Annotated in this window: 63 protein-coding genes and 1 pseudogene (1 of these 64 running past the window's edge); 62 read left to right on the top strand and 2 right to left on the bottom strand. The window is 45.6% G+C overall.

Translation table 11 applies throughout. From position 1 onward, the window contains the following. Window positions 1-8: 8 nt before the first annotated feature. Window positions 9-332 (bottom strand): annotated as a pseudogene (locus tag C7R92_RS32920) (helix-turn-helix transcriptional regulator); the annotation flags it as partial. A gap of 229 nt (window positions 333-561) precedes the next feature. On the opposite strand from C7R92_RS32920, the gene C7R92_RS19495 reads away from it, so the two are divergent. Further along, entirely contained in the window at window positions 562-780 is a 219-nt protein-coding gene (locus tag C7R92_RS19495) for a hypothetical protein (RefSeq protein ID WP_106835370.1), read from the top strand. A 339-nt stretch (window positions 781-1,119) separates the two neighbouring features. Further along, window positions 1,120-2,664 (top strand): YifB family Mg chelatase-like AAA ATPase, encoded by a 1,545-nt coding sequence (locus C7R92_RS19500; RefSeq protein ID WP_106835371.1) that lies wholly within the window; start codon window positions 1,120-1,122, stop codon window positions 2,662-2,664. Window positions 2,665-3,211: 547 nt separating this feature from the next. On the opposite strand, the gene C7R92_RS19510 is transcribed toward C7R92_RS19500, so the two are convergent. Beyond that, on the bottom strand, window positions 3,212-3,520 hold the full coding sequence (locus C7R92_RS19510; RefSeq protein ID WP_106835372.1) for a protease inhibitor I42 family protein: 309 nt from the start codon (window positions 3,518-3,520) through the stop codon (window positions 3,212-3,214). Between the two features lie 493 nt (window positions 3,521-4,013). Here C7R92_RS19510 and C7R92_RS19515 point away from each other — a divergent pair, with 493 nt between their 5' ends. The 60 genes from C7R92_RS19515 to rseP all read left to right on the top strand — a co-directional run. Beyond that, window positions 4,014-4,736 carry an EAL domain-containing protein gene (locus C7R92_RS19515; RefSeq protein WP_106835373.1) on the top strand — a complete coding sequence of 241 codons (723 nt, stop codon included), beginning with the start codon at window positions 4,014-4,016 and terminating at the stop codon, window positions 4,734-4,736. Between the two features lie 29 nt (window positions 4,737-4,765). Continuing rightward, entirely contained in the window at window positions 4,766-5,122 is a 357-nt protein-coding gene (locus C7R92_RS19520; protein ID WP_017249346.1) for a hypothetical protein, read from the top strand. After that, complete coding sequence (locus tag C7R92_RS19525) at window positions 5,119-5,931, top strand: CBS domain-containing protein (RefSeq protein ID WP_017249345.1); 813 nt, start codon at window positions 5,119-5,121, stop codon at window positions 5,929-5,931. The genes C7R92_RS19520 and C7R92_RS19525 overlap by 4 nt, the downstream gene beginning before the upstream one ends. A gap of 123 nt (window positions 5,932-6,054) precedes the next feature. Continuing rightward, entirely contained in the window at window positions 6,055-6,369 is a 315-nt protein-coding gene (locus C7R92_RS19530) for a YbjQ family protein (RefSeq protein ID WP_106835374.1), read from the top strand. Window positions 6,370-6,440: 71 nt separating this feature from the next. Beyond that, window positions 6,441-6,779 carry an SCP2 sterol-binding domain-containing protein gene (locus C7R92_RS19535; RefSeq protein ID WP_106835375.1) on the top strand — a complete coding sequence of 113 codons (339 nt, stop codon included), beginning with the start codon at window positions 6,441-6,443 and terminating at the stop codon, window positions 6,777-6,779. A gap of 84 nt (window positions 6,780-6,863) precedes the next feature. Beyond that, window positions 6,864-7,757, top strand: coding sequence for an AlbA family DNA-binding domain-containing protein (locus tag C7R92_RS19540; protein WP_017249342.1), 894 nt, complete (start codon window positions 6,864-6,866; stop codon window positions 7,755-7,757). A 37-nt stretch (window positions 7,758-7,794) separates the two neighbouring features. Then, window positions 7,795-8,850, top strand: coding sequence for a hypothetical protein (locus C7R92_RS19545; RefSeq protein WP_106835376.1), 1,056 nt, complete (start codon window positions 7,795-7,797; stop codon window positions 8,848-8,850). 187 nt (window positions 8,851-9,037) lie between these two features. Beyond that, window positions 9,038-10,198 carry an ADP-forming succinate--CoA ligase subunit beta gene (gene sucC, locus C7R92_RS19550; RefSeq protein ID WP_007719385.1) on the top strand — a complete coding sequence of 387 codons (1,161 nt, stop codon included), beginning with the start codon at window positions 9,038-9,040 and terminating at the stop codon, window positions 10,196-10,198. A gap of 44 nt (window positions 10,199-10,242) precedes the next feature. Further along, on the top strand, window positions 10,243-11,145 hold the full coding sequence (gene sucD / locus C7R92_RS19555) for a succinate--CoA ligase subunit alpha (protein WP_007719376.1): 903 nt from the start codon (window positions 10,243-10,245) through the stop codon (window positions 11,143-11,145). Between the two features lie 134 nt (window positions 11,146-11,279). After that, window positions 11,280-12,398: a DNA-processing protein DprA gene (gene dprA / locus C7R92_RS19560; RefSeq protein ID WP_106835377.1), complete on the top strand. Its 1,119-nt coding sequence runs from the start codon at window positions 11,280-11,282 to the stop codon at window positions 12,396-12,398. A gap of 106 nt (window positions 12,399-12,504) precedes the next feature. Next, a complete protein-coding gene (gene topA / locus C7R92_RS19565) occupies window positions 12,505-14,583 on the top strand; it encodes a type I DNA topoisomerase (RefSeq protein ID WP_106835378.1) in 2,079 nt (692 codons plus the stop codon). 39 nt (window positions 14,584-14,622) lie between these two features. Beyond that, window positions 14,623-15,936, top strand: coding sequence for an FADH(2)-oxidizing methylenetetrahydrofolate--tRNA-(uracil(54)-C(5))-methyltransferase TrmFO (gene trmFO / locus C7R92_RS19570; protein WP_056488428.1), 1,314 nt, complete (start codon window positions 14,623-14,625; stop codon window positions 15,934-15,936). Window positions 15,937-15,997: 61 nt separating this feature from the next. Next, on the top strand, window positions 15,998-16,939 hold the full coding sequence (gene xerC / locus C7R92_RS19575) for a tyrosine recombinase XerC (RefSeq protein ID WP_017249337.1): 942 nt from the start codon (window positions 15,998-16,000) through the stop codon (window positions 16,937-16,939). Window positions 16,940-16,954: 15 nt separating this feature from the next. After that, the gene (gene hslV / locus C7R92_RS19580) at window positions 16,955-17,497 is read left to right on the top strand and encodes an ATP-dependent protease subunit HslV (protein WP_017249336.1); all 543 of its coding nucleotides are present in this window, start codon (window positions 16,955-16,957) and stop codon (window positions 17,495-17,497) included. A 20-nt stretch (window positions 17,498-17,517) separates the two neighbouring features. Next, complete coding sequence (gene hslU, locus C7R92_RS19585; protein WP_279629824.1) at window positions 17,518-18,915, top strand: ATP-dependent protease ATPase subunit HslU; 1,398 nt, start codon at window positions 17,518-17,520, stop codon at window positions 18,913-18,915. Window positions 18,916-18,955: 40 nt separating this feature from the next. Next, complete coding sequence (gene codY / locus C7R92_RS19590) at window positions 18,956-19,735, top strand: GTP-sensing pleiotropic transcriptional regulator CodY (protein WP_016743316.1); 780 nt, start codon at window positions 18,956-18,958, stop codon at window positions 19,733-19,735. A gap of 373 nt (window positions 19,736-20,108) precedes the next feature. After that, window positions 20,109-20,522, top strand: coding sequence for a flagellar basal body rod protein FlgB (gene flgB / locus C7R92_RS19595; protein WP_017249334.1), 414 nt, complete (start codon window positions 20,109-20,111; stop codon window positions 20,520-20,522). 2 nt (window positions 20,523-20,524) lie between these two features. Beyond that, window positions 20,525-20,983, top strand: coding sequence for a flagellar basal body rod protein FlgC (flgC, locus tag C7R92_RS19600; protein WP_017249333.1), 459 nt, complete (start codon window positions 20,525-20,527; stop codon window positions 20,981-20,983). 18 nt (window positions 20,984-21,001) lie between these two features. Further along, the gene (gene fliE, locus C7R92_RS19605; RefSeq protein WP_017249332.1) at window positions 21,002-21,298 is read left to right on the top strand and encodes a flagellar hook-basal body complex protein FliE; all 297 of its coding nucleotides are present in this window, start codon (window positions 21,002-21,004) and stop codon (window positions 21,296-21,298) included. Between the two features lie 30 nt (window positions 21,299-21,328). Beyond that, window positions 21,329-22,918, top strand: coding sequence for a flagellar basal-body MS-ring/collar protein FliF (gene fliF / locus C7R92_RS19610; RefSeq protein WP_017249331.1), 1,590 nt, complete (start codon window positions 21,329-21,331; stop codon window positions 22,916-22,918). Between the two features lie 12 nt (window positions 22,919-22,930). After that, complete coding sequence (gene fliG / locus C7R92_RS19615; RefSeq protein WP_007719331.1) at window positions 22,931-23,944, top strand: flagellar motor switch protein FliG; 1,014 nt, start codon at window positions 22,931-22,933, stop codon at window positions 23,942-23,944. Further along, window positions 23,928-24,746 carry a flagellar assembly protein FliH gene (fliH, locus tag C7R92_RS19620; RefSeq protein WP_106835380.1) on the top strand — a complete coding sequence of 273 codons (819 nt, stop codon included), beginning with the start codon at window positions 23,928-23,930 and terminating at the stop codon, window positions 24,744-24,746. The genes fliG and fliH overlap by 17 nt, the downstream gene beginning before the upstream one ends. Further along, window positions 24,743-26,062 carry a flagellar protein export ATPase FliI gene (fliI, locus tag C7R92_RS19625; RefSeq protein WP_106835381.1) on the top strand — a complete coding sequence of 440 codons (1,320 nt, stop codon included), beginning with the start codon at window positions 24,743-24,745 and terminating at the stop codon, window positions 26,060-26,062. The genes fliH and fliI overlap by 4 nt, the downstream gene beginning before the upstream one ends. Before the next feature lies 1 nt (window position 26,063). Further along, complete coding sequence (gene fliJ / locus C7R92_RS19630) at window positions 26,064-26,510, top strand: flagellar export protein FliJ (protein ID WP_017249328.1); 447 nt, start codon at window positions 26,064-26,066, stop codon at window positions 26,508-26,510. 12 nt (window positions 26,511-26,522) lie between these two features. Then, complete coding sequence (locus tag C7R92_RS19635; protein ID WP_069849276.1) at window positions 26,523-27,425, top strand: MotE family protein; 903 nt, start codon at window positions 26,523-26,525, stop codon at window positions 27,423-27,425. Between the two features lie 61 nt (window positions 27,426-27,486). Next, complete coding sequence (locus tag C7R92_RS19640) at window positions 27,487-28,710, top strand: flagellar hook-length control protein FliK (protein WP_106835382.1); 1,224 nt, start codon at window positions 27,487-27,489, stop codon at window positions 28,708-28,710. Between the two features lie 24 nt (window positions 28,711-28,734). Then, window positions 28,735-29,130, top strand: a complete 396-nt coding sequence (locus tag C7R92_RS19645; RefSeq protein WP_069849272.1) for a TIGR02530 family flagellar biosynthesis protein — start codon at window positions 28,735-28,737, stop codon at window positions 29,128-29,130. A gap of 101 nt (window positions 29,131-29,231) precedes the next feature. Then, entirely contained in the window at window positions 29,232-30,050 is an 819-nt protein-coding gene (gene flgG, locus C7R92_RS19650; RefSeq protein WP_017249324.1) for a flagellar basal body rod protein FlgG, read from the top strand. Window positions 30,051-30,120: 70 nt separating this feature from the next. Next, window positions 30,121-30,342: a flagellar FlbD family protein gene (locus C7R92_RS19655; RefSeq protein ID WP_017249323.1), complete on the top strand. Its 222-nt coding sequence runs from the start codon at window positions 30,121-30,123 to the stop codon at window positions 30,340-30,342. A gap of 15 nt (window positions 30,343-30,357) precedes the next feature. Further along, complete coding sequence (locus tag C7R92_RS19660) at window positions 30,358-30,813, top strand: flagellar basal body-associated FliL family protein (protein WP_017249322.1); 456 nt, start codon at window positions 30,358-30,360, stop codon at window positions 30,811-30,813. Window positions 30,814-30,852: 39 nt separating this feature from the next. After that, the gene (fliM, locus tag C7R92_RS19665) at window positions 30,853-31,848 is read left to right on the top strand and encodes a flagellar motor switch protein FliM (protein WP_017249321.1); all 996 of its coding nucleotides are present in this window, start codon (window positions 30,853-30,855) and stop codon (window positions 31,846-31,848) included. After that, window positions 31,841-33,202: a flagellar motor switch phosphatase FliY gene (gene fliY, locus C7R92_RS19670; RefSeq protein WP_017249320.1), complete on the top strand. Its 1,362-nt coding sequence runs from the start codon at window positions 31,841-31,843 to the stop codon at window positions 33,200-33,202. The genes fliM and fliY overlap by 8 nt, the downstream gene beginning before the upstream one ends. 36 nt (window positions 33,203-33,238) lie before the next feature. Next, a complete protein-coding gene (locus tag C7R92_RS19675; RefSeq protein ID WP_007719294.1) occupies window positions 33,239-33,601 on the top strand; it encodes a response regulator in 363 nt (120 codons plus the stop codon). Next, window positions 33,601-34,281 carry a flagellar biosynthetic protein FliO gene (locus C7R92_RS19680; protein ID WP_017249319.1) on the top strand — a complete coding sequence of 227 codons (681 nt, stop codon included), beginning with the start codon at window positions 33,601-33,603 and terminating at the stop codon, window positions 34,279-34,281. Before C7R92_RS19675 ends, C7R92_RS19680 begins: the two co-directional genes overlap by 1 nt. Beyond that, complete coding sequence (gene fliP / locus C7R92_RS19685) at window positions 34,278-35,039, top strand: flagellar type III secretion system pore protein FliP (RefSeq protein WP_069849269.1); 762 nt, start codon at window positions 34,278-34,280, stop codon at window positions 35,037-35,039. The genes C7R92_RS19680 and fliP overlap by 4 nt, the downstream gene beginning before the upstream one ends. A 30-nt stretch (window positions 35,040-35,069) precedes the next feature. Beyond that, on the top strand, window positions 35,070-35,339 hold the full coding sequence (gene fliQ, locus C7R92_RS19690; RefSeq protein ID WP_007719290.1) for a flagellar biosynthesis protein FliQ: 270 nt from the start codon (window positions 35,070-35,072) through the stop codon (window positions 35,337-35,339). Between the two features lie 3 nt (window positions 35,340-35,342). After that, window positions 35,343-36,125, top strand: a complete 783-nt coding sequence (gene fliR / locus C7R92_RS19695) for a flagellar biosynthetic protein FliR (RefSeq protein WP_069849267.1) — start codon at window positions 35,343-35,345, stop codon at window positions 36,123-36,125. Further along, window positions 36,122-37,219 (top strand): flagellar biosynthesis protein FlhB, encoded by a 1,098-nt coding sequence (gene flhB, locus C7R92_RS19700; protein ID WP_069849265.1) that lies wholly within the window; start codon window positions 36,122-36,124, stop codon window positions 37,217-37,219. The genes fliR and flhB overlap by 4 nt, the downstream gene beginning before the upstream one ends. An 18-nt stretch (window positions 37,220-37,237) precedes the next feature. Continuing rightward, a complete protein-coding gene (gene flhA / locus C7R92_RS19705; protein ID WP_069849263.1) occupies window positions 37,238-39,280 on the top strand; it encodes a flagellar biosynthesis protein FlhA in 2,043 nt (680 codons plus the stop codon). Next, a complete protein-coding gene (gene flhF / locus C7R92_RS19710) occupies window positions 39,277-40,623 on the top strand; it encodes a flagellar biosynthesis GTPase FlhF (RefSeq protein WP_106835383.1) in 1,347 nt (448 codons plus the stop codon). The genes flhA and flhF overlap by 4 nt, the downstream gene beginning before the upstream one ends. 4 nt (window positions 40,624-40,627) lie before the next feature. Continuing rightward, a complete protein-coding gene (locus C7R92_RS19715; RefSeq protein ID WP_017249313.1) occupies window positions 40,628-41,491 on the top strand; it encodes a MinD/ParA family protein in 864 nt (287 codons plus the stop codon). A 31-nt stretch (window positions 41,492-41,522) separates the two neighbouring features. Continuing rightward, window positions 41,523-42,629, top strand: coding sequence for a protein-glutamate methylesterase/protein-glutamine glutaminase (locus C7R92_RS19720; protein ID WP_106835384.1), 1,107 nt, complete (start codon window positions 41,523-41,525; stop codon window positions 42,627-42,629). Window positions 42,630-42,650: 21 nt separating this feature from the next. Beyond that, window positions 42,651-44,675 carry a chemotaxis protein CheA gene (locus C7R92_RS19725; RefSeq protein WP_106835385.1) on the top strand — a complete coding sequence of 675 codons (2,025 nt, stop codon included), beginning with the start codon at window positions 42,651-42,653 and terminating at the stop codon, window positions 44,673-44,675. Between the two features lie 16 nt (window positions 44,676-44,691). Further along, window positions 44,692-45,168, top strand: coding sequence for a chemotaxis protein CheW (locus C7R92_RS19730; protein ID WP_007719278.1), 477 nt, complete (start codon window positions 44,692-44,694; stop codon window positions 45,166-45,168). A gap of 5 nt (window positions 45,169-45,173) precedes the next feature. After that, window positions 45,174-45,800: a chemotaxis protein CheC gene (locus C7R92_RS19735; RefSeq protein ID WP_069849256.1), complete on the top strand. Its 627-nt coding sequence runs from the start codon at window positions 45,174-45,176 to the stop codon at window positions 45,798-45,800. Next, a complete protein-coding gene (locus C7R92_RS19740) occupies window positions 45,787-46,272 on the top strand; it encodes a chemotaxis protein CheD (RefSeq protein WP_007719270.1) in 486 nt (161 codons plus the stop codon). The genes C7R92_RS19735 and C7R92_RS19740 overlap by 14 nt, the downstream gene beginning before the upstream one ends. A 3-nt stretch (window positions 46,273-46,275) precedes the next feature. Continuing rightward, window positions 46,276-46,659, top strand: coding sequence for a hypothetical protein (locus tag C7R92_RS19745; RefSeq protein WP_069849255.1), 384 nt, complete (start codon window positions 46,276-46,278; stop codon window positions 46,657-46,659). 16 nt (window positions 46,660-46,675) lie between these two features. Further along, the gene (locus C7R92_RS19750) at window positions 46,676-47,464 is read left to right on the top strand and encodes a FliA/WhiG family RNA polymerase sigma factor (RefSeq protein ID WP_017249307.1); all 789 of its coding nucleotides are present in this window, start codon (window positions 46,676-46,678) and stop codon (window positions 47,462-47,464) included. A 31-nt stretch (window positions 47,465-47,495) separates the two neighbouring features. Beyond that, window positions 47,496-48,914: a DUF342 domain-containing protein gene (locus tag C7R92_RS19755; RefSeq protein ID WP_017249306.1), complete on the top strand. Its 1,419-nt coding sequence runs from the start codon at window positions 47,496-47,498 to the stop codon at window positions 48,912-48,914. A gap of 46 nt (window positions 48,915-48,960) precedes the next feature. Continuing rightward, window positions 48,961-49,299, top strand: coding sequence for a hypothetical protein (locus C7R92_RS19760; protein WP_017249305.1), 339 nt, complete (start codon window positions 48,961-48,963; stop codon window positions 49,297-49,299). 23 nt (window positions 49,300-49,322) lie between these two features. Then, entirely contained in the window at window positions 49,323-49,847 is a 525-nt protein-coding gene (locus C7R92_RS19765) for a DUF6115 domain-containing protein (protein ID WP_106835386.1), read from the top strand. Beyond that, window positions 49,822-50,517 (top strand): DNA polymerase III subunit gamma/tau, encoded by a 696-nt coding sequence (locus tag C7R92_RS19770; protein WP_106835387.1) that lies wholly within the window; start codon window positions 49,822-49,824, stop codon window positions 50,515-50,517. The genes C7R92_RS19765 and C7R92_RS19770 overlap by 26 nt, the downstream gene beginning before the upstream one ends. A 245-nt stretch (window positions 50,518-50,762) precedes the next feature. After that, complete coding sequence (rpsB, locus tag C7R92_RS19775) at window positions 50,763-51,473, top strand: 30S ribosomal protein S2 (RefSeq protein ID WP_069849249.1); 711 nt, start codon at window positions 50,763-50,765, stop codon at window positions 51,471-51,473. A 142-nt stretch (window positions 51,474-51,615) separates the two neighbouring features. After that, window positions 51,616-52,503, top strand: coding sequence for a translation elongation factor Ts (tsf, locus tag C7R92_RS19780; protein WP_017249302.1), 888 nt, complete (start codon window positions 51,616-51,618; stop codon window positions 52,501-52,503). A gap of 159 nt (window positions 52,504-52,662) precedes the next feature. After that, entirely contained in the window at window positions 52,663-53,385 is a 723-nt protein-coding gene (gene pyrH, locus C7R92_RS19785) for a UMP kinase (protein ID WP_017249301.1), read from the top strand. Window positions 53,386-53,387: 2 nt separating this feature from the next. Further along, a complete protein-coding gene (gene frr / locus C7R92_RS19790; RefSeq protein ID WP_017249300.1) occupies window positions 53,388-53,945 on the top strand; it encodes a ribosome recycling factor in 558 nt (185 codons plus the stop codon). 66 nt (window positions 53,946-54,011) lie between these two features. Beyond that, window positions 54,012-54,782 carry an isoprenyl transferase gene (locus tag C7R92_RS19795; RefSeq protein WP_017249299.1) on the top strand — a complete coding sequence of 257 codons (771 nt, stop codon included), beginning with the start codon at window positions 54,012-54,014 and terminating at the stop codon, window positions 54,780-54,782. 17 nt (window positions 54,783-54,799) lie between these two features. After that, window positions 54,800-55,585, top strand: coding sequence for a phosphatidate cytidylyltransferase (locus C7R92_RS19800; RefSeq protein WP_016743343.1), 786 nt, complete (start codon window positions 54,800-54,802; stop codon window positions 55,583-55,585). Between the two features lie 40 nt (window positions 55,586-55,625). After that, window positions 55,626-56,774 carry a 1-deoxy-D-xylulose-5-phosphate reductoisomerase gene (locus tag C7R92_RS19805; RefSeq protein ID WP_106835408.1) on the top strand — a complete coding sequence of 383 codons (1,149 nt, stop codon included), beginning with the start codon at window positions 55,626-55,628 and terminating at the stop codon, window positions 56,772-56,774. Between the two features lie 44 nt (window positions 56,775-56,818). Beyond that, window positions 56,819-57,671 carry the 5' portion of an RIP metalloprotease RseP gene (gene rseP, locus C7R92_RS19810; protein WP_017249297.1) on the top strand. The gene runs 413 nt beyond the window's last position, so 853 of the gene's 1,266 nt are visible here — the first part of the coding sequence; its start codon is at window positions 56,819-56,821; its stop codon lies off the right edge, out of view.

Consider the following 57,671-nt stretch of genomic DNA (forward strand, 5'->3'; position numbering starts at 1 on the left):
ACTCCCTCCTACTCGATTTTCTGTTGCTCCGCAAGAAACCTCAAATATCTCACATGCTCTAAAGCCTTCTTTTTATCTTCCTCGCTTAGCTTTTCTAATTCATAGAAGAATAAGCTTTCGTATTCGGAAAGAGGTTTGTCTTTCTTGGAGGAAGGGGAAGCTGTATCCTCCAAAATTCCGGCTTTCTCCAAAAGCTCCTCATATGTAACGCCATTTAGAAAAGCAGCAAGTACTTTCAAGGTCTCGTGTTTAGTTTTATAGGTACCACCTTCAATTCTATTAATTGTCGAATGGCTCACGCCTGAAACATCCGTGAGTTCCCACTGGCTTCTGTATTCACTTTTTCTCTAATACCAGCAAAAAAACGCCGAATTATTGGTGTATCAAGAAGCCAACTATTGAGGGCGAAGCTTCCTGATGTTGACAAACGCTTTTCGCTGGGGAACGATTTCATCGCCAAAGTGCTGCAACTTTTCAAAATCGTACATTTGAAGATATCTTTTTTGGATAAGGTGTCTCATATGTGTGACAAAGAGATATCAGCCTGAAAGGAGGCCATCAATGATCAAACCACCTAAAGGTATCGAATTCCATCGTGAGTTCGCTTCTGATATGAAACGAATGGTCCATGCATTGGAGGTTCTATTTAAGTCAAAGCCAGCAGAACCAAAGGAAGCTACTGAGACAGATCAATCAGTAAAGGGAAATAGCCTAAAGGAATACTGGACGACACTCACACAACTGCATAGAGCGCCGAAGAGCGGGAGAGAGAGAAGTTAGGATCTGCGCCTAACGACATTCCACCATTTCACCAGGTAAGGGTGATAACAAGGTCAAGGTGGGGTTACTGCCAAAATGATTTCTTTGGAAAAGCATACAAGACAGAAAATGACCAATATATAAGGATTATTGTTATGACAAAAGCGAAGAGATTCATTTTCGCAACGAAAACATAAAAGTAACAGTTGAATCGATGTTCAACTGCTCAAGTTCTACTGTTCTATGAAGTCCAGAATTAATGACTTTAGACAAGTTTGTATAAACGTTTAGGCAAAAGCTCCAATTTACTTGCCCACCCCCTCTATCTTTTCCTACCCTATAACTAGAGGGGGAGAGAACATGTACGCATGCAGTTATTCAGGCACGGTGCTTGGCATAGATGGAATGGTCGTCACTGTCGAAACAGACATAGCAAATGGCTTGCCTCAATTCGATTTGGTCGGACTGGGTGGTTCAGCAGTAAAAGAAGCGCGAGATCGTGTTCGTGCTGCCCTGCGCAACGCAGGATACGACTACCCAATGCAGCGGATCACCGTTAATCTAGCACCAGCAGACCAGCGCAAGGAAGGTTCTGGTTTCGATCTAGCTATTGCGTTCGGTATTTTACTTGCCTCGAAGCAAATGCTCCCTAGACCAGAGAGAATCCTCGTTCTTGGAGAATTGGCATTAGACGGTTCTCTTCGCCCTGTAACGGGTGTACTCCCCATTTTGCTAGAAGCTAAAAATGTAGGATTTACCCACGTGATTCTCCCCGAACAAAATGCAGCGGAAGCACAGCTCGTCGACATTACCGTATTGCCTGCGAGTAATTTGGAAGAGGCCGTGAACTACTGGAAAGAAGGACTTCATAGTAAGAACTCAGACTTGATTTTTTCCGAATCGGAAACAGGCAAGACGAATACGAACCAGCTACCTCCCGACTTTGCCAATGTTTACGGACAGCAATTTGTAAAACGTGGCTTGGAGATCGCAGCAGCTGGATTTCATAATGTGATATTGGTGGGGCCTCCAGGTTCAGGGAAAACCCTTTTAGCTACTTGCCTGCCTGGTATCATGCCGAACATGACCATTCATGAATCTTACGAAGTGACGAAAATATACAGTATTGCTGGTCAATTGAAGCGGGAGAGTGGGCTCGTCGAGGAGCGACCTTTTCGTGCTCCGCACCATACAATTACCGCTACTGCACTGATTGGCGGTGGTGCGCAAATCCCGCGTCCCGGAGAGTGTAGCTTGTCTCACGGCGGAATTCTCTTTCTTGATGAGATGCCCGAGTTTTCTCGACATGTATTAGAGGTATTACGCCAGCCGCTAGAATCAGGGGCTGTTACGATTGGACGATCTAAGCAGGTTTTTACCTTTCCTGCTCGGTTTCTGTTAATTGGTTCGTGCAATCCTTGCCCTTGTGGATTCTTCGGTACTCGAGAGAAGCAAACCTGCTCATGCTCTCCCCAACAAATCTACAAATACCGCTCAAAGCTCTCAGGTCCCTTGCTAGACCGTATCGATCTGCACATCGAGGTGCCGAGAGTACCAGTTCAACTTCTTCACAAAAGAAAAGCAGAGGAATCCTCAAAAGACATACAGCAACGAGTAGAGCAAGCGAGGGCTGTCCAATGCGAAAGATACCACTATCGTCCAGGATGTCCTTTTAACAGTGTGATGAATGGAGAAGAGTTGCGCCAATTTGCTCAACTGGATAAGGAAGGACAGGAGATGCTGCAGCTTGCCTTCGAGACATTAGGTTTGAGTGCAAGAGCATACGATAGAATTGTAAAAGTGGCGAGGACAATTGCAGATTTAGATGGGGCCGGCCGTGTAGATGCTGCACATGTAGCAGAAGCAATTCGCTACAGAGCCTTGGACCGAGGGCTACTTTTTTAAACTTAAGAGATTACAAAATGCTAGATAGAATGGAAAAATTAATTCTTTCAGCAGTGAATCAACTACCTTGCCATAATAAGCAATCCATAGGAAAACAAGATCCATACGATCAGCAATGACCCAAAAACTGCATTTCGCCTATAATCCTTATTGTTGACAATTTTCTTCATAATAAATGTAAAGTTAACAAAGAACAAAATAGCTAGAATAGGATTAAGGTACAATGCAGATAAAGCAATGAATACCATATTGTTCACCTCATCCAAATTATACCATATCTTTCTGGATGATTATCAATATGCGCAGTTTGAATCAGTATGCTGATCATGCTCCTTCTTTGTTCCCCGACTTTTGTTGCTCCGATGCACAGTTTGCTTTTCTGCATGGTCACGTCTACATAGATGACATCGCTTGTCCAAATGCCAAATAGTCAAATATTCGAGAAAAATCGGTTAGTCTGCATGTGCCTAATAAATGAACACAGCACATACAGACTAACTACTCCACTACCAATTAAGTAACAGTAAGCACTTTTTAAACATAACCCCTATACAATCGTAACAACATAAAACACAAACTCCCCGCAATCCCCACTATCCCAAGGCCGACAATGCTTCAAAGAAATCGACGTCATTCCCCGTCGCAAAGCCTGAAAGGACATCACCTGATGGCCCTCTTGCCCAATACGAGCTGGCGATGGTGGAGGAACAAAATGATTCGCATACAACGATAAAAAGCGAGCATCCACCGGATTAGACAAGTCCCACTGGTAGCCGGTTGAGGGATTTGCCACTAGCGTAATCGTGAATAAGTGGCCTTCCTGCACTTGTAATGTATACGTTGAGGTTTTGACCACTGGCCTTCCTCCCTTTGGATGAAGTCGATCCCCATTTCCCATACCATATGAAAAAAGCTTGCTAGCTGCTAACGACGAAACAAGCAGAAAAAATTTAATTTCATTAATTGCATGAAATTCATTTCTCTTACAAGTTGTGGAATTACTTGATACATCTATCATTTTGCGAATATATAACGATAGAAAATAGCTATTATACGTACAATGTTCCTAATTAATTTGAAACAATTAGTATGATCTGGAAAGGAATATGCAAGATGTTGGCGAATAAGTAGGGACAAAGACATATATTGTCGAAATGCCTGATGATATTTGTAATCTTTATTACCTAGATATTGTTATGACTAGAAGTATCCTAAAGAGAGTGGAATCTCTTTTGCTCGCGTGCATGTAGGTACATTTCCCAGCACTTCCAGGTTGCGCAGAATTTCTCTCGCTTGGAAGAAGCTTTTTCTTTGTGTTCATACTTGCTAGGAAAGGGAAAGGAAAATTGATGGAGAGCATTCCAGATTTATTTAAGAAAAAAGAGTACTATCACGCATTTCAGCCCATATGTCAACTTCCTGAGAGAAGTAGAATAGGGTATGAAGTATTACTTCGCAGTAAAGCGGGGACCTATCCAGAGGCATTGTTTTCTTTGGCAAAGGAAAACAAAAAGCTGCCAGAACTCGACGCCAATTCCTTGCATTATGCGCTCTCGACTTTTTTTCATTCGTCGATCGAACACAAAAACGAGCTTTTATTTGTGAACATTTTTCCTTCTACCATCATAGAAGACACATTTCCTAGCTTCATTCAAAAGATCGCTCGTTCCTTTCGTCCCTTTTTGAACCAAATCGTTTTGGAAATCAACGAATCGATTATGGAAGGAGAATGTTGGAGCGAACCCATTTTTACACGCCGCATAGCTGAATTGAAAAAGATGGGGTTCTTAATTGCGTTGGATGATGTAGGAGATGGCGCGAATATATTCAGTAAAATCGAAGATATTTCACCTGATTACATCAAGATTGATCGTTTTTTTTCGCAAGAGCTCTCGAGTTCATTAGAAAAGCAAAAGACTGTAAAATTGTTTGTCGAATTTTGTAAAGATGCACCTCAACTCATTCTCGAAGGAGTTGAGGAAGAAGAGGATTTTGCTTGTGCTTCTTTATTGGGCGTTGCAATCGGCCAGGGATACTTGTTTGGTAAACCAGGCAGTTTGCCGGACGAATAAGAGGGCAATGCAGAATTGGAGGAATTTTTATGGCTAGTGATAACAACGTATATTCTCGGAAAGCAACGCTTTCCTTAAAAATATCCGAGTTTGAAGTCCCTCCGATGCAGGATCTGTTGATCATCGGGCGGAAAGCGCCAATTGGTCCTGAGGCTGTAAGGAGAATGGCGGATGCACTTTCACCAGAGCAGTTTACTTTACTGAAAATGAATCATCCAAAGATTGAGGCGGTTTTGTTAAGAAATACCCTTTTGCAAATGATAGATGAAAAATTGCTGATGAAAATCATTCTGGAAGAAGCAGAGCGTATGATTAGCGACTCTATGGTTCTGCGATCTGAGTTGAAAATAGCATTGTCTGTTCAACGAGAGGTGGATCTATTATGAACATCTCCGACATCATGACGACGACGATTTGTACCATCACCTCTGACAAAAGTGTCTCTTATGCGGCGGAGCGAATGAACGAATCTCATGTTGATTCGTTAGTTGTCATGGATCACGGAGAGGTACTGGGAATGGTTACGACGAGAGATGTTTTGTCAGCTCATCCAAACCGAATCGTTGCCGATGCCATGAGTAGTCAGCCGTTCTATCTGTCAGCCAATCACAATGTATGGGAGGCTTATCACGCGCTTCATCAAGAACAAAATGGGCTTGCTTTGGTCAAACAAGAGGATCAACTGATCGGATTCATCACAAAAGAAATCGTAGAGATGAAAATAGCAGAATATCGAGACCCATTATCGGGTTTGTATCGCGCTCCATACATCCAGTTTATTGGGGAAAATTTTTTAAAGGAGCGAAAACCTTTCCATTTGCTTTTTATCGATTTGAACGACTTTGGCCGAATTAATAAGCTGCATGGCCATCCCTTCGGAGATGATGTCATTCGCACCTATTCTTCGGTCCTCTCTTCTTTGGCTGAAGAACAGGGTGATTACTTATGTCGTTATGCAGGGGACGAGTTTGTTTTGATCTCTACGATTTCCGATGAACAGATTCAGGAATACATTACGCTTATTACACGTCCAACCAACGTTCTGGATGTCTTCGTATCTGCAGCTGTTGGTCATGTGAACGGGTACAATACACCAGACTTCTTCGCCAGATCCTGGCGGGAATTAATCGCTGAAGCAAGTTTAGGCTCTTCAGCTGCCAAATTATCCAAATCACTTTCTTCCACGGTCGGATAGGAAAAGTATAGTTTGCCAACAATGCGCATACACTTTTGGACAGGCTAAGATCTTTCATTGCAACCAATTATTTTATGGTACGTAATATATAATGTGAATAGATCGATATGAGGAGGCAATGACATGATTGTAACTACTACCAGCATGATCCAAGGAAAAGAAGTGGAAGAGTATCTGGAAATCGTCAGTGGAGAGGTAATCATGGGTGCAAACGTAGTCCGTGACTTTCTCGCAGGGATTACGGACATCATCGGGGGCAGAAGTGGCTCGTATGAGAGCAAGCTCGCAGAAGGTCGTGAACTGGCCTTGCGTGAAATGAAAGAAAAAGCACGGGTATTAGGTGCAAATGCAGTGATTGGGGTTGATCTCGACTTCGAAACATTGCGAGAAGGTATGATGATGGTTATTGCCACAGGCACAGCTGTCCGTGTGAAGTAAGCCGGTAAACACCCGGCTTTCTTTTTTTACGGAAAGCGGTCGTAATACATAGCGAGCAAGGAGAAGTGAGCATGCAAGTACAAAAAACTCTTCAGGATTTATCGAATAGAATAAATGACCAGCCACAAGGGATCACTGGATTACATGCGATTTATCATTTTGTCCTAAGTGGAGAAGAGGGGGGCACCTACGAGATTGTTTTTGCCGATAATCAGGCGGACTACACGCTGGGTGTGACCAGGGAAGCAGGCTGCAAGCTGGAGTTATCTGACAAAGATTTTATTAAGCTCGTAGAGGGACGCTTGAATCCCACTGTTGCTTTTGTAACGGGTAAGCTGAAAATAAGTGGAGAAATGGGACTTTCATTTAAATTGCAAACAATCTTACATCACTATCAAACACAAAAATAACGAAAAAACTAGTCAATACTTTAAACGTTGCGTTAAAATATGACCAAACAATGACACCTACTCTAACACAAAACGAGGGGAAACATGCGCCATATTTGTTCATTGATTGCGAGTGTAAGCCAACTGGAAGAACAATCTGTGCGTTTTGATTTTTATCAAGAAATCAGACGACCCAAGCCAGAACGTCAGTTATTAAAGCATCATGCACAATTACCGCGTCATTATTTCGATTATTTAATTCATTCAGGAGTATTGGATGTAGAAACAGATGCCCCTTATCAGCCGGGGAAGATCATGCCTGCTTCCATCGGTATGAACATACGCTCGCTCGGTGGGAACGTATTGTTTGACATGTGCTTTGCTCCGCAAACATATAAATTGTGGCAAAACACAGATGCAAGCATAGAAGACCTTTCTCTGCCTGCTGATATATTTGAAGAATACGTCTATCGCTTAGGGGCAATCAGTCGCTTTCGCTATTTAGGCCGAATCGATGATCCCGTAACAGCAACAAAACTTGGTGAGAACGACATGATTGAATTCAAACGCGACTTTCTTTATTCGAAGACGGGAATTATTAAGTCTATTGTGGCGTTTGCGAATTCAAACAACGGGAATTTATTTTTAGGCATTACCGATGAGGGAACAGTGTGCGGGATTGATCATGAGATCGAGCAGTATGGAGACCCGGACAAATACATTCTTGCCATTACGCAATACATCCAAGATAAGACGTCACCGTTTGTGACCCCATTCCCAAAAATTTCGTTGAAAAAAATAGATGGGAAAACAGTGGTAGCTATCTTTGTTGAAGCCTCATCTGATTTGATTTGTGGTTTGGACAAAAACAATGAAAAGTACGTGGTGATTCGTACGAACAATCGCTCCGTTATTGTGAAAGATCCGCACCAAATTGGTGAAATTTACGTGAAACGAAAGCTTGGCAGTGAGATCAGCCGTCGATTGGGACTTCTGTAGCGTTATCCTTACAGGAATACACGGGGAGGGTTACTGCGTGATATCGTCTTTACGTACGTGTCTACTGGTTATGATGGTGAGTACCTTGTTTGTCACTGGCTGTGCACAGTCAGGTAAGGTATCTGATGACATGAAAGATCATATCGAGACAGAGCTTGGTGCGGTTGAAAAAGTAACGGTGATGTCAACGGATGGACAAGAAGTATTATTGGACTCGCGCTTGTTTTTGCAAGAGCTGTCCGGACAGGGTCAAGATTTACAAATATCATCCGAGCCTTTAAAGCAAGAAGATGTACGTTTTACACTTGTCCTCTACCGAACACAGCAGGCTCCACTTGTCGTAACAGTGGGGGAGTCGGCAAGTGAGTTTGGAGGACACACGTATCGTGGAGCGGGTGCCAGCTATTTTTATCAGTGGGTAAACAAGTTAACTGGCAAAGGCGTGCTCTCACAAAAAATTCAAAGTGTGCGTTTAGCGGCAGAGGACCTTGGTCAAGCTCGCGTGTTGAACGAATCAGAAGCAGAATACATCAGGAAAGTAATGGAATCGGCTATACCAGAGCTGGACAGTCGTAGCAAGCAGTATCCACTCTATCCGAACTATCGGATGAGAATAAATTCTGCTGACAAACCTGTCGAAGTGGCCATTTTGACGCCGACGCTGATTGCGGTTCCCTTTGGGAGAGAAACGTTTTTCTTTCGGGTAGAGGGTAGCCTCTTTTCGCGGTTAACGGAATGGATGCCGCCAAGCAATCGTAAGGAAGACAGGATCGACCAGTTATTTAAATCTACACAGATTCGCATCACAGCAAATGGCGAGATGAACGTCCAAGACACAGAGTTGGATGTCACCCAAACGACGATCGAGCAAGGAATTGCTCATCAAACCGTCCGATTGCTAAAAAATGGAGATCCACTAAATGTTCCACCGAAAGATCCGGGCTCAAAACAATACGAACTTCATTTTTTTGTGAATGATACAGAACAGAGAATTGAACTATATCCAGGTTACTTTAAGTACGACCAAACTTGGTACAATCACGATGAACTCGCTGAAAACGAGTGGAAATTGTTTCAATCTCTACGAAAATGAGGAATATCCTCATGAAGTTTCGCACTTCTGGTCACGATAAAAAAGAACATATTACTACCACTTTTGCAGTTTTTGTCGTAGAATAGTTACGTTGCACTGATAGTGGAGGTTATGACCGGAAAAAGACAGACGTCTTTGAACCGGTCTAAAAGCCTGCCGATCTTTATCTGCCATAGGAGGATGGAGAATGAACATTCATGAGTATCAAGGTAAAGAGATACTTAAGCAGTACGGTGTAAAAGTTCCTGAAGGACGCGTAGCTTTCACAGTGGAAGAAGCTGTTGAAGCAGCGAAAGAACTGGGCACCCAAGTAAACGTAGTAAAAGCGCAAATTCACGCTGGTGGCCGTGGTAAGGCTGGCGGTGTAAAAGTTGCAAAAAATCTTGATGAAGTTCGTACATATGCCAGCGAAATTCTTGGCAAAGTACTGGTTACTCATCAAACAGGACCAGAAGGTAAAGAAGTTAAGCGCCTTCTGATCGAGCAAGGCTGCGACATCAAGAAAGAATACTACGTTGGTGTAGTTGTTGACCGTGCTACTGGAAGCGTTGTAATGATGGCTTCCGAAGAGGGCGGTATGGACATCGAGGAAGTAGCAGCAAATAATCCAGAAAAAATCTTCAAAGAAGTAGTTGATCCAGTAACAGGTCTGAATGGCTTCCAAGCTCGTCGCCTGGCTTACGCAATCAACATTCCAAAAGAATTGATTAACAAAGCTGCCAAGTTCATGATGAGCTTGTACCAAGCTTTTGTTGATAAAGATGCTTCTATCGCTGAAATCAACCCACTGGTTGTAACTGGCGACGGTGAAGTAATGGCACTGGATGCGAAACTGAACTTCGACAGCAACGCTCTCTATCGTCACCCTGACATCGTAGCTCTGCGCGATCTGGATGAAGAAGATGAGAAAGAAATCGAAGCTTCCAAGTTCGATCTGTCCTACATCGCACTTGATGGTAACATCGGTTGCATGGTAAACGGTGCAGGTCTGGCGATGGCAACAATGGACATCGTGAAATTCTACGGTGGAGATCCTGCTAACTTCCTTGACGTTGGTGGCGGAGCTACTGAAGAGAAAGTAACAGAAGCGTTTAAAATTATTCTCCGTGACGAAAAAGTAAAAGGTATTTTCGTCAACATCTTCGGCGGCATCATGAAATGCGACGTTATCGCAAACGGCGTAGTAAATGCAGCAAAACAAATCAAATTGGACAAACCTCTCGTTGTACGTCTCGAAGGTACAAACGTAGATTTGGGTAAGAAAATCCTCAATGAGTCCGGTTTGAACATCGTAGCTGCAGAATCTATGGCTGATGGTGCTGAGAAAATCGTATCCTTGGTAAAGTAAGTTATCTCGAGTAGATACGTTAAAAAAGGTGGGAAAATTACGCGATGAGTATTCTCGTTAATAAAAATACAAAAGTAATTACGCAAGGGATTACGGGTGCAACTGGTCTGTTCCACACTCGCGGAGCCGTTGAATACGGTACACAAATGGTGGGCGGTGTAACACCTGGTAAAGGTGGAACCGAAGTTGACGGTATTCCAATTTTCAACACAGTGAAAGAAGCAGTTGAAGCAACTGGTGCTACTGCATCCGTTATCTACGTTGCTCCTCCTTTCGCTGCTGATGCGATCATGGAAGCAGTTGACGCCGAACTGGATCTGGTAATCTGCATCACAGAAGGTATCCCAGTTCTGGACATGGTAAAAGTTAAGCGCTACATGGAAGGTAAGAAAACCCTTCTCGTAGGTCCTAACTGCCCTGGTGTAATCACTCCAGGTGAGTGCAAAATCGGTATCATGCCTGGTTACATCCACGTTCCAGGTAAAGTAGGTATCGTATCTCGCTCTGGTACCTTGACTTATGAAGCAGTTCACCAAACTTCTACTCGCGGCCTGGGTCAATCCACAGCTGTAGGTATCGGTGGAGACCCAGTAAAAGGTATGGAGTTCATCGATGTACTGAAAATGTTCAACGAAGATCCAGGTACCGAAGCAGTTATCATGCTGGGTGAAATCGGTGGTACTGCAGAAGAAGAAGCAGCTGAGTGGATCGCTGCTAACATGAAAAAACCAGTTGTAGGCTTCATCGGCGGACAAACTGCTCCTGAAGGAAAACGTATGGGCCACGCTGGTGCGATCATCTCCGGTGGTAAAGGTACAGCTGCTGAGAAAATCGCGAAGCTCGAAGAATGTGGTATTCGCGTAGCAAAAACACCTGCAGTTATCGGTGAAACACTTGTTGAATTGCTGAAAGAGCGCGGTATGCTCGAGAAAGTAATGGGCAAGTAAGCATAGAAGACAGAAGTGGACAGGCTTAGGCTTGTCCACTTTTTTATTTTTGAAGCAGCCTCTTTCTTTCGATAGAATAACTTTCAAAACCGTCAACTGTGACAATAGCGATCGGGATGAAGGAGGATTTCGGAATGGGAAAGGCGAAGCTCGACGAGAGAGACTGGCTGTATGTGTTAACGATGATAGCGGGTTTGGGAAGAAAGAAAATCCGAGAAATCTTTGAAATCACTGGTTCTTTTCAGGTGGCCATCGAAAATTGGCACGAACTGGCACATGAGCTCAGATTGACTTCCTTGATCACTGGGCAGGTTGACAAGCAAAGCAATGAAGCTTCAGCTATGGCACTATTAGAAAGGCGTGAAGAAGAGAGAACACGCTTCTTATGTCCTTTTGACGATGCTTATCCTGTTTCACTCCGCAATATCCCGGATTCTCCATGGACACTGTTTTATCGTGGTGATCACACATTGTTGGAGAAATTGTCGATTGGCGTCGTTGGTTCGCGCAAACCGACACCATATGGAAGAGCGAGCTGTAGCTTTTTTGTCCGAGAGCTGGTACAAGCAGGTCTTGTCATTGTCTCAGGGGTAGCGTATGGAATTGATGCGGAAGCTCACCAAGCTACGTTGAAAGCAGGCGGTAAGACCATTGGTGTGCTCGGGTGTGGAATGAATCACGTTTATCCTTCTCGGCATCGAGAACTTTATCGCGAAATTGAATCTTTTGGCCTACTCCTCAGTGAATATCCTCCACATATTCCACCTATATCTGGATTATTTCCAGAGAGAAATCGTATCATAAGTGGACTTTCTATCGGTATATTAGTGGTGGAAGCAGCAGAAAAAAGTGGATCCTTGATTACGGCAGACTGTGCACTTGAGCAGGGAAAGGAAGTTTTTGCAATTCCTGGCCCGATTTTTTCATTGATGAGTGCGGGGCCGCATAACTTGATCAAACAAGGTGCAAAGCTAGTAACGTGCAGTAACGATATTTGGGAGGAAATCAAGCATCATCTTCCAGAAGCTGTACGGAAGCAACAGGCCGAAAACAGAAAGGCAACCGAGGTTATTCCCTTATCTAATGAAGAAAAAGCGATTGTAGAAGCCGTAACATATGATGGCATTCATTTGGATGAGTTAATGAGCAGTTTAGAAAAAGATCAGCGCAGGATGCTACATCAGCTGGTGATTCGTTTGGAAGCAAAAGGGGCCATCGTCGCACTTCCGGGCGGTTATTTTGCTCGTCGATAGCATTTTTTCCAGATATTTGGTAATGTCTAGACGTACAAGTGTTTGACAAACCGGATAAGGGTATTTAATAATAGGGAAGATTCCTTACTAAAAGGGGAGGAAAAAAATGGCTGATACGCTAGTAATCGTAGAATCCCCTACGAAGGCCAAGACCATTGGAAAATACCTGGGTAGTAAATATATCGTGAAAGCGTCTATCGGGCATGTACGTGATTTGCCGAAAAGTCAAATGGGTGTAGACGTTACGCGTAATTTTGAACCCAAATACATAACCATTCGCGGCAAAGGCGATGTATTGAAGGGCTTAAAAGATGCCGCTAAAAAAGTAAAAAAAGTATATCTCGCAGCCGACCCGGATCGCGAAGGGGAGGCAATTGCTTGGCATTTGGCACAATACCTTGGGCTCGATTTGAATCAACCGCTTCGTGTGGTATTTAATGAGATTACCAAAGATGCCATCAAAGAAGCGTTCAAGCATCCACGACACATAAACATGGACTTGGTAAATGCTCAACAGGCACGTCGCATTCTCGACAGACTCGTGGGCTACAATATCAGTCCAATTCTATGGAAAAAGGTTCGAAAAGGCTTGAGTGCCGGACGTGTTCAATCGGTTGCGGTAAAGCTTATCATGGATCGTGAACGGGAGATCCAAGAGTTTATACCAGAAGAGTATTGGACGATTGCGAGTACATTGATCAGCGGCGGAAAAGAAATTAACGCTAAGTTCTATGGTTATGGCGATGAAAAGGTGGAGCTTCATTCGGAAGATGATGTAGCAGCGGTATTGAAACGAATGAAGAACAAACCATACGTGGTACAAAAGGTAACCAAGCGAGAGCGTAAGCGCAATCCTGCACCTCCTTTTATCACGAGTTCTTTGCAGCAAGAGGCAGCTCGTAAGCTAAACTTCCGCACTTCTAAGACCATGCGAATTGCTCAAGAGCTCTATGAGGGGATCGACGTTGGCAATAAAGAAGGCGCAGTTGGTTTGATTACCTATATGCGTACAGACTCTACTCGCCTATCTGCGACTGCACAGAACGAAGCAAGAGAATACATACTTGAGAAATATGGTTCAGACTATGTGTTAACTGAGCCACGCAATCAGGCGAAAAACGAAAATGCTCAAGATGCTCACGAAGCGATTCGTCCAACAGGCGTAATGCGTACACCGGATGAAATCAAGGAATACTTGTCGAGAGATCAGCTTCGCTTGTATCGATTGATCTGGGAGCGTTTCCTTGCCAGTCAAATGTCATCTGCTGTTCTTGATACGATGAGCGTAGATATTGACGCAGGTGGAGTTACCTTCAGAGCAACAGGATCCAAAGTGAAGTTTCCTGGATTTATGAAGGTATATATTGAAGGAAACGATGATGGTGCAGAAGAAGAAAGCTTCCTTCCGCCGATTGAAGAAGGACAAATCCTCGAACAAAAAGAAATCGAGCCGAATCAGCACTTTACACAGCCACCACCTCGATTCTCTGAAGCGCGCATGCTTAAATCATTGGAAGAGATGGGGATTGGACGTCCATCTACCTATGCACCTACATTAGAGACCATTCAAAAGCGGGGCTATGTGGCGTTAGAGGAGAAACGATTTGTTCCGACTGAATTAGGCGAGATTGTGATCACGCTTGTTGAGGAGTTTTTCCCAGAGATTCTCAACGTAGAATTCACTGCGCATATGGAATCGGGTTTGGATAATATCGAAGCAGGGACCACCAATTGGGTGCAGGTGCTGGACGATTTTTATCACGACTTTGCAAAGCGCGTAGTTGTTGCAGAAGAAGAAATGAAAGAAGTAGAGCTGAAAGTCGAAGAGTCGGATGAATCATGCGAGCTTTGCGGCCGTGTGATGGTATATAAGCTTGGTCGATTTGGCAAGTTTTTAGCTTGTTCCGGATTCCCGGATTGCCGTAATACGAAGCCGATTGTAAAAGAAATCGGCGTAAAGTGTCCGCAGTGTGAAACCGGAGAGATTATCGAACGTAAATCTAAGAAGAGTCGTATTTTTTATGGCTGCAATCAATACCCGGAATGCGATTTTGTATCGTGGGACAAACCGATTGCCAGACCTTGTCCAAAATGCTCCAGCATGCTCGTGGAGAAAAAGCGCAAGAAGCAAGGAGTTAGCATTATTTGCACCAAGTGTGATTATCAAGAAGAGGCAGACTCCTAAGCAGCCTGATTCGATTTTGTAGTTTGGAGGATTAACAGCATGTCACAACCAACAATTACAGTAGTGGGCGCTGGTCTCGCTGGTAGTGAGGCAGCATGGCAAATTGCGCAGGCGGGTGTAAAAGTAAAGCTCTATGAAATGAGACCGAAGACGCAAACGCCTGCACACCATACCGATAAATTTGCAGAGTTGGTATGCAGTAATTCATTGCGTGCTAACACGTTGACGAATGCAGTGGGTGTATTAAAAGAAGAAATGCGTCGATTGAACTCTGTCATTATCGATGCGGCAGATCGTTGCGCGGTTCCAGCAGGAGGCGCGCTTGCCGTAGACAGACACGAGTTCGCGGCTCATGTTACAGATGCCGTTCGTAATCATCCTTTAGTTGAGGTCATTTCGGATGAGATTACCGAAATTCCTGATGGGATTGTCGTAATTGCGACGGGGCCCCTTACTTCTCCAGCTTTGTCTACAAAGTTAAAAGAGCTGACGGGTGAAGAATACCTGTACTTCTATGATGCAGCTGCACCCATTATTGAGAAAGACTCGATTGATATGAACAAGGTATTCGTTGCTTCCAGATATGATAAAGGTGAAGCAGCCTACCTGAACTGCCCGATGACTGAAGAGGAGTTCAATCGCTTTTATGATGCGCTGATCTCTGCGGAAACAGTTCCATTGAAGGAATTTGAAAAGGAAATCTTCTTCGAAGGCTGCATGCCGATTGAAGTATTGGCAAAGCGTGGGCACAAAACCATGACATTTGGTCCCATGAAGCCAGTGGGGCTGGTTGATCCACGGACAGGCAAAAAGTCTTACGCGGTTGTACAGCTTCGTCAGGACAATAGTGCTGCGACATTGTATAACATCGTAGGCTTCCAGACTCATCTAAAGTGGCCGGATCAAAAAAGAGTCTTTTCACTCATTCCTGGGTTGGAAAACTGCGAAATCGTTCGTTATGGTGTCATGCACCGCAACACATTTATCAACTCGCCAAAACTGTTGAAGCCTACGTATCAGTATAAAGATCGCGAAACACTTTTCTTTGCTGGTCAAATGACTGGTGTAGAAGGATATGTAGAGTCAGCAGCATCAGGCTTGCTTGCGGGGATAAATGCAGCACGACTCGCAAAAGGGGAAGAATTGATCGAGCTTCCGCCAGAAACAATTATGGGCAGCATGGCTCGTTATATTACTACGGCAGATCCAAAGCATTTCCAACCAATGAACGCAAACTTCGGATTGGTACCGGAATGGCCGGAAAGAATCCGCGACAAGCGTTTGAAAAATGAAAAGCTCGCTGAACGGGCGCTAGATACAATTCAGAATTTTACACAAGAACGACACAATTAACATTGATATCCGTTTTTCGTCTGTGTTACTATATAGGTGCTTCGAGGAGGGTGCATCCCGTATGGACATTTCGCAACAAAATTCTGCGGATATTGAGATGTTTACCCGCTATTTGCGAGTTGAAAAAAACGCCTCTCCTCATACGGTGAAGCAGTATGTGGCAGATATCAGCGAATTTGTCTCCTTTATGGAACAGCACCAAATCACCGTATTTGCTGCTGTTTCTTATTTGCATGGTCGCTCCTTTCTCGCGCAATTGGCTGGCAGGGGGCTTTCCCGACGAAGTATTGCCCGCAAGCTATCCAGTTTGCGTAGCTTGTACCGATTTCTGTTGCGTGAAGGTCAACTGGAACAGAATCCATTTCAACTAGTCTCCACTCCCAAAATGGAGAAGAAACTTCCTTCCTTTTTATATCCGCAAGAAGTTCAAGCTTTTTTCGATCTGCCTGATACAACCACTCCATTGGGAATTCGTGATCGGCTGATTTTTGAACTGTTGTATGCAAGCGGCATGCGTGTTACGGAGCTCACCACTTTATCTGTGAGTGATGTGAATCCGAGTATGGGAGTCGCCTTGGTTTATGGAAAAGGAGCGAAAGAACGATATGTGCCGGTTGGAAGCTATGCCTGCGACGTTCTTCGGCAATACCTAGAATATGGAAGAGAAAAACTGTTGGCTGGAAAAGTAGAACACGGCAATTTGCTGGTTAACTATCGGGGAGAACCGTTATCCGACCGCAGTGTTCGGCGGATTGTAGACAAATACGTAGATACGTACGCTCTTCAATTGCGGGTTTCACCACATACCTTTCGTCATACGTTTGCAACCCATATGTTGAACGGCGGCGCTGATCTGCGTACCGTGCAAGAATTACTGGGACACGTCAATGTTTCGACGACACAGGTGTACACCCATGTGACCAAAGAGCGACTTCGGCATGTATATGACACCGCTCACCCACGAGCAAACCCGGGCAATACAGGTTCCGCCAATCGGACATAACGGGAGGAATCAGTGATGGAACAGTTTCACGCAACAACCATATTTGCTGTACAGCATAATGGGTCTGTAGCGATGGCCGGAGATGGTCAGGTTACTTTTGGCAACAGCATGGTAATGAAGCACGGTGCCAAAAAAGTAAGACGTCTATATCGCGGCGAAGTTTTAGCAGGATTCGCTGGCTCTGTTGCTGATGCCATTACGCTTTTTGAGAAGTTTGAAGGAAAGCTGGAGGAGTATCACGGCAATCTGCAGCGTGCTGCTGTAGAGCTGGCGAAAGAGTGGCGCATGGATAAAATTTTGCGTCGTTTGGAAGCCATGATGATTGTTGCCAATAAGGAGCATTTGTTGCTTATTTCCGGAAATGGCGAAATCATTGAGCCTGATGATGGGATTCTTGCAATTGGTTCTGGCGGTAGCTTTGCCCTTGCAGCAGGTCGTGCATTGAAAACATATGCGCCGGATCTCGGCGCACGTGAAATTGCGGAAGCATCGCTTCGTACCGCTGCTGAAATTTGCGTGTTCACAAACAACAATCTTGTTGTGGATGAGTTGAATTGAGCGAAAGGGAGGAACCTACTGTGCTGAATCTTGAGCAATTAACCCCGCGTAAGATCGTAGAGCATTTGGATAAATACATTGTCGGGCAGGCACAAGCCAAGAAAGCTATTGCTGTAGCGCTTCGCAACCGCTATCGTCGCAGTCGTTTGCCAGAGCAAATGATTGAAGAGGTTGTTCCAAAAAACATCTTGATGATCGGACCTACTGGTGTTGGAAAAACGGAAATTGCACGTCGGATTGCAAAACTGACAGGTGCTCCTTTTATTAAAGTAGAAGCAACCAAGTTTACGGAAGTCGGTTATGTAGGACGCGATGTAGAATCGATGGTCCGTGATCTGGTGGAAGCTTCTATCCGTACGGTCAAACAGGAAAAAGTAGAGTCGGTGAAAGAGAAAGCCGAGAAGCTTGCGAATGAAGCGATTGTGGACGTACTCGTCCCATCTCGCAAGCAGTCGAACTCGTTCAAAAATCCGTTGGAGATGTTCTTCGGTGGACAGCAGCAACAGCAGCAGGATACCTCTGATCAAGAAGAAGTGTCGATCCAGCAGCAACGCAGACAAGTCATGTGGCAATTGACGAATGGCCAGTTAGAAGAGCAAATGATTGAGATTGAAGTCGAAGATCAATCACCTTCGATGTTTGACATGTTCCAGGTTCCGGGTACAGAACAAATGGGGATGCAAATGCAGGATATGCTCGGTAGCCTGATGCCTAAGCGGATGAAGAAACGAAAATTGCGAATAAAAGATGCGCGAAAGGTATTAATTCAGCAGGAAGCGCAAAAACTGGTGGATATGGACGAAGTTACGCAGGAGTCAATTCGTCGAGCTGAACAACACGGTATTATCTTCATTGACGAAATTGACAAGATTGCGGGTAAGGATGGGCGTGGCCCAGATGTATCCCGTGAAGGGGTCCAGCGTGATATTTTACCGATTGTGGAAGGCTCAACTGTCATGACTAAGTACGGTCCTGTCAAAACAGATTATGTTCTGTTTATCGCAGCTGGTGCTTTTCACATGGCAAAACCATCCGATTTAATTCCTGAATTGCAAGGTCGTTTTCCGATTCGGGTGGAGCTGACTAGCTTGCGCGTTGAAGATTTTGTCCGAATTTTGACTGAGCCTAAAAACGCGTTGCTTAAGCAGTACGTGGCCCTCTTGGAAACAGAAGGGGTGCGTATTGAATTTACACCGGAAGCCATTCAGGAACTCGCTCATCTCGCTGCTGAGGTCAATCAGAGCACAGATAACATTGGTGCTAGACGATTGCACACCATATTGGAGAAGCTACTGGAGGATCTCTCTTTTGAAGCCCCAGAAATCCACCTAGAAGTTGTACAGATTACCCCCGATTATGTCAAACAGAAATTAGGTAAAATCGTGGGGAACAAAGACTTGAGTCAATATATTTTATAAACATTGGATAGGCAGCACATATAATTAGGAGGAAATACAGATGGATCTACTGTCAAAAACAAGAAGAATTAACCGCATGTTGCAAAAATCCGCGGGTCATGCCGTGAACTTCAATGAAATGTCCCAAGTTTTGAGTGACGTTATCGAAGCAAATACGTATGTTGTAAGCCGCAAAGGAAAACTTCTCGGCTTTGCGATTCATCAAGAGATGGATAACAGCCGTATGCGTAAAATGCTGGAAGAGCGCCGTTTTCCAGAAGAGTACAGCATGGGGTTACTGAAAGTAGATGAAACATCTGCGAACCTGGATGTAGATAGCCCATACACCATTTTCCCAGTTGAAATGAAAGAAGTATTCCGCACAGGTTGGACGACGCTTGTTCCAATTATGGGTGGAGGAGATCGTCTCGGTACGCTGATTTTGGGTCGTATTAACGATCAATTTGTCGATGACGACCTGATTCTTGCAGAAGTAGGGGCAACTGTAGTAGGTATGGAAATCTTGCGTGAGCGTTCTGAAGCAATCGAAGAAGAAGCACGCAGCAAAGCGGTTGTACAAATGGCGATTGGTTCCCTCTCTTATAGTGAGTTGGAAGCTGTTGAACATATTTTTGAAGAACTCGAAGGCAAAGAAGGCTTGCTCGTAGCCTCCAAAATCGCGGATCGCGTAGGGATTACTCGCTCCGTAATTGTAAACGCACTGCGCAAGTTGGAGAGTGCGGGCGTTATCGAATCCCGTTCTTTGGGGATGAAAGGTACCTTCATTAAAGTGCTGAATGAAAAGCTGTTGCCTGAACTGGAGAAGCTCAAAACCTCGTAATATACCTTGCGAAAAGTTACAAGAAAGTAAACAAAAGGTGTAGCAACTCAAGTTGCTGCACCTTTTCTCATGGGACTTTAGTCCTAATTAAAGCAAAAAACGACACATTATTACCATAAATTATATGATGATTTTTAATGCATACCTCGACGATTGCAATGGTTTGAATATGGTTTCCTTGTAAAATGCAGTAAAAAAACAGGAAAGATAAGGGATTTAGTCCCATTGAATCATTTTGAAAAACGTCATGAAAAGGGGCTTTTTTGTCCAAATTGATTTTGCTATGATTGAATCGTATTAGGGTGTCGAAAATACAGGAAATATAGGTGGATTTAGGGAAAGTAATTGACTCATATTGGGGGAGAAGGAAAAAATGCTGGATAGTTACCATCTGCAGGTCCTGGAGAGATCACTCGACGCTGCAACATTGCGACATAGAACGATCGCAAACAACCTTGCCAACATAGACACCCCTCAATTCAAAAGTCAACAAGTCATCTTCGAGAGCTTTTTGCAAGATGAGTTGAACGCAAGAGCGGGAAATGGCAAGTTAGAAGCGTATCGGACCAATCAACGACACCTACCGTTTGGAAATGTAGGCGGAGTTGCAGTACCACAGGTTGTGTCCAATCCGAATAACTTCATTCAGAACAGTGGCAATGATGTTGACTTGGAAACTGAAACAACAGAATTGGCCAAAAACCAAATTTGGTACAGTGGTTTAACGCAATTGACAGCAGGACATTTTCAAAAGCTACGCAGTGTAATTGAGGGTGGAGGTAAATAAAGATGAGCTTGTTTCAGGGAATTAACACAAGTGCTTCTGCCTTAACAGCTAACCGCTTGCGATTGGATACGATTTCTTCCAATATTGCGAATGCGGAAACCACTCGAGCAAACTTCGTAGATGGCGCCTGGCAGCCATATCGGAGGAAAATGGTGGAGTTGTCACCTCAAACAAATGGAACGTTTGATAACTTCCTGCAAGCAGCCGTGGGGACGGTCTCAGGAAGTCGGGGTGGACAAGGTGTAAAGGTTACATCGATTCAAGAAGACAATACTCCGTTTAAGCGAGTATTTGATCCATCTCACCCAGATGCAGATCAAGACGGATATCTCTTGATGCCGAATGTCGACCCGATGAAAGAGATGGTGGACATGATCTCTGCATCAAGATCATACGAAGCCAACGTGACAGCACTGAACGCTTCCAAATCGATGATGCTAAAAGCATTGGAAATCAAGTAAAGTGGGTGACAGTAAGGAATGGAAATGAGTGCAATCTCCCAACTAACGCCAATTCGTACACCAAGTGTGAACAAGCCAACCCCAGCTGAAGTTTCCCAAGAATTCTCATCGTTTCTATCGGATGCCATGAATAAAGTGAATCAGGCGCAAGTAGAATCGTCGAATCTTGCCGACAAGTTTGCAGCGGGAGAAATTACCGACTTGCACCAATTGACTGTTGCAGGTCAAAAAGCTTCCGTGATGCTACAAATGACTATGCAGGTCAGGAACAAGATGATTGAGTCTTATCAAGAAATCATGCGCATGTCGATTTGATCGTTGTTGGTATCCTTTGAGAGGTGAAACATGAACGAACGTTTAGCAGTATACAAAGACCAGATTACGTCAAAATGGAACCAATTTTCCAAGAAACAAAAATGGATGATTCTCGGTATTTCGCTCTTCCTCTTGATTTCTCTTGGTCTATACATATACATCGCTTCTCAGCCGGTGTACAAACCACTCTACAACCAAAAATTGAGTGAACAAGAAATCGGGACTATCAAGCAAGAGTTGGAAGCTTCACAAATTCCATATCGAATCACGGGGAATGGTACAAGTATCGAGGTTCCAGAAAAAATGGCACAAGATGTCATTGTCGATTTGGCTGCACAAGGTATTCCGAGTCAAGCAGGAATTAATGCAGAAATTTTCTCCAGTACCCTTGGAGTTACAGATCGCCAATTTGATGTCATGAAGAAAGAGGCTTTGCAACAAGAGCTGCGCAAAATGCTGGAACGTGTAAAAGGTGTACGCTCCGCACAAGTGATGATTACATTGCCGCAGGAAAGCGTTTGGGTGACGGAGACTCCGGATACAGCGACGGCTTCCGTTATCGTCGATGTTGAACCTGGAACAACGCTTGATCAAAAGCAAATTAACTCGCTATATCTGCTTGTTTCCCGAAGCGTTCCGAAATTGCCGATGGAAGCGATTGCGATTACAGACCAGTATTCCAATCCACTAGAACGTTCCGAAGGCAATGAAAGCGAAGGCACATTGAGTAGCTTTAAGCAACAGGAAACAATCAAAGCGGATGTTGAAAAGAAAATTCAACAAAACCTGTACAACTTGTTGGGTACAATCATGGGACGCGATAAAGTCATCGTCCATACGTTCATCAAAATGAACTTTGACAAAGAAAATCGCGTAGAGAACATAGTTGAGGCACCTGACAAAGAGAATAACGAAGGACTTATCATTTCTTCTCAAAAATTATCAAAAGCCTTCTCTGGACAAGGTCAACCTCCAGGGGGAATTGCAGGAACCAATAACAATGCAGTTACAAATTACCCGGGAGCTACCCCACAAGGAAGTAACAGTCAATATGAAGAGTTGAATGATACGATTAACCGTGAAGTAAATCGCATCACACGAAATGTTACATCAAGCCCGTACAAGATCGAAGACATCACAATCAACGTTGGGGTAGAACCGCCAGCTGGTGGAACGATGGATGCTGCTACGCTCGAGAGCATCAAACAAGTGTTGCGCAATGTTGTTCGTGTCACTTTGAGTGATCAGGTTTCTGATTTAACGGATGCTGAGTTGGACAAGCATATTTCTGTACTCCCTCGTCAGTTCTCAGGAAAAGCTGAGATTGAGGATTCCAGTGCACTAAGTCCTGCTGTTCTTTGGACAGTTGGTGGTATTGCAGTCTTGGCACTTGCTGCTGTTGCCTTCCTCGTTTATCGCAGACGCAGTCAAGCGAAGCAACAACAAGAAGAAGACGAATTGCCAGACTTGCTGACACCGTTAAACGCGGCCGAAATACCAGACTTGATTTACCAAGAAGATGGAGACCAGGTAGTGGTCAGAAAGCAACTTGAAAAATTGGCGCGAAGCAAACCAGATGAGTTTGTTGTTCTGCTTCGTACTTGGTTAGCAGAAGATTAAGGAGTGAATGGTATGGCTCGCGGCGCTAAAGAGTTGTCAGGACGACAAAAGGCAGCTATCCTCCTCATCTCACTCGGGCCGGAAGTTTCTGCCCAGGTGTTCAAGCATTTACGTGAGGATGAGATCGAGCAACTGACATTAGAAATCGCCAATGTGCGAAAAGTGGATACGGATGAAAAAGATAAAATTTTATCTGAATTTCACCAGATAGCAGTTGCCAAAGAGGTAATTGCACAAGGCGGGATTACGTACGCCAAAGAAATTTTGCAAAAAGCTTTGGGTGAGACCAAAGCGATGGATATTATCAATCGCTTGACGGCAAACCTTCAAGTTCGACCGTTTGACTTTGCTAGAAAGGCTGACCCAGGTCAAATCCTTAACTTTATTCAAAATGAACATCCGCAAACGATAGCTTTGGTGCTTTCTTATCTGGAAGCTCAACAAGCAGCCATGATCTTGTCCGCTCTTCCGCAAGAGCGTCAAGCAGAGGTTGCGAAACGTATTGCGACTATGGACAGCACTTCACCGGAAGTAATCGCTCAAGTTGAACAGGTATTGGAGCAAAAGCTCTCTGCCACTGTTACCCAAGATTACACGCAGGCAGGCGGGATCGAAGCGATCGTGGCTGTACTCAACGGTGTCGATCGTGGAACCGAACGCACGATTCTGGATTCCCTCGAAATTCAAGATCCAGAACTGGCAGAAGAAATCAAGAAGCGTATGTTCGTCTTCGAGGATATTGCTACTCTCGACAACCGTTCGATTCAGCGCGTTATCCGCGATGTGGAAAATGCCGATCTGCAACTTTCTCTCAAAGTATCCAGCGAAGAGGTTCGGGAAGTTATTTTCCGGAACATGTCCAAACGGATGGCGGATACCTTCAAAGAAGAAATGGAGTTTATGGGCCCAGTTCGCCTTCGCGACGTCGAAGAGGCACAATCTCGTATCGTTGCAATTATCCGTCGCTTAGAGGAGGCTGGTGAGATCATCATCGCCCGCGGTGGAGGAGATGATATCATTGTCTAGGATCATCAAAAGCGCCAATTATCGGCCTTCTGAGGAATCTTTTCTCCTCTCGGTAACGCCTGTACCACTTAAGACGGAAGAAGTTGCTGAAAGGTTGCAAGAAAATCAGGAAATTTTTAATCAAGCTGAGATCGAGGCGAAAACGATCATCTCAGATGCAGAAGAAACCGCGCAAAGCATCTTGCAGCAAGCTTCGGAGCAAGCAGAGCAATTAAGACAAGAGACGCTTGCTCAGATGGAAGAATGGTGGGAACAAAAGCGTCAGGAAGCTGCGCAGTTGTTTCAACAAGTACAAGAACAGGCTATGACGGAAGGGCAGGAGGCAGGTTTCGAAGCGGGTAAACGTGAGGCATACGAGGAGCAAACAGCTACACTCAGCCAAGCAAAAACCATTCTGGAACAGGCGTTTGCCGAAAAAAAACAGATTATAGCTGAGGCGGAGCCTTTTCTAGTGGAACTCAGCATGGAAATCGCTAAAAAAATCATTGGACAGGAATTGCAACAGCATCCCGAGCAGGTCCTGGAAATAACGAAAAAGGCACTCCGACGCTCACGTGTTTATGGCGAGATTACGGTATGTGTCAACCATAAGTACTTCGATTATGTGCTCGAACATCGTGCTGGTTTTCTGGAATTGTTAGATGGACAAGCAGAGCTCTCCATTTACCCTGACTATACCGTACAAGATGGTGGATGTGTCATCCGTACTGCTTTGGGAAGTGTCGATGCCCGCATTGATACACAAATGGAGGAGATTAAACAGGCGCTGCTTACGATTGCCCGAGGAAGTGAGGCTCCATGAGCATCCTAGATCTCTCGAAGTACAAGTACATGCTGCATGGATTAGATCCGATGCGCGTGAATGGTAAAGTGACACAGGTTGTTGGACTCACTATTGAGTCGCAAGGGCCAGAAGTGAAATTAGGCGAGATATGCCATCTATATCCGGCTAACACAAAGGAACCGATCATCGCAGAAGTCGTTGGCTTTCGCGAAAACAAAGTGCTGTTAATGCCATTAGGCGAATTGACCGAAATTGGTCCAGGTTGTGATGTGGTCGCGACAGGACGTTCACTAGATGTAAAAGTTGGACCAGAAATATTGGGTTCGATCCTAGATGGATTGGGTCGACCCTATCAAGGTTCACTGCCATTTGGACTGACGTCTTATCCTACGAACAACATGCCGCCAAATCCGATCCTTCGACCGCGCATTCAAGAACCATTGAGTGTAGGTGTAAGAGCGATAGATGGTCTGCTTACCATTGGGAAAGGTCAACGGGTCGGCATCTTCGCTGGATCAGGGGTAGGAAAAAGTACATTGATGGGAATGATCGCCCGAAATACTACGGCAGACATCAATGTCATTGGTCTTATTGGAGAACGCGGCCGTGAAGTCATGGAGTTTATCGAGCGCGATCTTGGGGAAGAAGGACTAAAGCGGTCTGTTGTTGTCGTAGCTACTTCCGATCAACCTGCCATGATTCGAATCAAGGGAGCAATGATTGCGACATCCATAGCGGAATATTTCCGCGATCGTGGAATGAATGTCATGCTCATGATGGATTCCGTCACGCGCTTTGCCATGGCACAACGTGAGGTGGGCTTGGCAATCGGAGAACCGCCGGCTACGCGTGGTTATACGCCATCGGTTTTTGCGATGTTGCCAAAGCTAATGGAGCGCGCAGGAACAGCGGATAAGGGAAGTATTACAGCCTTTTATACCGTACTGGTTGATTCTGACGACATGAACGATCCGATTGCGGATGCGGCGCGGGGGATTTTGGACGGTCACATCGTTCTTGACCGGAAGATCGCTCACAAAGGTCACTTTCCTGCCATTGATGTGATGGCGAGTGTAAGTCGTGTCATGAATGAAATCGTCGATAGTAACCATTTGGATGCTGCTCGTCAGCTGAAAAAGCATTTGGCTACGTTTCGTGAAGCGGAGGACCTCATTAATATTGGGGCGTACAAGCCGGGAAGCAACCGGGAAATCGATGCGGCTATTCGCTACCGTGATATCATTTCTGGATTTACGGCACAAGGAACGCATGAGACATCTACTTTGCAGGGCGCTATCCAAACGTTGACAGCTCATTTCGGAGGAGTGAACTAACGTGCGTGTGTTTCAGTTTCATCTCCAAAAGGTTCTTGATTTAAAGGAAAAAGAAAAAGAACAAGCAGAGTGGGCTTTCGGAAAGTCGATCCAGCGTAAAAACGAAGAAGAGTGGAAGCTTACTCAACTAACCGAACATCATGACGAGATGACGGTGAAGCTTCAGGAAGTACAGATGCAGACATGCAGTGCTGCACAGCTCATTTCCATTACCCAATATCAGCAATCTGTTGCGAGATCCATCCAGAATCAGCAACATACCTTGCACGGTTGTGAACAGGATGTGGAACGCTGTCAGTCACGATTGACGGAACGTATGAAAGAGTCCCAACTATGGCAACGCCTTCGGGAAAAGTCGCTCCACCAATTTCTGGACGACCAGAAGCAAAAAGAGCAAAAAGAGTTGGATGAGATCGGTACGCAGCTCTATCTTCGCCGAAGCTACTGAGGGAGGTTCCAAATGGAAGAAATCCAAGAAGAACGGGAATACGGCAGGTGGGAATGGTTCTTTTATATGATTGTCATTCCTGCACTGTTTGCCAGCCTCCTTGGCGGTGTGCTCCTGAGCTTGCTCGGAGTAAACGTGTTAGGGACTGTTCTCCACTGGGCTAACTCCATACCGTACGTGGAAAAATTAGTCCCGGACGAATATGCGGCAACTCCCGACTCAGAAGAACAACCTGACATGGACAAACAAGTGGCAACCCTACAACAAGATCATGCAAAAAACCAGCAGCAGATTACCGCTTTACAAGAAGAGTCAACAAAGAAAGACGCCACTATTGTGGCGCTGGAAAAGCAGATTGATGATTTAAACAAGGCAATGGAAGATAAACGTGCTACTGAGGAAGAACGTCAGAAGCAGTTTGCAGATTTGGCTAAAGTGTATACAACCATGTCACCCAAAAATGCGGCAGCCATTATTGAAAATCTCAAGCTGGAAGAGTCAGTGACGGTTATGACCAAAATGAAACCTGCCCAACAAGCTGACATTTTGGCGAAGATGGAACCGAAGAAAGCTGCCGATATTTCGATCTTGTTAAAAGATTCAGTAGTGAACAAAGATGATGACATTGCTGCTCTACAGCAACGTGTAGATGTTCTTACAAAGGCGCTTAGCAATACGCGTGATGGGTCTGAATCGAATGAGGATCTAAACAATACATTTACTCAATTGCCGCCAGCGGATGCTGCTGCCATCATTCGTTCACTCATGAATACTAACAAGGCCCAAGCCATTGCTTTAATGAAAGATTTGCCTGCGAATAAGCGGGCACAAACTCTCTCAGCGATCGCCAATGACGACAAGAAAGAAAAAGACAATCTGGCGGCTCGCATCACGACAGAGTTGCTTCGAAAATAGATTGAGCAATCATCTGTTTTCGTTCCTATAAGCAACAATTCAAAAAGAGGAGGTGAACGAGATGAATGTGGCCAATTTGACTCCTGCCGTAGGATCAGCAGGATCTGTTACAGCGACACCTGTGGCAAATGCGGGAGGAACTGGTTTAGGTCAAATGTTTTCCATGCAATTGATGCAGATGTTGGATCAAGTGGGAAACGCAGAAGAGACAATGGTTGCGCCAGAGGGTTTAAGTGAAGAGGAAATGCTAGCATTAGCTGAGCTCATGGCATTATTTGCCCAACTGCTTGGCTCTGGTCAAACTACGCAAGACGAATTACCGCCTGATGCCCAAGAAAAATTTGCAACTGCAATTGAACAACTTTTGGGTAAAGCGCAAGGAAATGCTGGTCAAGTGAGTGAGGATTTGAAGCAGATTCTAGCTAACCTGAAAAAAGGGGAAGCAACTCCAAATGAACTGGACAAGCTGGCAGCTCTTCTCGAATCCCTGAAGAATCAAAAAGGAAATACGGAAGAGTCGAAAAGAAGTGGCCTGAACTTGCGATCAGATGTGATGGCAAACATGAACACAACCCAGCAAGACACGTTTAAGACGATTTCACCACTACGGTTGAATCAAGGTCTCTCGGCTTACAAGCTAGAGGCAGGGATTCAGTCTCAAACTGTACAGCCTACCCTGCAAGGCGGCCTTTTGAATCAAGAGGGCGATGCGCAAGAGGGCATGTTGAATGGAAATAGTCAGACACCGATTATTGCTTCATCTAATACGCAGACACAATCGGTACAGACCTTTCAGCAACAGTCGGTTCCAACACATCATGTGAACGCCAATCAGCTGACACAGCAAGTCACACAACTTTTCGTGTCCAAGATGCAATTGACGCAACTTAATGGCGTACATGAGGCAAGGCTGATTCTGAATCCACAATCTTTGGGCCAAGTAGATGTAACCATTACTTCCCAAAATGGAGTGATTACAGCACAGTTCCATGCCGAAACACAGGCTGGAAAGGATATGCTGGACAATCAGCTTCCGCAGCTTCGAGCTGCGTTGACACAACAAGGCTTGCAAGTTGATCGCTTGGAGGTAAACCAGCAGCAGGATACAGCTTTTAACTTCCAACAGCAGCGTGAACAAGCACGACAACAGCAAGAGAATCGACAACAGCAAGATAAAGACGAGCAAGAATTTGCTCTCGATGCCCTGGTAGACAGCAATGAATCAACAGATGTGCTATGGGATCGATTGCGGGAAACGGCTCGCGGCATTGACGACATCGTCTAGGATTGGATATAAGGAGGAAGCGCCATGAACCATTTTCGTGTGGGGCAACCCTATTTTCCTCCGAAAACGAATCACGTCGCAAAAGCTACTACCCAAACTGCTCCGGGAAACAACACGTTATTTCAGCAGTATTTGACGGAATCGATTGGCGCTGCAACCAAGTCGGAGCCACTTAGTTTTAGCCAGCATGCCGTCAATCGCTTGCAGGAGCGGGGCATTACGCTAGAAAGACCGCAGCTGGAGCGTTTGGAGTCCGCTGTGCAAAAAGCAGCCGCCAAAGGCGCCAGAGAGTCTCTCGTTATGATGGATAATGTGGCCTACGTCGTGAGCATCGTAAATCGGAAAATTATTACCGCCGTAGACGATGGCAGCATGAAGGACAACGTATTTACAAACATCGACAGTGCCATTTTCGTGTAGGTGGCTGTTTACTGGGCTGGACCTCCTTTTGAGGAAGCCCATTCGGCTACCGACTGACAGAGGTAGCCGCTGTAAATGAGAAGGTAAAGGAGGAAATAACTATGCTTCGCTCAATGTACTCAGGTATTTCAGGCATGCGTGGTTTTCAAACAAAATTGGACGTTATTGGTAACAATATCGCGAACGTAAACACAGTTGGCTTTAAAAAGGGTCGTGTAATGTTTCAAGATATTTTGAGCCAAAACGTTCAAGGGGCTGGTGCTCCTACAGATGGTGGTAAAGGCGGTACAAACCCGACGCAAATCGGCCTGGGTGCTTCCATTGCTTCTATTGATACTGTTTTCTCTGCTGGTAGCCCAATGACAACAAACCTGCCGACAGACCTTTCCATCGAAGGAGACGCGTTTTTCATGGTCAGTCCTGATGAAGGGGCAACCATCTATTACACGCGTGCAGGGAACTTCACTCGTGATGCCCAAGGTTTCTTGGTGAACTCCCAAGGGATGAAGTTGATGAACACTGATCCGGCTCCAATCCAAATCAACCAAGCAGATGGAATTGTTTCTTACTCCATTGGTAAGGATGGCGTAGTTACGACTGTGGATGATACTGGAGCACTTGCTTCGGACAATACTATTGGCGTAATGACCTTCAACAACCCAAGTGGTTTGAAGAAGATCGGTAACAACCTCTACGAAAACACAGTGAACGCCGGTGCACGTGATGATGATCCAATGACTCCAGCTACTCCAGCAGATGCACGAATCAGCATCATCGCAGGACAACTGGAAATGTCCAACGTTGACCTTTCTGAAGAATTTACAGAAATGATCGTGGCACAACGCGGTTTCCAAGCAAACTCTCGGATCATCACGACATCTGACACAGTATTAGAAGAACTGGTGAACCTGAAACGATAAATTCGTTTAACGGAATTGGCCGGGGAAGTGTTCTAAGCCTTCCCCAGCCTGATCCGGAAAGGAGCAGCCAATGATTAAGTTAACTCGTTTTAACGGCTCTACTTTTTATCTGAACATCACTCACATTGAAACTGTTGAAGCAACTCCGGATAGCGTAATCACGCTATTCAACGACAGAAAGTACATCGTGAAGGATTCGGTGGAATCCATCGCTGAACGTGTTCAGGCTTTTTATCATAATGTTCCTCCGGCAACATCTGTACCGAAAATGCCGGGTGATTCAAATGAATAGCGGGAGGCATTAGCGATGTTTCAAAATCGATTGTTTAACATGGCTCTAATCATTATCATCGCGATATCGCTACTGGGAGTGATCTCGTTTGTACTCTGGCAAACGTATCTCTCTCCGGATGCGCAAACAGCCACGACGGGAGAGCAAGAAGTGAAGACGCTCACGGCAGAGGAAATGAAAGAGTTCTCCGTTGACACTGGCGAAATTACTACGAACTTGCTAACGAATAATTACATGATTGTACGCTTTAGCATTACGGCCGACAGTGCTGATGCTAAAACAGAGCTGGAGCAGCGTTTGCCGCAAGTCAATCAAGTGATTATTAAAACATTGGCGGGGTTGACACCAGAAGACATAAAAGGTACTGAAGGTGTGAACAAGCTGGAAGCAAAAATTATGAATGAAATCAGCTCCCTGATGCAAGAAGGTAAGATTGTTCAAGTAGTGACAACCAAACGCGTCTTGTCATAGGAAGCGATTATGGTATACATAGCAAGGAGGTGACGACATATGGCCGAGGTTCTCTCACAGAGTGAGATTGATGCGCTGTTGGCCGCCCTATCTTCGGGCGAAATGGATGCCAACGAGCTGAAAAAGGAAGAAACTGAGCGTAAAGTCAAAGTATATGATTTCAAACGCGCCCTGCGATTCTCAAAAGATCAGATCCGTGGTTTAACGCGAATCCATGAAAACTACGCGAGGCTGTTGACTACGTATTTTTCAGCTCAGCTCCGTACCTTCGTGCAAATTACGGTTGCCTCCGTCGATCAATTGCCGTATGACGAATTTATACGTTCTATTCCCAAGATGACCATCTTGAACATCTTTGAAGCTCCTCCGCTGGAAGGACGAATGGTTTTGGAAGTAAATCCAAACATCGCCTATACTATGCTGGATCGACTTCTGGGAGGACAGGGGGCGATTCCGGAAAAGATGGGCGCCCTTACGGAAATTGAAACAACGGTGATGGAACGCGTATTCGGCAAAGCGCTGGATACTTTCCACGAGGCATGGAAGCAAATCATTGAGCTAGATCCGTACCAGGAAGGTTTGGAGATGAATCCACAGTTCATGCAGATCGTCTCACCTAACGAGATTGTCGTGGTAATCTCCTTTAGTACCAAAATCGGCGATACAACAGGAATGATCAATCTCTGTTTGCCTCACGTGGTACTGGAGCCCATCATGACAAAGCTGTCTGGACAATACTGGTTCTCCAAACAAAAGAAAACGCGGGATGAAGAAGAGCGTCTGCGTGTAGAAGAGCGAGTAAAAGTTGCAAAATTGCCGATTGTTGCTGAAATGGGGACAGCTACGATTACAGTAGGAGATTTCCTGCAGCTGCAAAAAGGTGATGTCATTCAATTAGATCAATCAATCGACAACAAGTTGAAAATTAAAGTGGGCGACCACTTAAAGTTCTTGGGTCAGCCAGGAACACTTAAAGGAAGGGTCGCCGTACAGATTGATGAAGTCATAGAGGAGGGGGAGGAACAAAATGAGTAGAGATATGCTTTCTCAAGACGAGATTGACGCGCTGTTACGTGCGAACAACTTGGTTGAGGACGAAGAGGAAGCTGTGTCGGCAGTGACCCAGGATGTTGCCGATTTTCTGTCCCCGTTTGAACAAGATGCACTCGGAGAAATTGGTAATATCTCCTTTGGGAGCGCAGCTACCGCGTTATCTACTTTATTAAGTCAAAAAGTAGATATTACTACCCCTACTGTTTCCGTAGTTAATGTCGATGAATTGGAAAGCGAATTTCCGATTCCTCACGTGGCCGTCCACGTGGAATATACAGACGGTTTCAAAGGAATTAACCTGCTAGTCATTCGCATGGAAGATGCTGCAGTTATCGCGGATCTGATGATGGGCGGAGACGGCAGACCAGCGAGCACTGAAATGTCAGAGCTTCATATCAGCGCGGTTCAGGAAGCAATGAATCAGATGATGGGTTCCGCTGCTACGTCCATGTCGACGATTTTCAACCAGTTCATTAATATTACGCCACCTGGCATCGATGTAATGGATCTGGCGCAAGGCAAGGGTGGAGACAGCTTCTCTGATGATGACAGTCCTCTGGTGAAAGTATCTTTCCGCTTAAAGGTAGGAGAGCAAGGCGAACTTATCGATTCCAATATTATGCAGCTTCTCCCGCTTTCCTTTGCGAAAAAGATGATTGATAGATTGGTTGGAGGTTCAGAGGATGAAGCAGCAGTGGCCGCCCTCATAGATGAGATAGAGATGCCTTCTCTGCCTGCTATGAGTCTGTCGGCTCCTTCTATCCAATCAAGTGCGCCGGAGCAACCACAGAGCCACGTACCGCCTGTAGCGCCGCCACAACAGCAACAACCGGTGTATCAGCAACAACCGGGTTACGCACAGCCAATGGGCTACCCAGGACAGCCGCCGATGTATCCTGACGCGTATGGACAACCAATGATGCCACCAGGCTACGCTCCGTACCCAGGTATGTATCAGCAGCCTCCAATGGCTCCGCCAACACCACAGCATTTCGGAGGTCTTGCAGCTAGTCAGGCGAATGTAGTACCAGCACAATTTGCTCCGCTTGGAGGTGCTCCTATGTATACAGGAGACATACAGAACTTAAACCTGCTTCACGATATTCCATTGCAAGTAACAGTTGAGTTAGGTCGTACGAAAAAGCTTATTAGAGAAATCCTTGACTTGTCCGCTGGATCGATTATACAGTTGGACAAGCTGGCAGGTGAGCATGTAGATATTTTGGTGAACAACAAACTAATTGCCAAGGGCGAGGTTGTCGTCATTGATGAGAACTTTGGGGTTCGTGTTACAGACATCATCAGTCAGATAGATCGTGTTCAAAAATTACAATAATCCAATCAAGAGGGAAGCATTAGGGAGGAGCTATTCATGTCTAACAAAGTTTTAATCGTAGACGATGCAGCATTCATGCGTATGATGATCAAGGAAATTCTTTCGAAAAACGGGTATAGCGTCGTAGGGGAAGCAAGTGACGGTGCACAAGCAGTTGAAAAGTATAAAGAATTGGGACCTGATCTCGTAACCATGGATATTACCATGCCAGAGATGGATGGAATTTCTGCATTGAAAGAAATTAAAAAATTGGATCCTAACGCGCGTGTGATCATGTGCTCCGCGATGGGTCAACAAGCGATGGTAATCGATGCGATCCAGGCGGGCGCAAAAGACTTCATCGTAAAACCATTCCAGGCGGATCGCGTTTTGGAAGCGATCAAAAAGACAATGAGCTAATGATGATGATCCGGAATGCAGGGGCAAGACTCATTTTAGCCTTCAGTCTGATCCTGTTGCTTTTCGTCTCCTCCCTGCCGAGTACCGCATTTGCGGAAGGTTCAGTAGCGGATGCGTACAACCAGGGAAAAGTGCCAACTAGCAATGCGCCCGCCGGCAGTGAACAGCCGGCGGCCATTCCGGGCAGCGGAACAGGAAGTATGATCGGGTATCTAGTTCAAGTCATCTTTTCGCTTGGCTTTATTGCAGTATTGATCTTTTTATTGCTCCGTTTTCTTGGTCGACGTCAAGGGGCTCAAAGTCATGGACCAATTAAAGTGATTAGCGCTACTGCGTTAGGCAATGGCAAAACACTTCAGGTTGTTATGATCGGCGAGTCATTGTACATCGTGGGCGTGGGAGAAAACGTTCAATTGCTTCGTAGGATCGAACCGGGTGAAGAGGTAGATCTGATCTTAGCTGACGCAGAGATCAAACCAATGAAAAGCCCATTCTCGCTAGAGTGGCTCCCGTTCGGTAAGAAGAAGCAGGCAGAAGAAGAAATCTTGTTTTCTTCTGATATGGACGGCAAAAGCTTTCAAGATCTGTTGCAGGGTCAATGGAACGACTTGAAAAATCGTCCAAACCAAACAGAACATTGGAAGAAAGAGCAAGCTCAGGACAGAGGGGACCAAAAATGAAATATTTTTTGCAGGTGCTGATGCTTGTCGCAGTGTTGCTATCCGTACCTGATATGGTCATGGCGGCGCCAGCGGGGACACCGCTTGTTCCGAGCATTGATTTGAAGATAGGCGGCGGAACAGGAACACCGCAGGAGACATCGACGGCCATTCAGCTGTTACTGATTTTGACAGTACTATCTGTAGCTCCAGCGATTTTGCTTTTAATGACCAGTTTTGCGCGAATTATGATTGTCTTGTCTTTTGTACGAAATGCGTTGGCAACTCAACAAATGCCACCGAATCAGGTATTGATTGCCCTTGCGTTGTTTATGACATTTTTCATTATGGCTCCGACACTCGGACAAGTAAACGAAACAGCCGTGCAGCCATTTATGCAAGGCAAGCTAACGCAACAGCAGGCACTTGACGCAGCAGTCATCCCCTTTAAGGAATTTATGGCAAAGCAGACGCGTGAAAAAGATTTAGCACTTTTTCTGGAATACACAAAAGCCGAACGACCAAAATCGATCCAAGATATTCCTTTGAATGCACTGGTACCTGCTTTTGCCATTAGTGAATTGAAGACGGCTTTTCAGATCGGCTTTATGATATTCATTCCTTTTCTCGTAATTGATATGATCGTCTCCAGTATTTTGATGGGGATGGGGATGATGATGTTACCGCCGGTTATGATTTCATTGCCGTTTAAGATTTTATTGTTCATCATGGTGGACGGCTGGTATCTCATTGTGAGATCACTTTTGACCAGTTTTTAGCGACATTCCGAATGCCTCAGGAGGTAGAGCATGACACAAGAATTACTTATGCAGATTGCCCAAAGCTCTGTTTATACCATCCTGCTCATTTCGGCACCCGCACTTGGGGTCGCCTTACTGGTCGGTTTGATGGTCAGTGTCTTTCAGGCAACGACACAAATTCAGGAGCAGACACTCGCTTTCATTCCAAAGATCGTGGCCGTATTTGTCGTGATCTTGGCTGCTGGTCCATGGATGCTTCGGGTACTGCTTGATTTTACGATGGGGATCTTCGGTAACCTTCATCGTTTTGTTGGGTAGCATATGAATCTTTTTCTGATGTATCTGCCCGTATTCTTGCTTGTTTTTGTCCGAATGAGTGCCTTTTTTGTAACGGCTCCGTTCTTTTCCATTCGTGGTGTACCGAATCAGTTTAAAATCGGTCTTGCATTTGTCATGGCCGTCATCAGTTTTCAATCCTTGCCGGTGCAAGGCGAGATTCCGATGGATTTGACATTTATTCTGTATGTCATGAAGGAAGCGCTTGTTGGTGTCATTCTTGGTTACATATGTGAAATGATGTTTATCGCCATTCAGGTTGCCGGCGGACTGATGGACATGCAGATGGGTCTTGCAATGGCAAACGTGATTGACCCCAAAACGGGTACATATATCCCGGTGACAGGTAACTTCAAAAACATTCTGGCTGTCCTGTACTTTTTCAGTATTGACGGGCATCACATGCTGATACAAGGTGTGATAAGCAGTTACCAGGTTATACCGGTGGACATCATGTGGGCGGCTTTCGGAAGCGAAAACGTCATGATGACAGCAGTAAAAACATTTCAAACGATGTTTGTGAGTGCATTTATGATTGCGGCGCCTATCGTCGTTGCATTGTTTCTGGTTGATCTCTCTCTTGGTATTATCGCCAAATCTGTCCCGCAGTTTAATATCTTTGTGGTGGGCTTGCCCATTAAACTGCTTGCGGGCTTTTTACTGCTTATCGTGGTGATGCCTGCGTTCTTGCTGACCCTGAACGGATTGTTTGGGAACATGTTCCGGGCACTTGCAGAAATGATGAAATCGCTCGGAGGATCACCATGAATCAATTGAGGCTTTCTTATCAAGTAGATCTTCAATTTTTTAATGGGGAAAAGACAGAAAAAGCTACGCCCAAGAAAAAGCAAGACGCACGAAAAAAAGGGCAAGTCGCGAAAAGTCAGGATCTTTCCCCAGCCCTATCTTTGACAGCATTTTTCTTTCTGTTAATGATGCTTGGCTCTACCATGCTAGGCACATTTCAAGATTTGATGCGGGAGTCATTGATTACATACACCACGTGGCAATTAAATGAAGAAAATTTAAAAGTCATCGTGATGCAGCTCGTATTTGAAGCGATAAAAATTGTAGGACCTATTCTGGGCTTGAGTTTTCTTGTCGCATTTGCGGTGAACTACATGCAGGTAGGCTGGCTAATTAGTACAGAACCCCTTCAAATGAAACTGGAAAAGATCGATCCGATTAAAGGGGCAAAACGAATTTTTTCCTTACGCTCGCTCGTAGAGCTACTGAAATCTTTATTGAAAATAAGCGCAGGCATATATGTCGCGTACGTCATTTTGTGGAATGCAAAGGAACAAGTTGTACAGCTTTCCTTATTGTCTCTCGGAGCAGTCCTATCGTTTACTGCCGAAGAGGTGACAAAGCTGGGAATCTATCTCGGGTTATTGCTTTTCATTCTCGCGATTCTGGACTACGCCTATCAGCGTTATGAGCATGAAAAGAATCTGCGGATGTCCAAGCAGGATCTCAAGGACGAGCATAAGCAAGCGGAAGGTGATCCGCTTATCAAAGGGAAGATTCGTGAACGGCAAAGAAGTATGGCCATTCGCCGTATGATGCAGGAGCTTCCCAAAGCGGATGTCATTATTACGAACCCGACTCACTTTGCTGTTGCCGTTCGCTATGACGCAAGTGCGATGAGTGCACCGACGGTAATCGCCAAAGGGCAAGACTATCTAGCATTAAAAATAAGGGAAGTAGCGAAAAAGCATCGTATCGTTACCATGGAAAACAAGCCCTTGGCCCGGGCTCTCTATAGTCAAGTTGAAGTTGGGCAACAAATTCCCGAAGAGATGTTTAAAGCGGTCGCGGAAGTTCTCGCGTACGTCTACAAGCTGCAAGGGAAAGTGAAATAAATGGAAGGAGGATAACCAGTGGGATTCAAATTTAAAGAAGTTGGTACGATCCTTTTTGTCATAAGCATTGTTGTCATGATGGTAATCCCACTTCCTTCAGCGCTACTTGATTTGCTGTTGATTTTGAATATCTCCCTTGCATTGACCATCTTGCTTGTGTCGATGTATACAAAAGAAACTTTGGAATTCTCGATCTTTCCGACGGTTTTGCTTATTACAACACTTTTTCGACTAGCCTTGAACGTGTCGACGACGAGAAATATTCTATCGCACGGTGAAGGCGGTAAAGTTATTGAAACGTTCGGTAGCTTTGTAGTCGGTGGTAATCAAGTCGTCGGTTTCGTCGTGTTTCTGATCTTGATCATTATTCAGTTTATCGTAATCACGAAAGGTTCTGAGCGTGTAGCTGAGGTAGCAGCACGTTTTACGCTCGACGCGATGCCTGGTAAACAGATGAGTATCGACGCCGATCTGAATGCAGGGATGATCACAGAAGCAGATGCACGTGTCCGAAGAAAAAAGATTGAGAACGAAGCTGACTTTTATGGAGCAATGGATGGTGCCAGCAAATTCGTAAAAGGGGACGCCATCGCGGGTATTATCATTTTTATCGTAAATATTATTGGTGGTTTTATCATCGGGATGCTCATTCACGATATGAGCTTTGCTGAATCTGCCTCTCGATTCACTACCATGTCTGTCGGTGACGCACTGGTGAGCCAGATTCCAGCGCTCTTAATCTCGACCGCAGCGGGTATTATTGTAACGCGTTCCACTTCTGGTGAAGGTCTTGGTGAAGACATCGTCAAGCAAATGTTCAGCTTTCCGCGTCTTCTCTATATCGTAGCCGGATGCATGTTATTGCTGGGTGTCTTTACACCGATTGGAATTCTGCCTGTACTTCCGGTATGCGGGATAATGGGATTTGCTGCTTGGAAAATGGAGAAGAACCAAAAGATGCAAATCCAAGAATCCGCCGATCAGGTGGAAGAGCAGCAATTGGAAGAAGTACGCAGTCCAGAAAGTGTCGTGAACCTGTTACAGGTCGATCCGATCGAATTCGAGTTCGGTTATGGCTTAATCCCGCTTGCCGATGTGAAGCAGGGAGGAGATTTGTTAGATCGGGTCATTATGATTCGAAGACAAATCGCACTCGAGATGGGGATTGTTGTACCGGTCATTCGTATACGTGACAACATCCAGCTTCGACCGAATGAATATATGATTAAAATAAAAGGCAACCAGGTCGCAAAAGGGGAAATCATGCTGGATCACTATCTGGCGATGAGCCCGGGGATCGAAGATGATTCTATTGTTGGTATAGAAACCGTAGAACCTGCGTTTGGATTGCCTGCATTATGGGTAACAGAAGAGAATAAGGAGATTGCTGAGCTTTCCGGCTATACAGTTGTCGATCCGCCATCTGTTGTGGCTACACACTTGACAGAGGTCATCAAGCGACATGCCCACGAATTGTTAGGTCGCCAGGAAACAAGGGCCCTGATCGACAATGTAAGGGAGACAGCACCAGTTCTCGTAGACGAGCTGATTCCAAGTATGCTCGCCATTGGGGACGTACAAAAAGTATTGCAAAAGCTGTTGCGTGAAAAAGTGTCTGTTCGAAATCTCCACGTCATCCTTGAAGCACTTGCGGATCAAGCCTTGTATACAAAAGATCCAGATGTACTGACAGAATATGTGAGACAGGCGATGGCGCGACAGATCACACTCCAATTTACGGAGCCAGGACAACCACTTCGCGTGCTTACAGCTGGAGCAGGATTGGAAAAAGCAATCTCTGAACGTGTGGAACAGTCTGAGCAAGGAAGCTATCTGGCGATGGATCCGGAAACGTCTCAGCGAATATTCCAAAACATGTCGACTGAAGTGAGCAAAATGATCAACTCGGGTCAACAGCCGATCATTCTTTCATCACCAGCGGTCCGAATGTACTTGCGTCAATTAGTAGATCGCATGATGCCAGACGTTCCCGTTTTGTCGTACAGCGAGCTCGAACCACATGTTGAAGTGCAAAGCGTAGGGATGGTGAACATTTCGTGAGGGTAAAACGTTACATTGTCGATTCGATGCCAGAAGCAATGGGAAAAATCAGGACGGACTTAGGAATGGATGCTGTGATTCTTAATTCCAAGCCGATAAAAACAGGTGGATTGTTCGGGATGTTTGGCAAACAACGAATCGAAGTAATCGCTGCTGTCGATGAAAAGGCATCCGAGCGAGAAAATCCAACAGTAGCAGCTGAACATCGAACCAACAACGTTTTGCCCAAATCGCAGACGGGTACGTACACCGCTGCTCAAGCGTATCGAAGACCGACTGTGACAAAAACATCGGAGAATCAACAAGTTGAATCAACAGGTAGGGAGCAGGTCGTAGCCGCGATAACACAAACCGCGGTTGCGACGCCTCCAAAAGAAGAGATCCCAGATACGAGAGCTGTGCAAAAGCAAGGAGAGCCAGCTGAGCAGCATGCTCCTGTCATGACAACCCAAGAAAGAGCTTTACCCGCAAGCAATCATGACGCGATTGCCACTGAAATGCGAGATATGCGTCAAATGTTTCAAAAGCTGTTGGTGCATGACTTAAGTGAACAACTTCCTCCAGAGATACAGTCTATTCGTGCAAAGCTACTGAAACAAGAAGTGACTGAAGAGCTAACAGCGGAAATCATTCGAAAAGTAATGGAAATGTCGCAACCGGGTGAAAAGTGGACGGAGGAAGAAGCATTTGCTGTATGCCGAACGATTATCACTTCGATGATTGAGCCATATACAGCATCTTCGCCAAAGCTGGGTAAGAACGTACGGTATGCTTTCTTTTTCGGTCCGACAGGGGTTGGAAAAACAACGACCATTGCGAAGCTTGCGGCGAACAGCATGTTGAAGGAAAAACGAAAAATCGGCTTTATCACGGCTGATACGTATCGAATGGCAGCAGTAGAACAATTGAAGACGTACGCAAACATTTTGAATGTCCCGCTGGAGGTTGTCTTTTCTCCGAAAGAAATGGCGGCAGCGATGGAACGTTTAAGTGATTGTGACCTCATTTTTGTCGATACGGCTGGACGAAATTTTCGCAACGATGAATACGTGGAAGGCATTCGTGAATTGTTGGAGCATGGAAAAGACAGCGTGAACTATCTAGTACTTAGCTTGAGCTCCAAATCCAACGATATGAAAGCGATCGTCCAAAATTTTGCGGAAGTTCAAGTGAAGCAAGTCATTTTTACAAAAGCGGATGAAACGAACAGCTTTGGCACGATGTTGAATGTTTGTCAGGAGATGAATCTACAGCTCTCCTATGTAACGACAGGTCAAAATGTACCAGATGATATCGTTGTAGCTACACCCGAGCTGGTTTCAACGATGATTATGGGAGAGTAAACAGATGCGTGACCAAGCAGAGCAACTCCGTGAGCGGATGCTACAAAACAAGAAGACACGACCAACTAGACTGGTGACAGTGACGAGTGGAAAAGGTGGTGTCGGCAAGTCCAATTTCAGTTTGAATTTTGGGCTTGGTTTGATTGAGAAGGGTCATAAGGCGGTTTTGTTTGACTTGGATCTGGGTCTGGCAAATCTGGATGTATTAATGGGAATTACACCAAAAAAGCATCTGTTTCATTTGTTAGAGCCAGATACGACTGTTTGGGACATTATCGAGCACGGGCCAGGAGGCTTAGAATTTATCGCGGGTGGTTCTGGATTTACACAGATTATGCAATTAGATGATCACAAGCTTGATCGCTTATTCTCTCATCTGGACCCGCTGCAAGGCTATGCCGACACAATCATTTTTGATACGGGAGCAGGTTTTTCAAAAGAATCCATGCGATTCATGCTCTCCTCAGACGAGGTCATCCTCGTTACCACCCCCGAACCACCAGCGATAACGGATGCATATGCAGTCATCAAGATGCTACACGCACGTAACCCCGCTGTCTCCATTCGATTGGTGATAAACCGAGCGTCGTCGGAGAGAGAAGGGAAAATGACGGCGGACAAGCTTGCGATGGTTTCTAAACGCTTTTTGAATCTGGATATTCAGTCGCTTGGATATGTTTCGGATGATCCTTATGTTTCAAAAGCTGTTAAAATGCAGCGTCCTTTTCTACTTACATATCCACAATCGCAAGCCGCGAGAAGCATACGAAATCTGGTAGAACGGTATTTGGATCGTCCGGGTACTTCAGATGCTTCTGTCAGTGGTCTCAATGGATTTCTTGCGAAGTTGAGGCACTTCATACGATGAGACATAAAAGTAGGAAGGGAGCGACATTCGAATGAGCAAAATCCGCGTTCTCGTCACGGACGATTCTGCATTCATGCGTAAAGTAATTTCGGACATTTTATCAACGGATCCTGAGATTGAAGTGATTGATCGAGCTAAGAATGGACTCGAATGTATTGAAAAATGTAAAGAACTGGCGCCGGATGTTCTAACTCTCGACATTGAAATGCCGGTTATGAACGGTTTGGACGCTTTGGAAAAGCTGATGAATGAATGCCCGGTTCCTATTGTCATGTTGAGCAGCCTGACAAAAGAAGGGGCCGAAGCTACGATTCATGCGTTGGAGCTAGGCGCGTTTGACTTTGTAACGAAGCCGTCTGGTCCAATTTCTCTCGACATCCACAAAGTGGGCGATCGTCTTATCGAGCGCGTGAAGGCTGCGGCAGCATCGAAAGTACGTTTGAGAAAGCAGATCCCTCGCATAGTCAAACTGGTATCTTCCGAATCAAAAGCTGCACCGGCATCTCCAGTAATACGTACGAAAATACCGAGCCCGCCTGCCGTGATGCGGTCACAAGTGGGCGGAAAGGCAAGACTGGTGGTTTTAGGTACATCTACGGGTGGTCCTAAAGCATTGCAGAGTGTACTCACTGCAATTCCGGCGAATTTTCCGGCACCAATTGCCATCGTTCAGCATATGCCAGCAGGTTTCACAAAATCGTTAGCAAATCGGCTAGACTCGTTATGCCAAATTCGAGTAACCGAGGTTGTCGATGGCGAGTATTTGGAAAATGGTACAGCTTACATCGCTCCAGGAGGCTTCCATTTCGAAGTTCGTCAAGTAAATGGGAGACTTCAGGCCTATTTACATCAAGAGGAGCCACGAGGCGGTCACAGACCGTCTGTCGATATCCTGTTTGAATCAGTCAGTCAATTGACAAACGTAGACAAATGGGCAATCATCATGACAGGCATGGGAAATGATGGGACTAAAGGGCTAAAGCGTATGAAGGAGCTTGGCGCTGTCACAAGTATTATCGAAGATGAGTCGAGTTGTGTCGTATACGGAATGCCACGAGCAGCGATTCAAGCAGGCTTGGCAGACAACGTGGCCCCATTAGAAAAGATTCCAGAGCTGTTGTGCAAGCTCTTGCACTGATTTTTGGGAGGTGGATCACCTATGGATATGAATCAGTATTTGGACATGTTTATTGAGGAGTCAAAGGAACACCTACAGGCAATCAACGCCAACTTGTTACTCTTGGAAAGTGATCCGGGTAATATTGGCCACGTCAAAGAGATTTTTCGTTCCGCTCATACATTGAAGGGTATGTCGGCGACCATGGGCTTTGAAGACATGGCGAGTTTGACTCACGAAGCGGAAAATGTACTGGACCTGATTCGCAATCAGAAGTTAACGATTACCAGTGATATCATGGACGCTATTTTTCAGAGCGTAGATTTGATTGAAGGCATGGTCATCGATATCACAGAGGGTGGAGACGGTTCAGCGGATGTATCCGCTATTGTAAAGAAGCTGCGGGCGATTGTAGCTGGAGATTTTTCAGCCGAGCAGGAAGTAGCAGCTGCTACGATGGTAGTGGAAGCACCGCAAGAGGAAAGTACACCAGCTGAAGAGCATGAGCTGGACGATTATGCAATGATGGTCTTGAAGCAGTCTCAGGAGCTCGGAAATAACGTTTTGTGGATCAAAGTTACATTGAATGAAAACTGCTTGCTCAAGGCTGCTCGCTCTTACATGGTTTTTGATCAATTGGAATCCATGGGTGAAGTGATCAAAACGAAGCCAGCTGTTGAAGATATCGAGAATGAACGATTTGAACAATCGTTTGAAATCGCCTATGTGACGGAGCAATCGATTGAAAAAGTACGAACTACGATTCTTAACATTTCGGAAATCCAAGATGTGACAATCGAAACGATTCAATTGAAGAGTGAAGCTCCACCTGCTCCCGTAGTGCAACAGACGCCAGCGCCAGCTGAAAAAGGAGCAGCAGAAGCTCCTCAAGCACCTGCGAAGAAGGCGACGGCTGGTGGAAAAACAATTCGTGTGGATATCGAACGCTTGGATATCTTGATGAATCTGTTTAGCGAATTAGTCATTGACCGCGGTCGTTTGGAGCAGTTGGCACGCGAGATCGGAAAGAATGAACTGCAGGAAACCGTGGAGCACATGAGTCGGATTAGTGGCGATTTGCAAAACATCATTTTGACCATGCGGATGGTTCCGGTGGAGCAAGTATTCAATCGTTTCCCACGTATGATTCGCGATCTGCAAAAAGATCTGAATAAAAAAGTGAATCTGGAGATTATCGGTGCGGAGACAGAATTGGACCGTACTGTCATCGACGAAATCGGGGACCCACTCAATCACTTGCTGCGTAACTCGCTTGACCACGGAATTGAGTCTCCAGCAGATCGGAAAAAGGCGGGTAAGCCAGAGGAAGGAAAAATCGAGCTCCGCGCTTTCCATAGTGGGAACCATGTATTTATTGAAGTAAAAGATGACGGTGCTGGAATCAATAAAGATAAAGTTCTCAAAAAAGCGCTTGAGAGAGGGATTGTCAATCCTGCTACTGCAGATAGCATGAGCGACAAGCAAATCCACGAGTTGCTTTTTGCAGCAGGCTTTAGTACAGCGGAGGTTGTATCTGATATTTCCGGTCGTGGTGTTGGACTGGATGTCGTTAAGTCCAAAATTGAATCGTTGGGTGGCAGTGTCAGCGTAGATTCTGTGCGCGGTCAGGGCACGATTTTCCTCATTCAATTGCCGCTTACGCTCTCTATCATTTCCGCGATGCTGGTACAAGTGAAAGATGAGAAGTACGCTGTCCCACTCAGCTCCATCATTGAGACGGCTGTATTTAAAAAAGATCAAATCATGATGGCTCACCGCCAAAAAGTGATCGACTTCCGGGGACGTGTAGTTCCGCTCGTTTCGCTGCAGGACATTTTCCAAGTACCTGAGAATGGGGAAACGATGGAAGATGAAGTGGCAGTCGTCATCGTACGTAAAGGTGAGAAAATGGCAGGCCTTGTCGTCGATTCGTTCATCGGTCAACAAGAGATTGTTCTAAAATCTCTCGGCAAATATCTGGTTAATGTATTTGCTATTTCAGGTGCAACGATCTTGGGAGACGGACAGGTCGCGCTCATCATAGATTGTAACTCGCTGATTAAGTAGAAGGAGGGGCAGCCGCATGCTCGATCAAAAAGAAGTCATTAGCGAAGTCAAAGTGATTGTCTTTCGATTGAAGGACGAAGAGTATGGCGTAGAGGTTCATCAAGTCAAATCCATTGAAAAGCTGGAGCACATCACAAGAGTTCCGCGAACGCCTAGTTTCGTCAAAGGGGTTATTAATCTGCGTGGCGTTGTGACACCGATTATTGACCTACGCAATCGCTTTAGTCTCGAAGAAAGCGTCTATTCCGAAGCAACTCGAATCATTATCGTGGCCGTAGGTGAATTGGAAGTGGGTCTCATTGTAGATGCTGCTAACGATGTTATCGATATACCAGTTGATGCGATTGAACCGCCTCCAGAGGTTGTTGGAGGAGTGGAAGCTGCTTATTTGCGAGGTGTCGCTAAGCTGGATAAACGACTGTTAATCCTCTTAAATCTCGATAAAGTATTGAGCACTGAGGAAATCAAGCAGTTGGACGCAATTGAGGGGTAAGTAAAATGGGCGATTTTACGAAGTTTGGAGATTTCCAATTTGACGTTTTACGGGAAATCGGGAACATCGGTGCTGGTCACGCTGCCACGGCTCTCTCCAAGCTCATACAAAAAGAAATCGATATGAAAGTTCCACAAGTCAAGATTATCCCTTTCGACGAAGTTGCAGATTGTGTAGGAGGAGCGGAAACTGTAGTAGTGACCGTCTTCCTCCGCGTTGAAGGCGATTGTCCAGGGAACATGTTTTTCATCCTTGATTTGGATTCTGCCAAGCACCTACTCGAACAAATTACAGGAATTAATAAAGATGTGTACGAGTGGGAAGAGCTGGAGATTTCAGCGCTGCATGAGATTGGCAACATCTTAACAGGCTCTTATCTATCATCGTTAGCTGATTTTACACAATTAAATTTACAACCGTCTGTACCTGCACTCGCTGTGGATATGGCTGGAGCTATTCTAAGTTATGGATTAATAGCGTTGGGTCAAGCGGGTGACTTTGCCCTCACGATTGACACCGCTTTTTTCGAAGGCAATGATCAAGTAAAAGGGAACTTTTTCTTAATTCCTGATCCTGAATCGCTCCCAACACTATTTCGTTCATTAGGGGTTCCGTTCGATGGAGATTATTAAGATAGGGATGGCTGATCTTGGGGTGGCAAAGCCGCCGAGTAAGCTGCGTACTACCGGTTTAGGTTCTTGCGTAGGGGTAGTGCTCTACGATCATATCCATAAAATTGCAGGTATGGCACATGTCATGCTCCCTGAATCGTCTTTGGCTAAAAGCGGGGAGCTAACAATAGGCAAGTATGCGGATACAGCAATCCCCCATCTGATTCAGTTGATGGTGAAGGCTGGTGCTGAGACCAGACACACAGTTGCAAAATTGGCTGGCGGTGCACAAATGTTCGCATTTTTAGGGAATAATGACACCATGCGGATTGGGCCTCGGAATGTAGAGGCGTGCAAACTTGCATTGAAGGATGCTCATATAAAGATCGTGGCAGAAGATACAGGGGGAAACTGCGGTCGGACAATAGAGTTAGATGCCACAAACGGCATTCTTCAAATCAGGACCGTAAATCAAGGTGTGAAGGAAGTATAACAAATGTTAGGAACCATTTGGATTAATTTTGGATTAGGAATGCTCGCATTTCTTGTGACGCTGGGTACGGCTGTGGCGAGTAATGTCTGGCTCGTATCACTGGAGAGAGCAGGTATCGCATTTGTCCTATTCTTCCTCGCTGCATTTCCAATTCGTTGGCTGCTCGCAACGTTCATACAGTCATCTACTCCACCAATGGTTACGGACACGCTAGAGGAGACAGGCTCTCCTCTAGCGGAAGGTGGGGTCGTACTGGAAATTGGACAACTATTAGAACAGGAAGATCAAACATTTGCACCACTCTCAATCAACAAGATGGAAAGGGTTCATCCTACTGAGGATCCAGCCACCGTTGCAGAGGTCGTTAGGCGCTTATCAGATGAGTAAAGGTTGGTGACTATTCGTGGCACGGCTAACCAGTCAAGAAAAAGCAAAAGAGTTCGATAAATGGGTCATGTGGAAACAAGAGGGAAGTCGCGAGGCGGAGGTTGACTTGGTCACGCGGTTTTTGCCACTGGTAGATAAGGTGGCAAATCGGTTGGCGATTAATCTGCCAGCAAATGTGGACAAGGATGACTTGATTAGTTATGGGCGCTTTGGACTATTGGACGCTTTGGCTAAATTCGATCATACCCGGGGTCTCCAATTTGAGACGTACGCCATGTGGCGGATTCGTGGTGCAATGATCGATGGACTACGCGAGAACGACTGGATCCCTCGTACTGTTCGAGACAAGGCCAAAAAAATCGAAGAAGCATACACCACCTTGGAACAGCAAATGCTGCGAATGCCAACCGATCAAGAAGTGTCTAATTATCTGGGAATAAGCAAAAAGGAGCTTCAACAGGTTTTCTTGGAAACCTCTCTTGCCAGCATGGTTTCTATCGATGAGGCAGTAGGGGATGAAGACGAACAAAAAACAGCAAGACATTCGTATATCATTGACGAGCTCACACCTCGCCCTGATAATGTGGCGGAAGTATCCAGCTTAAAAGAGGTTCTAGTAACGGTCATCGACAAATTACCTGAAAAGGAACGATTGGTTGTCTCCTTGTTTTATTTTGAAGAAATGACCTTATCAGAAATTGCGGAAATCATGAGCTTGTCACCTTCAAGAATATCCCAGTTGCACTCCAAAGCTCTTTTCCGACTTCGTTCTGCGTTGTCCAGATGGAAATCGCAATTAATGTAAGGGGACATTACCCAAGCTTGAGAGGGGTAGAATGATGGAAGGAATCGGGAATTATAAAATAGAAGTAAAAATTTCAGCTGATAAATTAGAGGCTGAGGTACTTCTACGTGCGGACGAACAAGATATCGACGAAATTGTCGTCTTGGAAACAGATGTTTACAAAGCATTACAAACAAGCAATGTGAAGTATGGAATTCTCGATGATGTAGTCCAGAACTTGTGTACCTTACCCGCGAAGTATGCAAATGCGAGAGTAAAGGTTGCTCAGGGGATTGCACCTGTGGCCGGAACCGATGCGACTATCGAGTACCCCTATTTGGCATCTATTAATGAAGGGGAAGGTCCAAAAGAGCTAGAGGATGGTCGAGTTGATTTTTATAATGTGACGACAATCCCTAATGTGGCAAAAGGACAACTCTTGGCACGTAAAATATCAGCAAGCCAGGGACAACCAGGCACAGCAGTTACCGGAGAGCCCATCGCTCCCAAAGCCGGCAAGGAAATAAACATAAAGCCTGGGAAAAATGTTGTGCTCAATCAAGAGCGGACGATGCTATACGCCGCTATTGACGGACAAGTCTCCTTCACGGAACAGGCAAAAATGAACGTGTTTCCCGTATTTGAAGTAAACGGGGATGTCGATTTTGGTGTTGGCAATATTGATTTTGTGGGAACGGTGGTCATTCGCGGGAACGTATTGAATGGCTTTCGCGTAAAGTCATCAGGAGATATCCGTGTACTTGGCAGTGTAGAAGGGGCCGAGTTGTACGCGGAGGGCTCTATTGAAATCAAAAGCGGGATTGTTGCTCAGGACAAAGGCTGCATTGTTGCGGGGAAAGATGTTCGGACATCCTTTATCCAAAACGCCAATGTAACGGCTGGCAATCAAGTGATTGTTTCACAAAGCATCATGTTCTCAACCATACGAGCCGGAAAGCAAATCATCTGCAAAGGAGCAAAAGGCTTCATTATTGGTGGCGTGCTTCAAGCTGGGGAAAAGATTGTGGCACGAGTATTTGGGAACAGCAGCGCCACTCCTACGATACTCGAAGTAGGAGTAAAACCAGAATTAAGACAAGAACTGGCGAACATTCAAAAAGAACTACAAAATGTGTATGAAAATTTACGCAAAACAGATCAAGGCCTAGGCGTTATTAATCAGATTCTTCAAGTCAGCAAAGAACTTCCAGCAGACAAACGTCTCATGCAAATCAAGCTAACCAATACTCGTTTGGTTTTGGAAAAAGAAAGCAAGGAATTGGAAGCACGCAGAAATGATATTGAACTCGAGCTGAAAGGGGAAGGCCCAGCAGCTATTGAGGCATATCATGTGATGTATCCAGGAATTAAAATGACGTTTGGAAAGCTGGTGCACTTTATCAAGCACGAGTATGCGAGAACGCGATTTATTGTGCTGGACGGTGAAATTAGCACAGCAACTCTCATCTAATCCAGGATGCTTACATACTTAGTGTGACAAAGGGAGTTGGGGCCATATGAGTTTGAAAGCGGTTGAATTGCAGGTGGCAATACCACGTACGCTAGAAGTCAGCCGAATTCAGGAGCATCAGCAACAACGAACCATGCATGAACAACAATCAATGATTGATCAGCGAAGAGACCTGGATGAACATATGCGCCAGCGCCCGAGCGATCTTGAGCAATCACAAAAGAACCAGATACGCGAACGAGAAAAAAAGCAAGGACAGCAAGAACATCAGGACAAAAAAGAATCCGCTGGAAGTCAATTGTCTGAATCGAGCGAAGGTGTATCTACGAATGCTGATCTCATGAGAGATCCATTGCGTGGACGTATTATAGATATTTCTTTATAAACGAAGTCAAGCCAGAAATAAAGGTGGACAACATGGACGTAGTGTATCCCATCCTGATTGGAGCAGGAATGATCAGTATGCTTCTTGCTTTTGTCATTAAAAAGAAGCAGCCTGTTGACTCCTTTTCCTCAATACCGACACAACGCACGACGGACAAGGACGAGCTCGAAAAAAGCGTGCAGCGTCTTCAAAAACAGGTAAAGCAAGAAACCCATCTTCTTTCTGCAGAATGGCAGGAAATGAGAGCGGATCTTCTCGAGGATATCGCTAGTTTGCGCAAGCGATTAGACATTATGGAAGAAGAATGGCAAAAGAGTGAGAGTCACAAGCAAGAGGCTCCAAATGATACGGATAGGATAGAACCAGCACCTCAAGTTCAAGAGGTGGATATGCTGGCACTGCGAGAACGTTATCGCCGTGCCTTTGAGCTGAGTAAAGAAGGTTTGTCTCGGGATGAGATCGCAAAACGACTCGGTGCCGGCAGAGGGGAAATCGATTTGGTCTTTTCCTTGGCTGACAGGCATGAGCGAGGTCTTGCCGATGCGTAAACAAGAGCTATTATTTGGATTTGGAGCAGGACTGATTGTGGCTACCTCCATTATTGGACTATTAGCGGCTAAGCAAACTGCGCAAGCACCAGCCCTGACTGTCGATCAAATGAAAGTAGCTGCACAAGAGCTGGAAATGGTCGTACTTACAGCAGAAGAATACAAACAGTGGCAGGAAGAAAAGAAAGTGAACGTACAGCCAGCTCATGGATTGCCTAAGGCGCCAGTTACGCCAAAGGTAGGTCAAACAGTGGCGCCTGTGACTAAGCAACCGCAGACGCCAACTGTACAGCCTACGACACCTGCAGCTTCATCGGAACAAAAGATGATTCCGCCAACGAATCCAGAGAGTAAGGACAGCCAGTCTATTCCAACCGTACCGAATACGCAGACACCAACGTCACCCAATACGTTGGCACCTAAAGCTCCGACAGTAGAAGCTCCATTAGCAGATAAGAAGGTATCTTTCACTGTTCCTTACAAAGCAACTGCAGAGGATGTAGCGCAGATTCTAGTAAAGGAAGGAATCCTTCCTGCCGACAATCAATTTGTGGCACAGCTACGCGCGAGCGACAAGCTAAATCGTATTCGTGTAGGTACCTATGAAGTGTCGACCGCCGCTCAGGAAGCAGACATCGTCAAGTTGATCACAACACCGCCTAAAAAATAGGCGGTTTTTTCAATGTGACCAAATGTGTCCATTTGTCCTCTGCCAAGAAGGATCAAAACTTTTTTACGAAATAAATGGAATTCGTTTGTTGCAATTGAAACTCCCATATGATATATTCATTTACGGTGTTGAAATCGCACGTCCACCAATTCCGGCAACGGTGCTGCCTAAGGCAGAATTGCTAGGAACATGCGGTGAGGCGGAGGTACGCATCACAAAAACCATTTTTGAAGGAGGTGTGAAATATGGCAGTAATTTCGATGAAACAATTGCTCGAGGCTGGTGTACACTTCGGTCACCAAACTCGTCGTTGGAACCCGAAAATGGCTCGCTATATCTTCACCGAACGTAACGGAATCTACATTATCGACCTGCAAAAAACCGTTAAAAAAGTAGAGGAAGCGTACAACTTCGTACGTGAACTCGCTCAAGACGGCGGTAAAGTGCTCTTCGTTGGTACGAAGAAACAAGCACAAGAATCCGTTAAAGAAGAAGCAGAACGCACAGGTCACTACTTCATCAACCAACGTTGGTTGGGTGGTACCCTGACAAACTTCACAACCATCAAAAAACGTACATCTCGCTTGGCTGAGCTGAAGCGCATGGAAAACGATGGTACTTTCGAAGTATTGCCTAAGAAAGAAGTTATCGTTCTGCGCAAAGAAATGGATCGTCTGGAAAAATTCTTGGGCGGTATCGCTCACATGGATAAACTGCCTGACGCTCTGTTTGTTATCGATCCTCGTAAAGAACGCATCGCTGTAGCAGAAGCTCGCAAATTGGGTATCCCAATCGTTGCAATCGTAGATACTAACTGCGATCCAGATGAGATCGACTATGTGATCCCAGGTAACGATGATGCAATTCGCGCTGTGAAACTGCTGACTGCTAAAATGGCAGATGCTCTGCAAGAAGGAAACCAAGGTACAGAGCAACAAGCAACAACAACTGCGTAAGCATGTGTGTAAAATGGGTGGACTGAGGGTGTCAGAACCCCCCGTCCATCCTTTTTTGTTGAATATTGTTGCCGTGCAGGTTAGCACGCAACATGCTTTTCGACTATAATAAGATCGTAACTTTTCGAGGAGGTTTCACTCAATGGCAATTAGTGCACAAGCTGTTAAAGAACTGCGCGAGCGTACAGGCGCAGGTATGATGGATTGCAAACGCGCGCTGGAAGAAACAGCAGGCGACATGGAAAAAGCGATTGACTTGCTCCGTGAGCGCGGTGTAGCGAAAGCGGCAAAAAAATCTGGTCGTATCGCAGCAGAAGGTTTGACTGCAACAGCGGTAGCTGGAAACGTAGCAGCAGTTGTTGAAGTGAACTGCGAAACTGACTTCGTAGGTAAAAACCCTGAGTTCCAAGCACTCGTTAAAGACATCGCTGAGCACGTTGTATCCCAACGCCCTGCATCTGTTGAAGAAGCGCTGGAGCAACCTTTCAAAGGTGCTGGCGAGACTTTGGGTCATGTAATCAACGAGAAAATCGCGACTATCGGAGAGAACATCTCCTTCCGTCGTTTTGCACTCTCCGAGAAAACAGACAACGGCGCATTCGGTGCTTACCTCCACATGGGTGGCCGTATCGGCGTTCTGGTTACTTTGGAAGGTACACAAGACGAGACACTGGCTCGCGACCTGGGCATGCACGCAGCAGCGTCCAACCCACGTTTTGCTAACCGTGAAGAAGTTTCCGCTGATGAGATCGAGCGTGAGCGTGAAGTTCTGAAAAACCAAGCACTGGCTGAAGGCAAACCTGCTAACATCGTTGAGAAAATGGTAGAAGGACGCCTCTCCAAATTCTTCGAAGAATACGTACTGGTTGAGCAACCATTCGTAAAAGATACTGACAAGAAAGTAGCTGTTCTGTTGAAAGAAGCAGGCGCTACCTTGAAAGGATTCGCTCGCTTCCAAGTAGGCGAAGGTATCGAGAAGAAACAAGAAGACTTCGCAGCTGAAGTAATGGCTCAAGTTAATAAGCAATAATAAAGGTTATAGGGAACACCTTCGTGTTCCCTATTTTCAAAGCGAGAGTTTCACTTTGTGTGAAACTTTCTGCATGTAAATAGCAGTGTGTACCTGTTCCCAATTAGAAGGAATGCAGACTGGGCACAGAGAATGATTCATGAATGGAGGCCGTTTCACATGCCACTTCCTGCCTATAAACGGGTTGTGTTAAAGTTGAGTGGGGAAGCTTTGGCGGGGGACTTAGGGTATGGGATTGACCCGAAGGTAATTTTCTCCGTCGCTAACCAGATCAAGGAAATCGTAGAATTGGGTGTACAAGTCGCAGTAGTCGTCGGAGGAGGTAACATCTGGCGCGGACTTTCAGGCAGCTCTAAAGGAATGGATCGGGCAACAGCCGATTACATGGGGATGCTGGCCACAATTATGAACTCACTCGCCTTGCAGGATGGGTTAGAAAAAGTGAACGTCCCGACTCGTGTTCAAACCTCGATTGAGATGAGACAGGTAGCAGAACCATACATACGCCGTCGTGCCATTCGTCATTTGGAAAAAATGCGTGTGGTCATCTTCGCTGCCGGTACTGGTAACCCTTACTTTTCAACGGATACGACTGCTGCTCTGCGTGCAGCTGAAATTGAAGCTGAAGTAATCCTGATGGCGAAAAACAAGGTAGACGGTGTGTACACTGCAGATCCAAGCCTTGACCCGAACGCTAAGAAGTACGACCAGTTGACATTCCTGGAAGTGCTGAATAAAGGTTTAGGTGTCATGGATTCAACAGCGTCCAGCCTGTGCATGGATAACAGTATTCCGTTGATCGTCTTTAACATTTCTGAAGAAGGCAATATTCGTCGGGCAGTAATGGGCGACAAAATCGGTACTCTAGTGAAAGGGGAATAATTATGCCACAAACTGTGCTAAAAGACATGGAAGATCGCATGAATAAAGCGATCAATGCTTTGAAAAGAGATCTGTCTAGCCTGCGTGCAGGTCGTGCGAACCCAGCGATGCTGGAGCGTGTTACAGTAGACTACTACGGCACTCCAACGCCGATTAGCCAATTGGCAAACATCAGCGTTCCAGAACCACGTATGCTGACTATCCAGCCTTGGGATAAAACCGCGCTCAAAGAAATTGACCGTGCGCTGCAACAATCGGATTTGGGAATATCCCCATCCAACGATGGTGTGATTATCCGTCTGATGATTCCTCCACTCACAGAAGAGCGTCGTAAAGAGCTCGTGAAGCTGGCAGGAAAAGGTGGAGAAGAAGCAAAGGTAGCGATTCGTAACATCCGTCGTGATGCAAACGATGAAATCAAAAAGCTGGAAAAAGCTGCTACCATTTCTGAGGACGATTCCCGTCGTCATCAAGAAACCATACAAAAAGCGACGGATAAATTCATCGCCGAAGTTGACAAGATCGTTAAGGACAAAGAGAAAGACATTTTGGAAGTATAGGTAATGGTAATCCCCCTCGATTGAGGGGGATGTACGTCTATATCTCTCATTACGGGGGAACACTTTATGTTAGAACATCTGGCGCGCAAATGGGGCCGCAAAGAAAAGCAAACGGAGCCAGCCGAGTTGGATCGTTCCGGTAAGATCCCGGAACATGTGGCGATTATTATGGATGGCAACGGTCGTTGGGCCAACAAGCGCAGTTTACCCCGGGTTGCCGGGCACCGTGCAGGAATGAAAGCAGTAAAGGAAGTCGTCAAGGCTGCAGACGAGATCGGTGTGCGTTATATGACGATGTACGCATTCTCTACCGAAAATTGGAAGCGCCCACGCGATGAAGTGGATTTTCTCATGAAACTTCCGCAGGAATTTTTGTCGACAGAATTGGATGAATTAATAGAACGTGGTGTTCGCATTCGCATGCTGGGCAGTAAAAACGAGCTGCCTTCTCATACGCTGAAAGCACTGCTGGAAGCAGAAGAGAAAACGAAGGACAATAGCGGTCTGCAATTGAATTTTGCTCTGAATTACGGCGGGCGAGATGAACTTGCGAAAGCATTTTCAGAGATGGCGGCACAAGTAAAAGCAGGTGAGCTTCAACCAGAGCAACTGACTGAGGAATTGATATCGAGCTACCTGTATACAAGCGAAATTCCCGATCCAGACCTCTTGATTCGCACAAGTGGAGAGATTCGCTTGAGTAACTTTATGCTGTGGCAATTGGCATATACAGAATTATGGTTTACGGATGTGCTATGGCCTGATTTTACCCGTGAACATTTTTATCAAGCAATCGTGGAATACCAAGGCCGAGCTCGTCGCTACGGGGCGGTATAACCGAGAGGTGGAATCAGTTGAAGCAACGTATAATAACAGGCCTGATTGGTGGGGCTGCTTTTCTATTATTGATGTATGCTGGTGGAGTTTGGTACTCACTATTGGTGTTTTTACTGGCTGTCATTGGCTATTTTGAATTTATGAGAATGGCTGGCATTCAGTCATTTTATTTGGCAGGATTGCTCGGATATGTATTGATGTTAAGCATTTTGTGGCCGTCTCTATTATTTTCGGATTGGCTCAGTATCAGCATGCCGGATCTGATGCTGCCCGTCATCCTGCTCTTGTTGATTTACTCCGTTTTACGGAAAAATCAGTTTCACATTGAACACGTCGCCCTTACGTTGGTGGGGGCGTTATACATAGGCTACGGTTTTACTTATATGGCCGCTACCCGAAACCTACCTGAAGGATTCATGCTGACGGTCATGGTCATTATGGGAATCTGGTCGACTGATTCGGGCGCCTATTTTGTGGGAAAAGCAATAGGTAAGCGTAAACTGTGGCCAGAAATAAGTCCAAACAAGACGGTGGAAGGGGCCTTAGGAGGTCTCGTCGCTTCTGTTTTGATTGTCCTTTCCATCAATGCAAGCTTTGGACATTTTGCGATTGATCAGGCTTTGACTATCGCACTTGTTGCGGGGATCGTCGGGCAATTGGGTGATTTGGTTGAGTCGGCTTTCAAGAGACATTTCCATGTAAAAGATTCAGGACAGCTCATTCCGGGTCACGGGGGCGTTTTGGATCGCTTTGATAGTTTTTTGCTCGTCTTTCCGGTTCTACATCTATTAGGTATTGTCTAAAACCTTTTGCATATAGAAAGAGATATAGAGGGTGAAATCCGTGAAAAAAATAGCGCTCTTAGGTTCAACGGGGTCAATTGGAACGAGTACGCTTGAAGTCGTAGACCAGCATCCTGAGGATTTTTCGGTGGTAGCTATGGCTGCTGGAACAAACGTCGATCTATTGACACGCCAGGTGGAAAAATTCAAGCCCGAGCTCGTTTCTGTGGGAAATGAGGAGGCTGCCGTTGAACTGCGAGATAGATTGGCGGGTAAGTCTCAACCAGAAATCGTTTACGGGGCGGAAGGATTGGAACTGGTTGCCCGTCATGAAGCTGCCAATTTCGTAATGACCGCTGTTGTCGGCAGTGTAGGGGTCGCCCCTACACTCGCTGCGATTGAGGCGGGAAAAACAATTGGACTGGCCAACAAAGAGACACTGGTGAGCGCTGGCCCTGTCGTCATGAAACGAGCGAAAGAAAAAGGCGTATCGATTATTCCAGTAGACAGCGAGCATTCAGCTGTCTACCAATGTCTGCAAGGGGAGCGCAAGGAAGATGTGGCGCGGGTCATTTTGACCGCTTCAGGAGGTTCTTTCCGTCACCTCTCTCGCGAGGATCTACAGCAAGTGACAGTAGAGCAGGCATTGGCTCATCCGAATTGGAGCATGGGTGCAAAAATTACCATCGATTCTGCTACCATGATGAACAAAGGTTTTGAAGTGATCGAGGCTCATTGGCTGTTCGATTTACCTTATGAGCAAATCGAATGCGTATTGCATTATGAAAGTATCATACACTCTATGGTAGAATACAAAGACAGAGCGGTCATGGCTCAACTCGGTACGCCGGATATGAAGGTTCCGATTCAGTACGCCATGAGCTATCCAATCAGAAAAGAACTGCCTACCGAACCACTCGATTTGGTCAAGATCGCCACGCTTCATTTTGCAGCCATGGATTATGAGCGTTATCCACTGTTAAAATTAGCGTATGAGTGCGGCATGGCAGGAGGTACGCATACTGCGGTACTGAATGCAGCCAATGAAGTCGCAGTTGATAGGTTCTTGAAGGGAGCGATCCGTTTTTTGGACATCGAAAAGGTCGTCCGAAAAACATGCGAAGCTCACCCTGGTGTAGCGAGTCCAGAGCTTGCAGATATTTTTGCAGCTGATGAGTGGGCACGCTCTTATGCGCTCGTCTCCATCTAAGGAAATATGAGTATTAGATACTTGACAGAAAGGTGGCTGTTCACTTGCCTTTGCCCAACCTGGATTCCGTTGAATCAATTCTCGCGATTGTAGTTGTATTTGGGGTACTTGTCTTTGTGCACGAACTAGGACACTTCCTTCTGGCCAAGAAGGCAGGAATCTTATGTCGTGAATTTGCACTGGGAATGGGGCCAAAAATTTTTCGCGTGAAGCGGGGAGAAACGGAATACACCTTACGCCTGTTACCCATCGGTGGTCTCGTTCGCATGGCGGGGGAAGACCCGGAGATGGATATGTTGAAACCGCACATGGAAGTAAGCGTGGAGCGGGATGCGTTAGGAAAGGTCACACATATTTTGCTCGATGGGCCAAGTACTGGTTCACCTCGTGCGATTACCGGTACGGTGGTACATTTTGATCTGGAGCAAAATTTAAATATCGTGCTTGAACTAGATGGAGAGCAGAAGACATTTGCTGTTCATCCACAGGCTCAGCTGGTCAAGGATGGACAAGAAGTACAGATTGCTCCTCTGAACAGACAGTTCAAAGGCAAGACAGTTTCCCAACGTTTTTGGGCGATTTTTGCAGGACCTGCAGCCAACTTTTTGCTGGCGTTTGTTTTGTTTATCGTGATCGGCTTCTTGTACGGCGTACCGAATGGCAGCCATCTGGGGAATGTGATTCCGGGAGGACCTGCTGCTCAAGCTGGATTATTGCCAGGTGATAAGGTGATCGCGATTCAAGGTCAGCCTGTATCCTCGTGGAAAGACGTTGTAGAGAAGATTAGCAAAGCGCCGGACCAACAATTAACATTTGATTACGAGCGCAATGGCCAGCGTATGACTGTGCCAGTTAAAGTAGGGAAAGACGAAAATAACGTGGGCAAAATCATGGTAA

The sequence above is a fragment of the Brevibacillus porteri genome (assembly GCF_003013475.1).
GTDB lineage: Bacteria > Bacillota > Bacilli > Brevibacillales > Brevibacillaceae > Brevibacillus > Brevibacillus porteri.

Coding starts and splice junctions, on each gene's coding strand:
- C7R92_RS19645 (WP_069849272.1), top strand. CDS start 28,735: ATGAACCATTTTCGTGTGGGGCAACCCTATTTTCCTCCGAAAACGAAT.
- C7R92_RS19520 (WP_017249346.1), top strand. CDS start 4,766: ATGGCTAGTGATAACAACGTATATTCTCGGAAAGCAACGCTTTCCTTA.
- C7R92_RS19760 (WP_017249305.1), top strand. CDS start 48,961: ATGAGTTTGAAAGCGGTTGAATTGCAGGTGGCAATACCACGTACGCTA.
- C7R92_RS19770 (WP_106835387.1), top strand. CDS start 49,822: ATGAGCGAGGTCTTGCCGATGCGTAAACAAGAGCTATTATTTGGATTT.
- C7R92_RS19730 (WP_007719278.1), top strand. CDS start 44,692: ATGCTCGATCAAAAAGAAGTCATTAGCGAAGTCAAAGTGATTGTCTTT.
- fliG (WP_007719331.1), top strand. CDS start 22,931: ATGGCTCGCGGCGCTAAAGAGTTGTCAGGACGACAAAAGGCAGCTATC.
- fliP (WP_069849269.1), top strand. CDS start 34,278: ATGAAATATTTTTTGCAGGTGCTGATGCTTGTCGCAGTGTTGCTATCC.
- C7R92_RS19525 (WP_017249345.1), top strand. CDS start 5,119: ATGAACATCTCCGACATCATGACGACGACGATTTGTACCATCACCTCT.
- C7R92_RS19530 (WP_106835374.1), top strand. CDS start 6,055: ATGATTGTAACTACTACCAGCATGATCCAAGGAAAAGAAGTGGAAGAG.
- C7R92_RS19725 (WP_106835385.1), top strand. CDS start 42,651: ATGGATATGAATCAGTATTTGGACATGTTTATTGAGGAGTCAAAGGAA.
- fliM (WP_017249321.1), top strand. CDS start 30,853: ATGGCCGAGGTTCTCTCACAGAGTGAGATTGATGCGCTGTTGGCCGCC.
- flgB (WP_017249334.1), top strand. CDS start 20,109: ATGCTGGATAGTTACCATCTGCAGGTCCTGGAGAGATCACTCGACGCT.
- tsf (WP_017249302.1), top strand. CDS start 51,616: ATGGCAATTAGTGCACAAGCTGTTAAAGAACTGCGCGAGCGTACAGGC.
- flgC (WP_017249333.1), top strand. CDS start 20,525: ATGAGCTTGTTTCAGGGAATTAACACAAGTGCTTCTGCCTTAACAGCT.
- flhB (WP_069849265.1), top strand. CDS start 36,122: ATGAATCAATTGAGGCTTTCTTATCAAGTAGATCTTCAATTTTTTAAT.
- C7R92_RS19755 (WP_017249306.1), top strand. CDS start 47,496: ATGATGGAAGGAATCGGGAATTATAAAATAGAAGTAAAAATTTCAGCT.
- fliF (WP_017249331.1), top strand. CDS start 21,329: ATGAACGAACGTTTAGCAGTATACAAAGACCAGATTACGTCAAAATGG.
- C7R92_RS19500 (WP_106835371.1), top strand. CDS start 1,120: ATGTACGCATGCAGTTATTCAGGCACGGTGCTTGGCATAGATGGAATG.
- flgG (WP_017249324.1), top strand. CDS start 29,232: ATGCTTCGCTCAATGTACTCAGGTATTTCAGGCATGCGTGGTTTTCAA.
- C7R92_RS19675 (WP_007719294.1), top strand. CDS start 33,239: ATGTCTAACAAAGTTTTAATCGTAGACGATGCAGCATTCATGCGTATG.
- C7R92_RS19515 (WP_106835373.1), top strand. CDS start 4,014: ATGGAGAGCATTCCAGATTTATTTAAGAAAAAAGAGTACTATCACGCA.
- trmFO (WP_056488428.1), top strand. CDS start 14,623: ATGTCACAACCAACAATTACAGTAGTGGGCGCTGGTCTCGCTGGTAGT.
- C7R92_RS19535 (WP_106835375.1), top strand. CDS start 6,441: ATGCAAGTACAAAAAACTCTTCAGGATTTATCGAATAGAATAAATGAC.
- C7R92_RS19660 (WP_017249322.1), top strand. CDS start 30,358: ATGTTTCAAAATCGATTGTTTAACATGGCTCTAATCATTATCATCGCG.
- C7R92_RS19640 (WP_106835382.1), top strand. CDS start 27,487: ATGAATGTGGCCAATTTGACTCCTGCCGTAGGATCAGCAGGATCTGTT.
- C7R92_RS19720 (WP_106835384.1), top strand. CDS start 41,523: ATGAGCAAAATCCGCGTTCTCGTCACGGACGATTCTGCATTCATGCGT.
- C7R92_RS19655 (WP_017249323.1), top strand. CDS start 30,121: ATGATTAAGTTAACTCGTTTTAACGGCTCTACTTTTTATCTGAACATC.
- fliI (WP_106835381.1), top strand. CDS start 24,743: ATGAGCATCCTAGATCTCTCGAAGTACAAGTACATGCTGCATGGATTA.
- C7R92_RS19735 (WP_069849256.1), top strand. CDS start 45,174: ATGGGCGATTTTACGAAGTTTGGAGATTTCCAATTTGACGTTTTACGG.
- topA (WP_106835378.1), top strand. CDS start 12,505: ATGGCTGATACGCTAGTAATCGTAGAATCCCCTACGAAGGCCAAGACC.
- C7R92_RS19680 (WP_017249319.1), top strand. CDS start 33,601: ATGATGATGATCCGGAATGCAGGGGCAAGACTCATTTTAGCCTTCAGT.
- frr (WP_017249300.1), top strand. CDS start 53,388: ATGCCACAAACTGTGCTAAAAGACATGGAAGATCGCATGAATAAAGCG.
- C7R92_RS19740 (WP_007719270.1), top strand. CDS start 45,787: ATGGAGATTATTAAGATAGGGATGGCTGATCTTGGGGTGGCAAAGCCG.
- C7R92_RS19795 (WP_017249299.1), top strand. CDS start 54,012: ATGTTAGAACATCTGGCGCGCAAATGGGGCCGCAAAGAAAAGCAAACG.
- codY (WP_016743316.1), top strand. CDS start 18,956: ATGGATCTACTGTCAAAAACAAGAAGAATTAACCGCATGTTGCAAAAA.
- fliR (WP_069849267.1), top strand. CDS start 35,343: ATGAATCTTTTTCTGATGTATCTGCCCGTATTCTTGCTTGTTTTTGTC.
- fliQ (WP_007719290.1), top strand. CDS start 35,070: ATGACACAAGAATTACTTATGCAGATTGCCCAAAGCTCTGTTTATACC.
- C7R92_RS19715 (WP_017249313.1), top strand. CDS start 40,628: ATGCGTGACCAAGCAGAGCAACTCCGTGAGCGGATGCTACAAAACAAG.
- C7R92_RS19635 (WP_069849276.1), top strand. CDS start 26,523: ATGGAAGAAATCCAAGAAGAACGGGAATACGGCAGGTGGGAATGGTTC.
- pyrH (WP_017249301.1), top strand. CDS start 52,663: ATGCCACTTCCTGCCTATAAACGGGTTGTGTTAAAGTTGAGTGGGGAA.
- fliE (WP_017249332.1), top strand. CDS start 21,002: ATGGAAATGAGTGCAATCTCCCAACTAACGCCAATTCGTACACCAAGT.
- sucD (WP_007719376.1), top strand. CDS start 10,243: ATGAGTATTCTCGTTAATAAAAATACAAAAGTAATTACGCAAGGGATT.
- hslV (WP_017249336.1), top strand. CDS start 16,955: ATGGAACAGTTTCACGCAACAACCATATTTGCTGTACAGCATAATGGG.
- dprA (WP_106835377.1), top strand. CDS start 11,280: ATGGGAAAGGCGAAGCTCGACGAGAGAGACTGGCTGTATGTGTTAACG.
- C7R92_RS19495 (WP_106835370.1), top strand. CDS start 562: ATGATCAAACCACCTAAAGGTATCGAATTCCATCGTGAGTTCGCTTCT.
- rpsB (WP_069849249.1), top strand. CDS start 50,763: ATGGCAGTAATTTCGATGAAACAATTGCTCGAGGCTGGTGTACACTTC.
- fliY (WP_017249320.1), top strand. CDS start 31,841: ATGAGTAGAGATATGCTTTCTCAAGACGAGATTGACGCGCTGTTACGT.
- C7R92_RS19540 (WP_017249342.1), top strand. CDS start 6,864: ATGCGCCATATTTGTTCATTGATTGCGAGTGTAAGCCAACTGGAAGAA.
- sucC (WP_007719385.1), top strand. CDS start 9,038: ATGAACATTCATGAGTATCAAGGTAAAGAGATACTTAAGCAGTACGGT.
- fliH (WP_106835380.1), top strand. CDS start 23,928: ATGATATCATTGTCTAGGATCATCAAAAGCGCCAATTATCGGCCTTCT.
- xerC (WP_017249337.1), top strand. CDS start 15,998: ATGGACATTTCGCAACAAAATTCTGCGGATATTGAGATGTTTACCCGC.
- C7R92_RS19745 (WP_069849255.1), top strand. CDS start 46,276: ATGTTAGGAACCATTTGGATTAATTTTGGATTAGGAATGCTCGCATTT.